Origin of the sequence: Kutzneria sp. NPDC052558, assembly GCF_044547355.1 — a bacterium.
Taxonomy (GTDB): domain Bacteria; phylum Actinomycetota; class Actinomycetes; order Mycobacteriales; family Pseudonocardiaceae; genus Kutzneria.
In genome coordinates this window covers 122,275-174,153 of record NZ_JBIUAG010000017.1, presented here as the reverse complement: position 1 = coordinate 174,153, position 51,879 = coordinate 122,275, and the positions used below count along the sequence as shown (strand labels likewise).

Annotated in this window: 52 protein-coding genes (1 of these 52 only partly in view); 19 read left to right on the top strand and 33 right to left on the bottom strand. The window is 71.6% G+C overall.

Translation table 11 applies throughout. From position 1 onward, the window contains the following. Window positions 1-93: 93 nt before the first annotated feature. A complete protein-coding gene (locus ACIG5F_RS28830) occupies window positions 94-3,381 on the bottom strand; it encodes a glycosyltransferase (protein WP_396522758.1) in 3,288 nt (1,095 codons plus the stop codon). Window positions 3,382-3,459: 78 nt separating this feature from the next. Then, window positions 3,460-3,711, bottom strand: coding sequence for a WhiB family transcriptional regulator (locus ACIG5F_RS28825; protein ID WP_184868888.1), 252 nt, complete (start codon window positions 3,709-3,711; stop codon window positions 3,460-3,462). Window positions 3,712-4,030: 319 nt separating this feature from the next. Here ACIG5F_RS28825 and ACIG5F_RS28820 point away from each other — a divergent pair, with 319 nt between their 5' ends. Further along, window positions 4,031-4,804, top strand: coding sequence for a site-2 protease family protein (locus ACIG5F_RS28820; RefSeq protein WP_396522756.1), 774 nt, complete (start codon window positions 4,031-4,033; stop codon window positions 4,802-4,804). A gap of 35 nt (window positions 4,805-4,839) precedes the next feature. After that, on the top strand, window positions 4,840-5,805 hold the full coding sequence (gene cofD / locus ACIG5F_RS28815; RefSeq protein ID WP_396522754.1) for a 2-phospho-L-lactate transferase: 966 nt from the start codon (window positions 4,840-4,842) through the stop codon (window positions 5,803-5,805). 41 nt (window positions 5,806-5,846) lie between these two features. On the opposite strand, the gene ACIG5F_RS28810 is transcribed toward cofD, so the two are convergent. Further along, window positions 5,847-6,707 (bottom strand): heme-binding protein, encoded by an 861-nt coding sequence (locus ACIG5F_RS28810; protein WP_396522752.1) that lies wholly within the window; start codon window positions 6,705-6,707, stop codon window positions 5,847-5,849. Between the two features lie 468 nt (window positions 6,708-7,175). Between ACIG5F_RS28810 and ACIG5F_RS28805 the strand changes: the two genes are divergently transcribed. Together ACIG5F_RS28805 and ACIG5F_RS28800 are read left to right on the top strand one after the other, a co-directional pair. Further along, a complete protein-coding gene (locus ACIG5F_RS28805; protein WP_396522750.1) occupies window positions 7,176-8,516 on the top strand; it encodes a coenzyme F420-0:L-glutamate ligase in 1,341 nt (446 codons plus the stop codon). Next, on the top strand, window positions 8,513-9,052 hold the full coding sequence (locus tag ACIG5F_RS28800) for an NUDIX hydrolase (protein ID WP_396522748.1): 540 nt from the start codon (window positions 8,513-8,515) through the stop codon (window positions 9,050-9,052). Before ACIG5F_RS28805 ends, ACIG5F_RS28800 begins: the two co-directional genes overlap by 4 nt. On the opposite strand, the gene ACIG5F_RS28795 is transcribed toward ACIG5F_RS28800, so the two are convergent. Together ACIG5F_RS28795 and ACIG5F_RS28790 are read right to left on the bottom strand one after the other, a co-directional pair. After that, window positions 9,049-9,942: a DNA-3-methyladenine glycosylase family protein gene (locus ACIG5F_RS28795; protein ID WP_396522746.1), complete on the bottom strand. Its 894-nt coding sequence runs from the start codon at window positions 9,940-9,942 to the stop codon at window positions 9,049-9,051. The genes ACIG5F_RS28800 and ACIG5F_RS28795 overlap by 4 nt on opposite strands. 169 nt (window positions 9,943-10,111) lie before the next feature. Further along, a complete protein-coding gene (locus tag ACIG5F_RS28790) occupies window positions 10,112-11,206 on the bottom strand; it encodes a sugar phosphate nucleotidyltransferase (protein ID WP_396522744.1) in 1,095 nt (364 codons plus the stop codon). A 117-nt stretch (window positions 11,207-11,323) separates the two neighbouring features. Here ACIG5F_RS28790 and ACIG5F_RS28785 point away from each other — a divergent pair, with 117 nt between their 5' ends. After that, window positions 11,324-11,950: a hypothetical protein gene (locus ACIG5F_RS28785; protein ID WP_396522742.1), complete on the top strand. Its 627-nt coding sequence runs from the start codon at window positions 11,324-11,326 to the stop codon at window positions 11,948-11,950. Here ACIG5F_RS28785 and ACIG5F_RS28780 read toward each other — a convergent pair. The 3 genes from ACIG5F_RS28780 to ACIG5F_RS28770 form a co-directional block, all read right to left on the bottom strand. Beyond that, window positions 11,916-12,809 carry a glycosyltransferase family 2 protein gene (locus tag ACIG5F_RS28780; RefSeq protein WP_396522740.1) on the bottom strand — a complete coding sequence of 298 codons (894 nt, stop codon included), beginning with the start codon at window positions 12,807-12,809 and terminating at the stop codon, window positions 11,916-11,918. The genes ACIG5F_RS28785 and ACIG5F_RS28780 overlap by 35 nt on opposite strands. 11 nt (window positions 12,810-12,820) lie before the next feature. Further along, window positions 12,821-13,954, bottom strand: coding sequence for a glycosyltransferase family 4 protein (locus ACIG5F_RS28775; RefSeq protein WP_396522816.1), 1,134 nt, complete (start codon window positions 13,952-13,954; stop codon window positions 12,821-12,823). 66 nt (window positions 13,955-14,020) lie between these two features. Then, window positions 14,021-15,109 (bottom strand): glycosyltransferase family 4 protein, encoded by a 1,089-nt coding sequence (locus tag ACIG5F_RS28770; protein WP_396522738.1) that lies wholly within the window; start codon window positions 15,107-15,109, stop codon window positions 14,021-14,023. Between the two features lie 30 nt (window positions 15,110-15,139). On the opposite strand from ACIG5F_RS28770, the gene ACIG5F_RS28765 reads away from it, so the two are divergent. Next, a complete protein-coding gene (locus ACIG5F_RS28765) occupies window positions 15,140-16,045 on the top strand; it encodes a glycosyltransferase family 2 protein (protein WP_396522736.1) in 906 nt (301 codons plus the stop codon). Here the strand turns inward: ACIG5F_RS28765 and ACIG5F_RS28760 are convergent. Together ACIG5F_RS28760 and ACIG5F_RS28755 are read right to left on the bottom strand one after the other, a co-directional pair. Then, on the bottom strand, window positions 16,042-16,962 hold the full coding sequence (locus tag ACIG5F_RS28760; protein ID WP_396522735.1) for an alpha/beta hydrolase: 921 nt from the start codon (window positions 16,960-16,962) through the stop codon (window positions 16,042-16,044). The two genes, ACIG5F_RS28765 and ACIG5F_RS28760, sit on opposite strands and share 4 nt — an antisense overlap. Beyond that, window positions 16,959-17,372, bottom strand: coding sequence for a hypothetical protein (locus tag ACIG5F_RS28755; RefSeq protein WP_396522733.1), 414 nt, complete (start codon window positions 17,370-17,372; stop codon window positions 16,959-16,961). Before ACIG5F_RS28755 ends, ACIG5F_RS28760 begins: the two co-directional genes overlap by 4 nt. Before the next feature lie 151 nt (window positions 17,373-17,523). Here ACIG5F_RS28755 and ACIG5F_RS28750 point away from each other — a divergent pair, with 151 nt between their 5' ends. After that, entirely contained in the window at window positions 17,524-20,025 is a 2,502-nt protein-coding gene (locus ACIG5F_RS28750) for a glycosyltransferase (RefSeq protein ID WP_396522731.1), read from the top strand. Beyond that, entirely contained in the window at window positions 20,018-21,109 is a 1,092-nt protein-coding gene (locus ACIG5F_RS28745; RefSeq protein ID WP_396522729.1) for a glycosyltransferase family 4 protein, read from the top strand. Before ACIG5F_RS28750 ends, ACIG5F_RS28745 begins: the two co-directional genes overlap by 8 nt. 72 nt (window positions 21,110-21,181) lie before the next feature. On the opposite strand, the gene rfbD is transcribed toward ACIG5F_RS28745, so the two are convergent. Together rfbD and rfbB are read right to left on the bottom strand one after the other, a co-directional pair. Beyond that, the gene (rfbD, locus tag ACIG5F_RS28740; RefSeq protein ID WP_396522727.1) at window positions 21,182-22,090 is read right to left on the bottom strand and encodes a dTDP-4-dehydrorhamnose reductase; all 909 of its coding nucleotides are present in this window, start codon (window positions 22,088-22,090) and stop codon (window positions 21,182-21,184) included. A gap of 4 nt (window positions 22,091-22,094) precedes the next feature. Continuing rightward, window positions 22,095-23,087 carry a dTDP-glucose 4,6-dehydratase gene (gene rfbB, locus ACIG5F_RS28735; protein WP_396522723.1) on the bottom strand — a complete coding sequence of 331 codons (993 nt, stop codon included), beginning with the start codon at window positions 23,085-23,087 and terminating at the stop codon, window positions 22,095-22,097. A 160-nt stretch (window positions 23,088-23,247) separates the two neighbouring features. On the opposite strand from rfbB, the gene ACIG5F_RS28730 reads away from it, so the two are divergent. Genes ACIG5F_RS28730 through ACIG5F_RS28720 form a run of 3 tightly spaced genes read left to right on the top strand, consistent with a single transcriptional unit; the run spans window position 23,248 to window position 26,653 of the window. After that, the gene (locus ACIG5F_RS28730; protein WP_396522721.1) at window positions 23,248-24,771 is read left to right on the top strand and encodes an LCP family protein; all 1,524 of its coding nucleotides are present in this window, start codon (window positions 23,248-23,250) and stop codon (window positions 24,769-24,771) included. Window positions 24,772-24,780: 9 nt separating this feature from the next. Beyond that, on the top strand, window positions 24,781-25,932 hold the full coding sequence (locus tag ACIG5F_RS28725; protein ID WP_396522719.1) for an LCP family protein: 1,152 nt from the start codon (window positions 24,781-24,783) through the stop codon (window positions 25,930-25,932). 10 nt (window positions 25,933-25,942) lie between these two features. Further along, complete coding sequence (locus ACIG5F_RS28720) at window positions 25,943-26,653, top strand: TIGR03089 family protein (RefSeq protein ID WP_396522717.1); 711 nt, start codon at window positions 25,943-25,945, stop codon at window positions 26,651-26,653. Window positions 26,654-26,679: 26 nt separating this feature from the next. On the opposite strand, the gene ACIG5F_RS28715 is transcribed toward ACIG5F_RS28720, so the two are convergent. The 10 genes from ACIG5F_RS28715 to ACIG5F_RS28670 all read right to left on the bottom strand — a co-directional run bounded on the left by ACIG5F_RS28715 (window position 26,680) and on the right by ACIG5F_RS28670 (window position 35,786). Beyond that, window positions 26,680-27,111 (bottom strand): DoxX family protein, encoded by a 432-nt coding sequence (locus tag ACIG5F_RS28715; protein WP_396522715.1) that lies wholly within the window; start codon window positions 27,109-27,111, stop codon window positions 26,680-26,682. Window positions 27,112-27,244: 133 nt separating this feature from the next. Next, the gene (locus tag ACIG5F_RS28710) at window positions 27,245-28,663 is read right to left on the bottom strand and encodes an ATP-binding protein (protein WP_396522713.1); all 1,419 of its coding nucleotides are present in this window, start codon (window positions 28,661-28,663) and stop codon (window positions 27,245-27,247) included. Window positions 28,664-28,799: 136 nt separating this feature from the next. Beyond that, window positions 28,800-29,963, bottom strand: a complete 1,164-nt coding sequence (locus ACIG5F_RS28705) for an acyl-CoA dehydrogenase (protein WP_396522711.1) — start codon at window positions 29,961-29,963, stop codon at window positions 28,800-28,802. A gap of 54 nt (window positions 29,964-30,017) precedes the next feature. Beyond that, window positions 30,018-30,503 (bottom strand): 5-(carboxyamino)imidazole ribonucleotide mutase, encoded by a 486-nt coding sequence (purE, locus tag ACIG5F_RS28700; RefSeq protein WP_396522814.1) that lies wholly within the window; start codon window positions 30,501-30,503, stop codon window positions 30,018-30,020. Window positions 30,504-30,526: 23 nt separating this feature from the next. Beyond that, window positions 30,527-31,720, bottom strand: a complete 1,194-nt coding sequence (locus ACIG5F_RS28695) for a 5-(carboxyamino)imidazole ribonucleotide synthase (RefSeq protein ID WP_396522709.1) — start codon at window positions 31,718-31,720, stop codon at window positions 30,527-30,529. 12 nt (window positions 31,721-31,732) lie between these two features. Then, window positions 31,733-32,569, bottom strand: a complete 837-nt coding sequence (locus ACIG5F_RS28690; RefSeq protein ID WP_396522707.1) for a hypothetical protein — start codon at window positions 32,567-32,569, stop codon at window positions 31,733-31,735. Then, window positions 32,569-33,420, bottom strand: a complete 852-nt coding sequence (locus tag ACIG5F_RS28685) for a hypothetical protein (RefSeq protein ID WP_396522705.1) — start codon at window positions 33,418-33,420, stop codon at window positions 32,569-32,571. Before ACIG5F_RS28685 ends, ACIG5F_RS28690 begins: the two co-directional genes overlap by 1 nt. Next, on the bottom strand, window positions 33,417-34,256 hold the full coding sequence (locus ACIG5F_RS28680; RefSeq protein ID WP_396522703.1) for an ABC transporter ATP-binding protein: 840 nt from the start codon (window positions 34,254-34,256) through the stop codon (window positions 33,417-33,419). The genes ACIG5F_RS28685 and ACIG5F_RS28680 overlap by 4 nt, the downstream gene beginning before the upstream one ends. Next, a complete protein-coding gene (locus ACIG5F_RS28675) occupies window positions 34,249-34,635 on the bottom strand; it encodes a GntR family transcriptional regulator (protein WP_396522701.1) in 387 nt (128 codons plus the stop codon). The genes ACIG5F_RS28680 and ACIG5F_RS28675 overlap by 8 nt, the downstream gene beginning before the upstream one ends. Window positions 34,636-34,985: 350 nt before the next feature. Then, window positions 34,986-35,786: a GGDEF domain-containing protein gene (locus tag ACIG5F_RS28670; RefSeq protein WP_396522699.1), complete on the bottom strand. Its 801-nt coding sequence runs from the start codon at window positions 35,784-35,786 to the stop codon at window positions 34,986-34,988. A 170-nt stretch (window positions 35,787-35,956) separates the two neighbouring features. On the opposite strand from ACIG5F_RS28670, the gene ACIG5F_RS28665 reads away from it, so the two are divergent. The 3 genes from ACIG5F_RS28665 to ACIG5F_RS28655 all read left to right on the top strand — a co-directional run bounded on the left by ACIG5F_RS28665 (window position 35,957) and on the right by ACIG5F_RS28655 (window position 39,573). Further along, a complete protein-coding gene (locus ACIG5F_RS28665; protein ID WP_396522697.1) occupies window positions 35,957-38,176 on the top strand; it encodes a sigma-70 family RNA polymerase sigma factor in 2,220 nt (739 codons plus the stop codon). A 271-nt stretch (window positions 38,177-38,447) separates the two neighbouring features. Continuing rightward, window positions 38,448-39,017 (top strand): GtrA family protein, encoded by a 570-nt coding sequence (locus ACIG5F_RS28660; protein ID WP_396522695.1) that lies wholly within the window; start codon window positions 38,448-38,450, stop codon window positions 39,015-39,017. Between the two features lie 46 nt (window positions 39,018-39,063). Continuing rightward, entirely contained in the window at window positions 39,064-39,573 is a 510-nt protein-coding gene (locus ACIG5F_RS28655; RefSeq protein WP_396522693.1) for a GtrA family protein, read from the top strand. A gap of 270 nt (window positions 39,574-39,843) precedes the next feature. Here ACIG5F_RS28655 and ACIG5F_RS28650 read toward each other — a convergent pair whose 3' ends face one another. Continuing rightward, entirely contained in the window at window positions 39,844-40,434 is a 591-nt protein-coding gene (locus ACIG5F_RS28650) for a hypothetical protein (RefSeq protein WP_396522691.1), read from the bottom strand. Window positions 40,435-40,529: 95 nt separating this feature from the next. Continuing rightward, window positions 40,530-40,979 carry a gamma-glutamylcyclotransferase family protein gene (locus tag ACIG5F_RS28645; protein WP_273935817.1) on the bottom strand — a complete coding sequence of 150 codons (450 nt, stop codon included), beginning with the start codon at window positions 40,977-40,979 and terminating at the stop codon, window positions 40,530-40,532. 109 nt (window positions 40,980-41,088) lie between these two features. Here ACIG5F_RS28645 and ACIG5F_RS28640 point away from each other — a divergent pair, with 109 nt between their 5' ends. From ACIG5F_RS28640 to ACIG5F_RS28625, 4 genes are all read left to right on the top strand, one after another. Further along, window positions 41,089-42,492 (top strand): NAD(P)H-quinone dehydrogenase, encoded by a 1,404-nt coding sequence (locus ACIG5F_RS28640; protein WP_396522689.1) that lies wholly within the window; start codon window positions 41,089-41,091, stop codon window positions 42,490-42,492. A gap of 109 nt (window positions 42,493-42,601) precedes the next feature. Continuing rightward, window positions 42,602-43,363: a hypothetical protein gene (locus tag ACIG5F_RS28635; protein ID WP_396522688.1), complete on the top strand. Its 762-nt coding sequence runs from the start codon at window positions 42,602-42,604 to the stop codon at window positions 43,361-43,363. Further along, a complete protein-coding gene (locus tag ACIG5F_RS28630) occupies window positions 43,360-43,524 on the top strand; it encodes a hypothetical protein (protein ID WP_396522686.1) in 165 nt (54 codons plus the stop codon). The genes ACIG5F_RS28635 and ACIG5F_RS28630 overlap by 4 nt, the downstream gene beginning before the upstream one ends. Further along, window positions 43,521-44,117, top strand: a complete 597-nt coding sequence (locus ACIG5F_RS28625; RefSeq protein WP_396522684.1) for a class F sortase — start codon at window positions 43,521-43,523, stop codon at window positions 44,115-44,117. Before ACIG5F_RS28630 ends, ACIG5F_RS28625 begins: the two co-directional genes overlap by 4 nt. 31 nt (window positions 44,118-44,148) lie before the next feature. On the opposite strand, the gene glpK is transcribed toward ACIG5F_RS28625, so the two are convergent. Together glpK and ACIG5F_RS28615 are read right to left on the bottom strand one after the other, a co-directional pair. After that, window positions 44,149-45,651, bottom strand: coding sequence for a glycerol kinase GlpK (gene glpK / locus ACIG5F_RS28620; protein WP_396522682.1), 1,503 nt, complete (start codon window positions 45,649-45,651; stop codon window positions 44,149-44,151). 20 nt (window positions 45,652-45,671) lie between these two features. Next, window positions 45,672-46,418: an MIP/aquaporin family protein gene (locus ACIG5F_RS28615; RefSeq protein WP_396522680.1), complete on the bottom strand. Its 747-nt coding sequence runs from the start codon at window positions 46,416-46,418 to the stop codon at window positions 45,672-45,674. 120 nt (window positions 46,419-46,538) lie between these two features. On the opposite strand from ACIG5F_RS28615, the gene ACIG5F_RS28610 reads away from it, so the two are divergent. After that, window positions 46,539-48,344, top strand: coding sequence for a glycerol-3-phosphate dehydrogenase/oxidase (locus ACIG5F_RS28610; protein ID WP_396522678.1), 1,806 nt, complete (start codon window positions 46,539-46,541; stop codon window positions 48,342-48,344). Window positions 48,345-48,521: 177 nt separating this feature from the next. Here the strand turns inward: ACIG5F_RS28610 and ACIG5F_RS28605 are convergent, their stop codons facing one another. The 7 genes from ACIG5F_RS28605 to ACIG5F_RS28575 form a co-directional block, all read right to left on the bottom strand. After that, a complete protein-coding gene (locus ACIG5F_RS28605) occupies window positions 48,522-49,295 on the bottom strand; it encodes an ESX secretion-associated protein EspG (protein WP_396522677.1) in 774 nt (257 codons plus the stop codon). A gap of 2 nt (window positions 49,296-49,297) precedes the next feature. Next, window positions 49,298-49,867, bottom strand: a complete 570-nt coding sequence (locus tag ACIG5F_RS28600; protein ID WP_396522675.1) for a PPE domain-containing protein — start codon at window positions 49,865-49,867, stop codon at window positions 49,298-49,300. Then, on the bottom strand, window positions 49,867-50,226 hold the full coding sequence (locus ACIG5F_RS28595) for a transcriptional regulator (RefSeq protein ID WP_396522673.1): 360 nt from the start codon (window positions 50,224-50,226) through the stop codon (window positions 49,867-49,869). The genes ACIG5F_RS28600 and ACIG5F_RS28595 overlap by 1 nt, the downstream gene beginning before the upstream one ends. 101 nt (window positions 50,227-50,327) lie before the next feature. Further along, window positions 50,328-50,921, bottom strand: a complete 594-nt coding sequence (locus tag ACIG5F_RS28590; protein ID WP_396522671.1) for a DUF3558 domain-containing protein — start codon at window positions 50,919-50,921, stop codon at window positions 50,328-50,330. Between the two features lie 6 nt (window positions 50,922-50,927). Next, complete coding sequence (locus ACIG5F_RS28585; RefSeq protein WP_396522669.1) at window positions 50,928-51,458, bottom strand: GNAT family N-acetyltransferase; 531 nt, start codon at window positions 51,456-51,458, stop codon at window positions 50,928-50,930. A gap of 1 nt (window position 51,459) precedes the next feature. Beyond that, entirely contained in the window at window positions 51,460-51,699 is a 240-nt protein-coding gene (locus ACIG5F_RS28580; RefSeq protein WP_396522667.1) for a hypothetical protein, read from the bottom strand. A 16-nt stretch (window positions 51,700-51,715) separates the two neighbouring features. Continuing rightward, window positions 51,716-51,879, bottom strand: the 3' portion of a protein-coding gene (locus tag ACIG5F_RS28575; RefSeq protein ID WP_396522665.1) for a DUF1707 domain-containing protein. 358 nt of this gene lie beyond the right edge of the window; the window shows 164 of its 522 coding nt (coding positions 359-522); the start codon falls outside the window, past its right edge; the stop codon is at window positions 51,716-51,718.

Genomic DNA, 51,879 nt, shown 5'->3' with positions numbered 1-51,879 from the left:
TCCCTCGCCCGCGACTGAAACGAGGCCTACATCGAGTTTCCCGACCACGCCTGAAGGGCCCCTTCACGCCGTTCAACGTCAGTAAGGGGCCCTTCATGACGTTGGTTTGCGACTGGGAATGGCGGTGAGGACGGTGAAGAGCAGGAAGGCGGCCTGGACCAGGAGCAGGAAGCTGCGCAGGGTGCCGGGCTGGTCGACGGTGACGTCGGCGGCGGCGGTCGGCACCGGGACGGCGATCAGGTGCCCCCAGGCCCGCACGGTGGCCACGGGGCGGCCGTCGACGGTGGCCCGCCAGCCCGGCTCGTCCTCGGCGGCCAGCACCAGCAGCCGGCCGCTCGGCCCGTCCGACACCCGCACGGCGATGTCCGGCGGGGCGGCGTCCACGGGCGCGATGCCGGGCGCGCCGAGCTCCGTCGGGGGCGTGCCCCCGGTGACGGCCTTCTGCGCCTGCTGCGGGGCCAGCAGCACCACGTGACCGTTGCCCAGCTGCACGCGGGCCACGGGACGGCCGTCGGACATCGGCGGCGAGGCGGTCGCGAGGTCGCCCACGGAGTCGTGCAACCGCCCGGCGGCCGCGGCGTCGGGCAGCACGAGGTAGCTCACGCCGTCGACGGCCAGCTGGGCGACGGCGGCCTTGGCGGCGTCGTGGTCGGCGCCGATGAGGTCCGCGCCGAGTTTGGCCAGCCGCTCGGCTGCCCCCGGCACCGGCTCCAGGTCGTCGTCGCCGTAGCCGGCAAGGCCGCCAGCGGTCAGCCGGGTCGGCCGGCCGCCGTGGGCCAGCTCCAGCACGGACTCGTTGGCCGTCGCCAGCTCGTTGGCGATCGCCGGCACGAACCGCGGGTCGCCGCCGGCGTGCAGCGGCCCCTGCCGGCCGGCGATCAGCGCGCTGGCGGCCAGCAGCCCGACCACCACCACGGCGGCGCTGACCGAGGCGAAGCGCAGGTGCGGGATCACCCACACGACCGTGGCCGGCACGCACGCGCCCAGCACGACCAGCAGCAGCCCGGCCCCGACCACGAGCATCGGCGCGCCGGTCCACACCTGCTGGTTCCACAGGTACCCGACGACCACCGCGCCGCCGAACGCGATCACCAGGCCGGGCAGCACGTTCCGGTTGGCCCGCAGCACCGCCGCGCTGATCGCCGCCACGACGACGAACACGCCGACCACCGGCAGGGCCCCTGGCCCGCCCGGGTCAAGGGTGACCAACCGGGTCAACGCCTCCGGGTCGTCGGGCAGCCGCGCGCCGACGCCGTGCAGCAGCACATCGGGATGCTGCAACACGACCGCCGGCCACGGCAGCAGCAAAGCCAACGGCAGCAACACGATCCCGAACAACGCGAGCACCCGTCGGTGCCCGGGCACGGCCACGAAGCCGATCAGCACGCCGACCAGGATCAGCAGGTGGGTCAGCGGCGAGAACGCGCCGATCACCGCGAGGCCGATGGACGTGCTGGCCACCGTGGCCACCCAGGCGCCGGGGGCGTTGCCACGCAACAAAGTTGCCGCCCCGGCCAGCACGAGCGGCAGAATCAGATGGACCACGACAACGTCCAGCCGCCCTTGCGACACCGCGGTCGCGGCCGCCGGCAACAGCGCGTACACGGCGGCGATCAACGCGCGAATCGGCCGGGCGACCCGCATTCGCCGCGTCGCCAGGTACGCCGAGACGCCGGCCAGCGGCAGGTCGCCGAACAGCAGCACGGCCACCGCAGACTGCGGCCCGCCCAGCACCGCGCCGAGACTTCCCAGCACTGCCAAGGCAGCCGGCGCGGGCGCGGCGGTGCCGCCGGCCACCGGATGCCACGTCGCCAGGTATCCCGACCACGTCGCGGCCAGGTCGCGGACCGGCAGCAGCCGGCCGCCGACCAGATCGAAGCCGAGCCGATCGAGGTTGACGATCACGCCCAGCAACGACAGCGCCACGAACATCCACAGCGCCGGCGACAACAACAGTTGACGGATCACCGCGCCGCGGTCGACCTCGACCAGCAGAAGATCGGCCAGCGGATTGGGCGCCTCCTCGCCGCGCCGCCGTGGTGACGGCCGCGGCCGGGGGCTCGGCCGCAGGCCCGGCGGCGCCTGCGCGGCCACCGGCACCATCACCGTCGGCGGGCGACGCAGTCCGGCCGGGCTACGGCGTTGCCCGCGCAGCGCACCGGCCGGCAGCGCCTGCGGACCGATGGGAAGCCTGGTGTTGCGGCTGTCGTCGGGATCGAGCCATTCCGTGCGCGGGGTGTCGGTCGCGGGCAGCCGCCCGAGCACGGCGTCGGCCTGCACCCTTCGACGGACCAGCACGGCCAAGCCGCTACGGAAGGCGTTGCGCAAACGGGTCAGGCGGCTGGTGAACAGTCCGCGCACACTTCTTTGCCCTGCGACAGAAATCCGCCGCCGCTCGGCCCGCCCGGCCAGCAGCCGGCCGCGTCCGCTGAGCAGATAGCGGATCGCGCCGAGTTCGGCCCGGGCGTCCGAGGTCCGGCGCAGCACCAGGAAACCCAAGGCGCGCAACAGACACAGCAGTATTAGACGCGGCAGTCCAATCAGGAAGGACAGCGGCGCGCAGTTGACCAGGAAGGTCCGCACGCCGTGCGCGCGCACCACACCGCGCAGGAACGGTCCCGGCGGCGCGGCCAACGCGTCCAGCCTACGCTCGCCGACGCTGGCCGCGCGGGCGTGCCGCAGCCGGGCCGTCGGCACCGACAACACCAGGCTGCCGGCTTTGTTTGCCCGCCAACCGAAATCCAGGTCGTCGGCGAACATCGGCAGCACCGGGTCGTAGCCGCCGACGGCGTCCCACAGCTCACGGGAAACCAGTGCGCCGGCCGAGCTCACGGCCAGGGATTCGGTGCTCTGCTCGAAAAACCGGGCCTGGGCGCTCTCCAGCGCGGACAGCCCGGTCTGCCGATGACCGGACGAGTCCGTGGACACGCCGGCCGACACCACCAGATCGGGGTCGTTCCAGTCCAGGCCGAGCGGCCCCAACACTCCGGCGGCCGGCGACATCTCGGCCGCCGCCAGCAGCGCGGCCAGGCAGTCCGGCTCCGGCGCGCTGTCGTCGTGCAGCAGCCACAGCCAGCGGCCGGGATCGCCCCACCGCTGCACGGCGTGCTCGACGGCCGCCCGCACCGCGTCCGCGAACCCGGTTCCCCTGGGCAGGGTCACCACGCCGTCCAGCACCGGCTTGTCGCCGGATGCGGCCTCCGCCAACAACTTCGGCGTCCGGTCGCGGGAGCCGGTGTCCACCGCGATCACGTGTCGGGGCCGCGGCATCGAACGCCGCAGCGCCGACAGCGCCAGCCGCAACCACGGCTCGCCGTCGTGACACACGAGCACGGCCAGCACCGGCGCGGTGCGCAGGACCGGCTGGGCCTTACCGGGCAACTGGCCACTCCCATCGTCGGCGCGTCGAGCACACCGTACGACTGATCATCGGGCCAGTTGCCCGGAGGGTTGAGCCTGCTACGCGGGCCTCTTCTTCAGTTTCCGGCGTTCCCGTTCGGACAGCCCGCCCCAGATGCCGAAGCGCTCGTCATGGGCCAGCGCGTACTCGAGGCACTCCGAGCGCACCTCGCAGCCCTGACAGATCCGCTTGGCCTCCCGGGTGGATCCGCCCTTCTCCGGGAAGAACGCCTCGGGGTCGGTCTGCGCGCACAGGGCGCGCTCCTGCCACTCCTGCTCTTCGTCGTCGCCGTCGAACACCCCGTCCAGCACCGTGAAATCCCTCTCACCGGATTCCACCACGCCGAACTCGCGCGCGGGCGCGCCGATGCCGACGATCTCGGCCGCTTCCACGACGCGGCCTCCTTCTATTTCCATGTCCGTCCGCCTCCTCGCCTTCCGCTCCCCGGTTGGCGGACACCACCCACCGCCCCCTCGACGGTGAATGACACCAATGTGATTACACCCGTGTCGTTGCAAGGGGTCAAGCGAAGTACTTACGTCGGGGGACACCGTCACAGAGGGCGAACAGCGGTTGCCACCTGGTCATACCGGAAACCGTCACCCTCGGCCACCGGGCACACTGGTCGGTGTGAACCGATCATCGGTGCGACCGAGCCCCCTGTTCCTCGGCCTGCTGGGCGTCACAGTCATCGGTGCGGTGCTGTGCGCGCTGCCGGCGGCCGACCCGTTCGGCGGCAGCCGCGCGCTGCTGACCGCCGGCATCGTGCTGTTCGTCATCGGCGGCTGGGTCGTTTCCCTGTGCCTGCACGAGTTCGGCCACGCGATCGTGGCCTACCGCGGCGGCGACCACGAGGTCGCGCACCGGGGGTACCTGACGCTGGACCCGCGCCGCTACACCGATCCGGTGCTGAGCATCGTGCTGCCGCTGATCTTCCTGATCATCGGAGGTCTGCCGCTGCCCGGCGGGGCCGTGCTCATCAATCACTGGGCGCTGCGCTCGAAACCTGTCGAGTCTCTGGTCTCGCTGGCCGGCCCGCTGTCCAATCTGGTGATCGGCCTGGTGCTCAACACCGCCGTGCTGCTCGCGCCGCTGCCGACCGGACTACAGCTGGCCTTCTCGTACCTGGCCTTCCTGCAGGTGCTGACCTTCTTCTTCAACATCCTGCCGGTGCCGGGCTTCGACGGCTTCGGCGTGATCTCGCCGTGGCTGTCGCGCGAGGCCCAGGCGGTCGCGCTGAAGGTGCGGCCGTGGGCGCCGCTGGTGCTGTTCCTGCTGTTGTTCGGTGTCCGCCAGGTCAGCGCGGTGTTCCTGAACATCGGTTACTGGCTGTTCGGACTGATCGGCGGCAACGAGACGCTCTCCGACATCGGCGGCGCGCTGTTCCGCTTCTGGCTCCGCTGAGCCTGTCACCCGCACGCGTGAAAGGATTGCGCCCTGTGAAGGTCGTTGTAGTGGTCGGCGGCGTCGGCGGGGCCAGGTTCCTGACCGGCGTGAAGGCGGCGCTGCCCGAAGGGGCAGAGATCACCGCGCTGGTGAACACCGGGGACGACGTGTGGCTGCACGGGCTGCGCATCTGCCCGGACCTGGACACCTGCATGTACACCCTGGGCGGCGGCATCGACACCGAGCGCGGCTGGGGGCTGTCCGGGGAGACCTGGCGGGTCAAGGAAGAGCTGGCCGCCTACGGCGCGGAGGCGCCGTGGTTCGGGCTGGGCGACCGCGACATCGCCACCCATCTGGTGCGGACTCGCATGCTGCGCGCGGGATATCCGCTGTCGGCGGTCACCGAGGCGCTGTGCGCGCGCTGGCAGCCCGGCGTGCGGCTGCTGCCGATGACCGACCAGCCGGTGGAGACCCACGTCGTGGTGGACGTGCCCGGCTCCGAGGACGAGCGGCGGGCGATCCACTTCCAGGAGTGGTGGATCCGGTACCACGCCGAACTGCCGGCGCACTCGATCGTGCCGGTCGGCGCGGACGAGGCCAAGCCGGCCCCGGGCGTGCTGGAGGCGATCGCCGAGGCCGACGCGGTGCTGCTGGCGCCGTCCAACCCGGTGGTCAGCGTGGGCACCGTGCTGTCGATTCCCGGTGTGCGCGAAGCGGTTCGCCAGACCTCGGCCGGCGTCGTCGGCATCTCGCCCATCATCGGCGACAAGCCGGTGCGCGGCATGGCCGACGCCTGCCTGACCGCGATCGGCGTGGCGACCAGCGCCGAGGCCGTCGGCCGGCACTACGGCTCGCGCAAGGCCGACGGCGTGCTGGACGGCTGGCTGGTCGCCCCCGAGGACAAGGCCGTCGTGGACGGCGTGACCGTGCGCAACGTGCCGCTGCTGATGTCCGATGTGGACGCGACCGCGGCCATGGTGCGCGCGGCCCTTGACCTGGCCGGCGTCTCGCTCGGCTGATGTCTCGGTGCGGCGGCCCGGCGGGCCGCCGCACCCGTCCGCTACTGCTTGACCAGCGTGGCCACCTGGATGTGCGGCCAGTTGATGCCCAGGAAGTCCAGGTTGACCTGCTGGGTGTACTGGAGCTGCATGAACGTGCCGGTGCCGTCCGGGTTCTCCACCTTCTCGACCCAGAAGATCGCGCTCATGCTGGTGGCGTTGGCGTTCTTGACCACGAACGGGATGTTCTGGATGCCGCCGGCGAGGCCGCCGACCGGGAAGGTGGTGTCGACGATCAACACCGTGGTCTCCAGGATCTTCTGCTTGGCGATCGCCTCGGTCAGCACCACGTTCGGGTTGGCGATCGCCGCGCGCGGGATCCCGTGCGGCGGCCGGGTCCTGGTGAACGGGTCGAGATAGGCGCCGGTCAGCTTCTGGCCGGCGTTGGGGCCGGTGGAGAAGGTCGGCGTCGAGTCGGCGGCGTTGATCTGCGGCGGCCCCGCCACGATCGTCGACGTGCCCTGGGCCAGCAGCGCGTCGCCGTGCGGGATGGTGGCCATCCGCACCACACTGGCCGGCGCGGCCGGATCGGTGGTCGCCGGCACGTTCAGCCACATGCCCGGCTCCAGGTGCAGCGCCCCGTTGGTGGCCGCGTCGCTGATCTGCTGGAGATAGTGCACGCCCTTGAAGAAGATGTCGTCCTGGCCGCTGCCGCGGTTCGGGATCGGGCCGCCGATCGAGGTGAACGACAGCGTCTCCCGGGTCGCGTTGAGCTCAAGGAAGAACGGCTTGTTGTTGTGCTGGTCAGGACGCGAGATCAGGCTGAAGCCGTCGCCGACCCAGGTGCCCGGCAGTTCCAGCAACGGGCCCAGCTCCGGGCCGGGATCGGCCACGGGCGCGCTTGCGCGAAATACGGATTCCATTGTCACTACCCCCACACGTCATAACGGCGAGCCGATATGTCCCGGCCGCGCCAGGTCCTGTGCCGGACCGACGCCGAAAAAGCCCATGGGCGAAGATCATCATCGCCGGCGCGGCGTGGAGCAGCGGAAAACCCGACCTCCCCAGCCGGTTGTCCGCCTTCTCACGCCGCGCCGACGACCCCGGAATTCGAAGTCCCGATCAGCGCCCCGTCGACTTCCCCCTCATCCCCCGACACCCTTGAAGACGTTCGACGGCGCCCCCGGGATGCAGATGGCGGCACTATTCACACTATCGGAGTCTTTTATGGCGGCGGCCAGATCCGGCGCGTATCATGCGACGGAGTCGATCACCTTATTCCCCGTTCCGATGTGGTCAGCGCCGCAGCGGAGGGACGCGTGGCGGCGTGGCAGGATACCGGCCGTGAGCATCGCTGGCGTTTCGCACGAGCACCGAGCCGGGGGCCGACGTTGACCGATCACGCCCAGGGGTCCGTGGAGCTGCTGCCGGTGCCGGGGCTGCCCGAGTTCCGGCCCGGCGACGACCTGTCGGCCGCCATCGCCGAGGCCGCGCCGTGGCTGCGCGACGGCGACGTGCTGGTGGTCACCAGCAAGATCGTGTCCAAAGTGGAGGGTCAGCTGGTGCCGGCCCCGGACGACCCGGCGGAACGCGACGCCCGCCGGCGGGAGCTGGTGGTCGCCGAGTCGGTGCGGGTGCTGGCCCGGGTCAAGAACACGCTGATCACCCAGAACCGGCTCGGCATCGTGCAGGCCGCGTCCGGCGTGGACAACTCCAACGTGTCCCAGTCCGAGATCGCCCTGCTGCCGCTGGATCCGGACGCCTCCGCCCTGAAGCTGCGCACGGACCTGCGCGAGCGGCTCGGCGTCGAGGTGGCCGTGGTCATCACCGACACCATGGGCCGGGCCTGGCGGGTCGGGCAGACCGACGCCGCCATCGGCGCGTCCGGGCTGACCGTGATCCGCAGCTATGCCGGCGAAGTCGACCGCCAGGGCAACGAGCTCGTGGTCACCGAGGTCGCCGTCGCCGACGAGATCGCCGCCGCCGGGGACCTGGTCAAGGGCAAGCTCGGCGCGGTGCCGGTGGCCGTGGTGCGGGGGTTGTCCCTGGCGGACAACGGATCCACCGCGCGGGACCTGAACCGCCCGGTCGACCAAGACCTGTTCCGCCTGGGCACCAACGAATCCATTGCCCAGGGCCGGCGGGAGGCCGTGCTGCTGCGGCGCTCCGTGCGCAGCTTCTCCGGCGATCCCGTGGACGAAGACGTTCTGCGCCAAGCGATCGGCGTCGCGCTGACCGCCCCCGCGCCGCACCACACCCATCCGGTGCGGTTCGTGTGGGTGCGGGACCGGGCGCGGCGGACCAAGCTGCTGGAAGCCATGCGCGACCAGTGGCGCGCCGATCTTCGTGCCGACGGCTGGGACGAGGCCCGCATCGAGCGGCGCGTGGCCCGTGGCGACCTGTTGTGGGGCGCGACCGAGCTGGTGCTGCCGTTCATGGTCATGGACGGCGCCCACGACTACCCCGACGCCGCGCGCCAGGCCGCCGAGCGCACCATGTTCACCGTGGCCGGTGGGGCCGCCGTGCAGGGCCTGCTGGTCGCGCTGGCCGCCGAGGACCTGGCCTCGTGCTGGGTGTCGTCGACCATCTTCTGCCCCGACATCGTGCGCGCGGTGCTGGACCTGCCGGCCGACTGGTCGCCGCTCGGCGCCGTCGCCGTCGGCCATCCCGCCGACGGCGTCGCCGGGCCTCGGCCGCCCGCGCCGACCGAACTGGGATTGGTGGAGCTGTGAGTTTGCATGCCGACGCCGTGTCGACGCTGACCGGCTGGAAGCCCGACTCCGAGCCGCAGGAGGCGCTTCGGCAGGCGTTCCTGGGCTTCCTGGCCGCTCGTGAGGACGCCTGCCAGCGCTCGTGCGAGCCCGGGCACATCACCGCGTCCGCGCTGGTGCTCGACGCCACCGCCGAGAACGTGCTGCTGACCCTGCACCCTCGGGTCGGGCGCTGGCTCCAGCTCGGCGGCCACTGCGAGCCCGAGGATCTTTCGCTGGTGGACGCCGCCCTCCGGGAGGCCACCGAGGAGTCCGGCATCCGCGGGCTTCGCATCGAGCCCACGCCCCTGCACGTCGACGTGCACGGCATCACCTGCTCGCTCGGGCTGCCCACCCGGCACTTCGACGTCCGGTTCCTGGTCCGGGCCCCCGTCGGAGCCAAGCCCGTGCGCAGCGCCGAGTCCGTCGACCTCCAGTGGTGGCCCGTCGAGGCGCTGCCGTCCAACGTCGACACCGTGCCCGAGCTCGTCGACCTCGCGCTGTCCCGCTACCGCTAGATCGCTCGGTAGTCCCTCGCCGCGTACCTCGGGGCGAATCGGGGTTTTCTGAACCCCGACGCCTCGATGTACCGGACCGCCCGCTGCCGCTGTGGCCGGTACGGCTCCAGCACCTCCAGCATGCCGTCGTCGTCCAGCGGGCGGCCCACCAGCGCCCAGCCGACGACGCTCGGGATGTGGAAGTCGCCCACGCTCACCTCGTCCGGGTCTCCCCAGGCGCGCTGGGCCACCTCCGCCGTCGTCCACACCCCGATCCCCGGGATCAGCCGCAGCTTCTCCTTGCTGGTCAACGCATGCGCGGCCGCCGCCGCGTTCAGCAACGTCCTGCGTCGCTGGCCGTCTACCCCGGCCTTGTGCCACTCCCAGTCCCTGATCCCCAGGATCGCCCTCGGCGTCGGCGGCACCCTCATCCCCAACGGCGCCGGTCCCGGCGCCGGTTCCCCGTGCCTGCGACACAGATCCCGCCATGACCGCCGGGCTTCGTACCCCGTCACCTTCTGCTCCAGGATCGCCGGCACCAGGCTGTCCCACACCCGATCCGTCGCCCCCAGCCGCAACCCCGGCAGCCTTCGCCTCGTCTCCTCGATCAGCGGGTGGTGCGCCCGGAACCCCTCCGGCTCATCCTCCGCCCCCAGCAGCCTCGGCACCCCCTCCAGCAGCTCCTCCGCCCCCGCTCCCCAGGCCTTCGCCACCACCTCGCCGTCCCGCCGGGCCAGCCTCAGCGACCCCGCCCCCGACGCCGCGTTGGCCGTCAGCCACAACGCCCCGTCCGGCCCACTCTGGAACGCCGGATCCCCCGCCCCACGCCGCAGCGGCCCCACCACCGCGCCGATGTCCAGCGGGTAGTCGGGCTTCCAACGGCGGGTGAGCCCCTCCACGGCAGCGGTCACCCAACACCTGCCGGCTGGAAGTGATCAGCCCTCAGCAACTCGCCCGCAGAGACCTCAGGGTCCCGCAACGCCTTCGCCGTCACACCGACAACCCCACGCCGGGCCGCGACGATCTCGACGCAGTCGACGCCGGGCACGTCCAGCAGGTCCGCACTGTGGGGGCCATGGCTTACGCGTCCGTGGAGAAGCGGACGGAGGTGTCGGGGAGGTGGATGCCGGGCCAGACGCGGGCGCCGGCGAGGAGCTCGTTGTGGGAGCCGACGACGGCGTCGTCGCCGATGACGACGTCGCGCAGGACGGTGCCGGCGCCGACGACGGCGCGAGCGCCGACGAGGGAGCTGGCGACGGTGGCGCCGGAGCGGATGACGGAGCCGTCGAACAGGACGGAGCCGTCGACGGTGGCGCCGGCCTCGACGACGCAGCCGGCGCCGATGGTGGAGCCGCCGCGGACGACGGCGGAGGGGTCGACGGTGGCGCCGGGGAGGATGACGGCCTCGCCGGGCTCGCCGGGGAGGGCGGCCGACGGGGCGATGCCGCGGACGAGGTCGGCGGAGCCCTGCACGAAAGCGCCGGGGGTGCCGAGGTCGAGCCAGTACGAGGTGTCGACGTGCCCCTGGAGCCGGCGCCCGGAGGCCAGCAGGCCGGGGAAGGTCTCGCGTTCGACGGAGACCCGGCGGCCGGTGGGGATGGTCATCAGGGTCTCGCGGCGGAAGACGTAGCAGCCGGCGTTGATCTGGTCGGTCGGCGGGTTGTCGGTCTTCTCCAGGAACGCGGTCACCCGGCCCTCGGCGTCGGTGGGCACGCAGCCGAACGCCCGCGGGTCGGGCACCTTCACCAGGTGCAGGGTGACGTCGGCGTTGTTGTCACGGTGCGTCCCGACCACGCCGGCCAGGTCGACGCCGGAGAGGATGTCGCCGTTGAAGACCATGACGTCGTCCTCGCGCAGCCGGTCGCCGACGTTGCGGATGCCGCCGCCGGTGTCGAGCGGCTCCTGCTCGACGACGTACTCCAGCTCCAGCCCGAGCCGGGAACCGTCGCCGAAGTACTCGCTGAACACCTCGGCCTTGTACGAGGTCCCGAGCACGACGTGGGTGATGCCGACGGCACGGATCCGCGACAGCAGGTGCGTGAGGAACGGCACCCCCGCGGTGGGCAGCATGGGCTTGGGCGCCGACAGGGTCAGCGGGCGGAGTCTGGTGCCCTTCCCGCCGACGAGAACGACGGCGTCGACCCTGCTGACCTGCTGTCCGAGGCTGGACGACATGCCGGGTTTCCTCCTCCACTGACGCGGGCGCGACCGAGGGAATACTCTTGCACGTGGCGGATCGATCGGGCATCGGACCCGGTGGGCCGGCACGCCGAAGGTAGGAGATGTCGGGAGATGGACCCCCGCGACCGGGCCGACGCAGCACTCGCCCGCGCCAGTGCCCGCAACCGGTGGGCGGTGACGCCGAACAACGCGACGTCGCCGATGGACGCCAAGCCCACGGTGCAGATCCCGCGCGTCGTGGTGGACGCGGCCGATCCGCGTGAGCAGGATCCGGACACCACGGTGGTGCTGCCGGGCTCGGTGGCCGCCGGCCAGGTGCCCGTGCCGCCCCAACAGGGTCAGACCCAGCAGCTCCCCCAGCCCCAGGGCCAGCCCCTGCCGCAGACCCAGCAACTGCCCCAGCCCCAGACCCAGCAGCTGCCGCAGCCTCAGACCCAGCAGCTGCCGCAGGGCCAGACTCAGCAGCTACCGCAGGGCAAGCCGCTCCCGCAGACGCAGCCGACGCAGCAGATCCCGGCCGCCCAGCAGTCCCAGCCGCTGCCGCACGTGCAGCGGTCGCAGCCGCTGCCCCACGTGCAGCAGCCCCAGCGTCAGCAGCAGCCCCAGCAGGGGCCGGACCCGGACCAGCAGACCAAGCAGCTGCCGGGCATCATCCCGACGACCCAGCAGACCCCGGGCCGCCGCATCTCGCTGACCGATCGCCTCAGCGGGGCGCTGCCGGAGAACGACCAGCCCTGAGCTCCATCTTCAGCCGCAGCGCCAGCCCGGCCTTGATGGCCAGCCGCAGCGGCGCGGCCCACGGCCCGCGGTTGCGCTCGGACATGTACTTGTACGCGCTGGTGTGGTGCGCGGCCAGCATCCGCTCGGACGCCCGCGCGGTGGCGTGCCCGCCCAGGTGCACGACCTCGGCCGACGGCACATACACGTTCAGCCAGCCGGCCCGGCCGAGCCGGTCGCCGAGGTCGACGTCCTCGAAGTACATGAAGTAGCTGGAGTCGAAGCCGTCGACAGAGTCGAAGGCGTCCCGGCGCAGCAGCAGGCACGAGCCGGACAGCCACCCGGCCGGGCGCTCGGTCACGGAGGTGTCGAGCTGCCGGTACTCGCGGCTCCACGGGTTGTTGGGCCACAGCCGCGCGAACACGGCGTGCCCGAGCCCGCGCCCGAGCGACGGCAGCAGCCGCGCGGACGGGTAGACGCGGCCGTCGGGTTCACGGATGAGCGGCCCGAACGAGCCACCGCGCGGCCACCGCGAGGCGGCCTCGATGAGCACGTCCAGCGAGCCGGCGCCCCACTCGATGTCGGGGTTGACGACGACGATCCAGCCGACGTCGTCGGACAGGGCGGCCACACCGCGGTTGGCGGCGCCGCCGTAGCCGAGGTTGCCGCCGGTGCGCACGAGGCGGACCTCGTCCCGCTCGGCGGCGGCCTTCTCGGGCGCGCCGTCGGTGGAGCCGTTGTCCGCGAGGATCACGGTGACGGGTCGCGTGGTGGCCTTGGCCAGCGTGTCGAGGAACCGGTCGAGCACCTCACCCGGGGAGTAGGTGATGGTCACGACCGCGAGATCGTCGCCATAGGTCTTCGGCTCGGGCTGCGTCACGCCGGATGAGACTAGTGGCGGGCGCGGTGGGCCAGGACAGCCGCCCGCCCGTAGGCCTCCCGGTGCCGGGTGGCGGAGGCCGCCCACGAGAACTCCTTGGCCCGCAGCTGCGCGGCCGCGGCCAGGGACGACCGGCGCGCGGGGTCGTCGAGCAGCTCGGTGAGCCCGGCGGCGATGTCGCCGGCCCCGACGCCGCAGTACGCCACGGTGTCGCCGCCGACCTCCGGCAGGCTGAGCCGCCGCGTGGTGAGCACGCACGCGCCGCTGGCCATGGCCTCCAGCACCGGCAGCCCGAAGCCCTCGCCGAGGCTGGGGTAGGCCACCACGACGGCGCCGCCGAGGAACCCGGACAGCTGCTCGAACGGCAGGTAGCCGGCGCGGATCACGCGGATGCGGTGCGGCACGGCGTCCAGGGCGCTCTCCACCTGCGTGTCCCAGCCGGGTTGCCCGGCGAGCACGAGCGCGGGCGGGTCGGTGCGGCCCTGGCAGGCGCGCGCGAAGCCACGGATGAGCGCGGGCACGTTCTTGCGCGGCTCCAGCGCGCCGAGGAACGCCACGTACGGGGTGTCCTGGAGGTCGAGGGCCGTGCGCACGGTCCGCACCTCCTCCGGCGACGGCGGGTGGAAGCGGTCGCCTTCGACGCCGTGGTGCGCGACCTGGAGCACACGACGGTCGGCGTTGGCCACGCGCGTGAGCTCGTTCGCCGTGGCCCGGCTGGGCACGACGCACACGGTCGCACGGGCCAGCGACAGCCGCGTCCACGTGCGGAAGAACCGGGCCTTGACCGAGGAGTGCAGCACGGGGTCGGTGAAGAAGGTGGCGTCGTGCAGCGTGACCACGGAGCCCACGGGGCTGGCCAGCGGCATCGTGTAGTGCGGCGAGTGCACGACGTCGACGCCGAGGGCCCGCACGAGCCGCGGCAGCGCGCCCTGCTCCCACATCAGCCGTGCGGTGCGCGCGGCGACCGACTCGGGGGCGGGCACGATCCGCGCGTTGGGCGCCAGCTGCGCGTACAGGGCGGCGTCACGCGGCTGGCAGACCACGCTGAGCCGGGCCCCGTCGGCATCAAGCGCGGCCGTCAGCGAGTCGACGTAACGCCCGACGCCACCGCGGTCGGCCGGCACGGCCGTGGCATCGATCAACACGCTGGGGTCGAGATGGTGCACCGGAGCAGAGTACGGCGACCGTGATGATCATTACCGACGAATGGCCTAACTGTGAGTGCCCAGGCCGAGGTGCACTGCCCAGACCGACTCCGCCGCCCCGCGCCAGGTGAATTCGGCGGCGCGGGTCCGCCCGCGGGCGACCGCCTCGCGGGCGACCGCCGGCTCGTCGACTACCGTGCGCAACGCCGCGACCAGCGATTTCGGGTCGCCGCGGCGACTGGTGAAACCAGCGCCGCCGGCCACTTCGACCAGCGCCGGCGCATCCGAGTGGACCACCGGCACCCCCGCCGCCATGGCCTCAAGCAGGGGCAGTCCGAAGCCCTCGGCCCGGCTCGGCAGGGCCAGCAGGGTCGCCCGATGGAGGACGACGGCCAGCTCGGCGTCGGTCAGCGACCCGAGAGATCTCACTCGTTCGGAGGACACGTCGACCCGGCCCCAGCCGGTCACGCCGACCAGCAGAACGGGCAGATCCGGCGCTTCGGGCAGGTCCATGGCGGCGATCAGGACGTCGATGCCCTTGCGGGGTTCGAGCGTGCCGACCGCCAGCACGTACCGCGGCGGCAGCTCCAGCCGCCGGGCCACGGCGTCGGCATCGGCCGGCTCCTCGGTCAGCGCCTCGGGCACGCCGTGACCGACCACGTGCACGGGCGCGGAGCCGGCGACGTGCTCGGCGAGCTCCTTGGCCACGGCCTCGGTCGGCACCACAATCCCGCCGGCCCTGCGCATGAGCCTCGACACCATCGTGCGGTGCCATTGCGCACCGTGCGGCGTGAGCGTCTCCGGGTGCGTCCACGGCACGGCGTCATGGACCGTGGCGACTAGCGTGCGCCCGCGCTTGACGACGGTCGGCGACAGCGGCGTCGGCGCGTGCACGGCGTCGCCGCCGGGCCACAGCGGCACCCCTCGCTGCCACAGCCGCGCCAGAACCGGTCGCGGCACCGGCAGCATGCGTGGCCCCTCGACGCCGTCGATCTGGGCCGCCGAAGGGTCCGCGCACCGCGCCACGACGCCCGTGACGGTCCAACCGCTCGGCGCGGTCGCGGCCAGCGCGCGGGCGAGTTCCCTGGTGTAGCGGCCGGTGCCGCCGGGCACGGGGGCGAGCAGCTGATCGGTCAGCACCACGAGTTCGGGCACGCCCAAGGGTGACATGTACCGTCTGCGGCCGTGGCTGAAGCCCGTTCGACCGTCGTGGTGGTGACCTGGCGCGGCCGGGCGCACATCCGTGAGTGCCTGGACGCCCTCGCCGCGCAGGACCGCGAACTACGGGTCCTGGTCGTGGACAACGCCTCCGACGACGGCACCGCCGAGCTGCTCGCCGGCCACGATGTCCTGCGGCTGCCCCGCAACCGCGGCTACGCGGGCGCCCTGGCGGCGGCGCTGCCGCGCGTCGAGACGGAGTTCGTGGCGTGGCTCAACGACGACGCCGCGCCGAACCCGTCGTGGATCGCCACGCTGGAGGATTCCCTGGACCGCCACGGCGACGCGGCGGCGGTCACCTCGTCGTTGGAGCTGCCGGACGGCTCCGTGCAGTCGGTCGGCGTGCGGTTGACCGCCGACGGGCACGGGGCCGACACGGCGTTGGCCGGCCGTGAGGTGTTCGGCTTCTGCGGCGGGGCGGTGCTGATGCGCACGGCGGCGCTGCGGTCGGTGGGCGGCGTGCCGGCCGGGTTCTTCTGCTACTACGAGGACACCGACACGTCGTGGCGACTGCGCCTGCGCGGCTGGCGGGTGATTTCCGTGCCGGCACGCGTGGTGCACCGGCACGGCGCGAGCAGTCGGCTCGGGTCGTCGAAGTTCCACCACTGGAACGAGCGCAATCGCTTGCTGATGCTCGTGCGCTGCGCGCCGCTGCTGGTGGCGCTCGAACAGCTCGCGCGGTTCACGGCGCTCACGGCCGTGTTGCCGTTCCGGAAGTCCGCGCCGGGGGCGAACTTCCGGGTGTCCCTGCGGCTGGCCGTGCTCGCCGACGTGCTCTGGCGACTGCCTTCGGCGCTCGTCGCCCGGGCCCGGATCACGGCCACGGCTCGCGTGCGCCGGCGGGCGTTGTGGCGCACGTGGGCCGGTCGCTAGCGCAGCGAATCCAGGATCTCCGCCACCTCAACAGCCTTGGTCATCACGCCGAAGTGGGACGCGGCCACGTCATGCACGTCGAACCGGCCGGCGTCGCTGATCATCCGGTTCTGCAACGCCAACGGCATCGCCCGGTCCTGCGTGAATCGCACGTAGGTGCGCGGCACCCGGCCGCCGGTCGCCGGCTGGAGCGAGCAGTCGGACAGGCTCACCCCGTACGGCTCATCCGGCTGCAACCCGCCGATCACCGCCCGCAGCTGCGCCTGCGTGCCGTCGGCCAGGTATGCCTCACGCAGCAGCGCCAACGTGTCAGGATCGTTGGCACGCCAGTTGAATCGGTTGGCCAGCACCACCGAGCCGTCCGCGGTCGGCGGGAACTTCAACAGCAGGCTGTCGGCGTTCTCCTTGCACTGGAACGCCTCTACGACCGACTTCAACACCGTGCAGCAGTAGGCGGACACGTACACCGCTCGCCGCACCAATTCCGGGGCCGCGTTGCACACCGCGCTCACGGTCGCCCCGCCGAGACTGTGTCCGACCAGGATCGCCGGCCCGATCCGACGCAGCACCGACACAACTCGGTTCACGTTGTCCTGCAACGAGATCTCCGCGATCGGCGACACCTCGGCCGTCATCGCGCGCAGGTCCTGCGGGGCCTGGAACCAAGTTGGAAAGCAGCCCTCGGCGCCGTGGCCGGGTAAGTCCACGGCCATCGCGGTGCGACCACGCTGGATGAGCTCGTTCACCAGCTGGAGGTAGGCGCCACCGCTGCCGTGCGAGCCGTGCACGATCAGCAGCGGCGGCCGGCGATCCGTCGCGGCCGAAGCCGGTGCCGAGTCCACGAAGCCGGTGCCGACCGCGGCGGCCGCCGCGGTCGCGCCCGCGGCGGCCAGGCCGAGCAGCTGCCGGCGGTTCACGCCGCCGCCTTCTTGCCGATCTGAGCCCGCACCGACGGCTGCATCGCCGCGACGAACAGCGCGACCAGCACCGCCGCCTGCGCGCCCATCAGCGCCTCCATCCAGATCGGGAACTGGCCGGTGCTGATGCCCCACACCAGGCCCAGCGAGCCGACCACGGCGATGACCACCACGCGGATGTAGGTGGCCCGGCTGCCGGAGCGCAGCTTGCGGGCGATGCCGACGTAGATCAGCGAGATCAGGGACACCGCCACCGGTCGGATCCAAGTTGTGTTCTCGAACACGCCGTAGGCCGCCGGGTCGCCGTGCGCCTGGTAGGCGACCAGTGACCCGTAGAACACGAAGGTCAGCGCCGCCTGCGCCAGCGCGAGCCCGAGGTTGGCGTACAGCAGGTTGATCACCCTGGTCATGGCCCCTCCTTTGCTTGATCGAGCCGCTTTTTGCTCGACTGAGCAAAACATAGCTCGTTCAAGCACGTCGGGCCATCGGGGTTTACCCTGATCTCGGCGCGCACAGGTCCGTAGTGCAGGCTGGTGGCTTCAGTACGGGAGGGAGACCAGCGTGTCGGAGGGGGTAACCCAGCCCTCGGTGTCGGTCGTCGTCGTCAACTACCGCGGCCTCGAGGACACCCTGACCTGTCTGCGCGCGCTGCGCACGGAGCTGGACTACCCACCCGAACGGCTGCAACTGGTCTGCGTCGACAACAACTCCGGCGACGGCAGCGCCCAGCGGCTGCGCGCCGAGCCGGGCGTGACCTTCGTCGAGGCCCCCGACAACCTCGGCTTCGCCGGCGGCTGCAACCTGGGCGTCCAGCACGCGACCGGCGAGGTGCTGGCCTTCCTCAACAACGACGCCCGGCCGCACGCCGACTGGGTCGCCGCCGCCGTCGAGACGCTGCGGGCGCAGCCGACCGTCGGCGCGGTGGCCAGCAAGGTGCTGGACTGGGACGGCAAGCTGATCGACTTCGTGGACGGCGGCCTGACCTGGTTCGGCATGGGCTACAAGCGGCACGCCGGCCAGCCCGACGACGGCAGCCACGACGTGGCCCGGGACGTGCTGTTCGGCACCGGCTCGGCGCTGTTCGTGCGGGCCGACCTGTTCCGCGCGCTGGGCGGCTTCGACGAGCGCTTCTTCATGTTCTACGAGGACGTGGACCTGGGCTGGCGGCTGAACCTGCGCGGCTGGCGGGTGCGCTACGAGCCGCGGTCGCTGGCCTACCACCGCCACCACGCCTCGATGTCCGATGTGGACACCTCGCGCGAGCACTACCTGTTGGAGCGCAACGCGCTCGCCTCGATGTACAAGAACCTCTCCGACGAGACCCTGGCCAGGGCGATGCCGGCGGCGATGGCGCTGGCGGTGCGCCGGGCCACCGCGCGGGGCGACATCGACGCCACCCAGCTGGAGATCACCAAGCGGCCGGCCGATCGCCGGGACGACGCGCAACCCGTTGCCGTGCCTCGGGAAACCCTGGCCGGGCTGCTGGCCATCGACCAGTTCGTCGAGCTGCTGCCGTCGCTGGCCGAGTCCCGCAAGGCCGAGCAGGCGGCCCGGGTCCGCACCGACGCCGACCTGGTTCCGTTGATGCGCAAGGCGATGGAGCCGGCCTACCCGCTGCCCCGCTACCTGGCCGCGCACGAGGCGCTGGTCGACGCGTTCGGCCTGGACGAGCCGTTCGGCCGGCCGCGGCGGATCCTGGTGATCACCGGCGACGCGCTGTCCGAGCAGATGGCCGGCCCGGCCATCCGGGCCTGGCACATGGCCGAGACCCTGGCCGGCGAGCACGACGTGCGACTGGTCTCCATGAACAAGCGCTGCGATCCGCCGGCCGCGCCCTTCCCGGTCGCCCAGTCGACGGTTCGGGGCCTGCTCGACCACGTCGACTGGGCCGACGTGATCGTGTTGCAGGGCCACGTGCTGGAGATGGTGCAGAGCCTCAAGAACGCCCGCTCGACCAAGATCGTGGTCTGCGACGTCTACGACCCGATGCACCTGGAACTGCTGGAGCAGGCCAAGGGCGGCAACGACGAGAAGCGGGTCAAGGACGTCATCGGCGTCACCACCGTGCTCAACAACCAGCTCAAGCGGGGCGACTTCTTCCTGTGCGCCTCCGACCGGCAGCGCCACTTCTGGCTCGGCCACCTGGCCGCGCTGGGCCGGCTCACGCCGCAGGTCTACGACGCCGACCCGACCGTGCGCTCGCTGATCGCCGAGGTCCCGTTCGGGCTGCCGGTCAAGCCGGCGCAGCGCACCGCGCCGGCGATCAAGGGCGTGGTCGACGGGATCTCCCAGCGGGACAAGGTGATCGTCTGGGGTGGCGGCGTCTACAACTGGTTCGACCCGCTGACCCTGGTGCACGCCGTGGACCGGCTGCGGGCCCGGCACGACGACGTCCGGCTGCTCTTCATGGGCATGCGCCACCCCAACCCGGACGTGCCCGACATGGGCATCGCCGGCCGCACCCGCAGCCTCGCCGCCCGACTCGGCCTGGCCGGCACGCACGTGTTCTTCAACGAGCGCTGGGTGCCCTACGCCGACCGGCAGAACTGGCTGCTGGACGCCGACTGCGGCGTCACCACGCACTTCGAGCACGTGGAGACCACCTTCGCCTTCCGCACCCGGGTGCTGGACTACCTGTGGGCCGGGCTGCCGATCGTGACCACCGACGGCGACTCGTTCGCCGACCTGATCCGCCGGGAGCGGCTCGGCGTGGTGGTGTCGCCCGAGGATCCCGGTGAACTGTCCGAGGCCCTCGAGCGTGTGCTGTTCGACCAGGATTTCGCGGACGGTTGCCGGGAGCGGATAGCGGTGGTGCGGGAACGGTTCACCTGGGACGTCGTGCTGGCCCCGCTGGTGGAGTTCTGCCGCTCGCCGCGCCCGGCCGCCGACCGGCTGGTCGCCGCCGGTCCGCTGGTGCGCGAGGAGCCGCTGGGCACCGTCGGCACGCTGCGCCGGGACCTCGGGCTGGTGCGGGAGTATCTCGACGCCGGCGGCCCCGCCGAGCTGGCCAAACGGGCGGCCGGCCGGGTCAGGCGGCTGACCATGGGGAAGCCGCGTGGCTGACCGGATCAAGGTGCTGCTGGACGGCACGCCGCTGCTCGGGCAGCGCACGGGAATCGGCCGCTACACCGCGGCGCTGGCCGAGGAGCTGGCCTCCATGCCGGACGAGGTGGACGTGCGCGCCGTGGCGTACACCTTCCGCGGCTGGCGCGGGCTGCGTTCCGTGCTGCCGCACGGGGTTCGGGCCCGGGGCATGCCGGTGCCGGCGCGGCTGCTGCGCAAGTCCTGGCTCTCCTCCTCGTTCCCGCCGGTGGAGATCTACGCCGGCCTCGCGGACGTGGTGCACGGCACCAACTTCGTGCTGCCGCCGGCCCTGTTCGCCGGCGGCGTGATGACCGTGCACGACCTGGATTTCCTCGACGCCGTCGGGGAACTGCCGCCCAGCGACCGCGAACTTCCCGAGCTGGTGAGGAAATGCGCCCGGCGGGCGGCCGTCGTGTGCACGCCGACGCAGGCCGTCGCGGCCGTGGTGACCGAGCGGCTCGGGGTGCCGGCCGACCGGATCGTGGTGACCCCGCTCGGCGTCGACCCGGCCTGGTTCGCCGCCCGGCCGCCGAGCGATTCCCTGGCCGCACGACTGAAACTGCCGTCCGAGTACCTGCTGTTCGTCGGCGCCGACGGCCCCCGCAAGGGCCTGCCGACCCTGCTGGAGGCGCACGCCGCCACCCCGTCGCTGCCGCCGCTGCTGCTGGTCGGGCCGGGGCACCACGCCGACGGCGACCGGGTCCGCACCGCCGGCTATCTGTCCGATGTGGACCTTCGCAGCGTGGTGGCCGGCGCGGCCGCGCTGGTGCTGCCCTCCCGGGACGAGGGCTTCGGGCTGCCGGTGCTGGAAGCCTTGGCGTGCAACGTTCCCGTGGTCTGCTCCGACGTGCCGGCGCTGCGCGAGGTCGCCGGCGACCTCGCCCACCTGGTCCCGGTCGGCGACTCCGAAGCCCTCGCCGCGGCCCTGCTTTCGGCCCTGGAGGACCCTCCCACCGCCGACGTCTTCGCCGCCCGCCGCGCCCACGCCTCGTCCTTCACCTGGCGCAACTGCGCCGAACGCACCCTGGACGCCTACCGCCAAGCCGCCGCTGCCGCCCCATAACCCACCCTCAACCGCTTGGAAGGGGGCTTTCCTCCACTCGGAGTGGAGGAAAGCCCCCTTCCAAGCGATGAATCAGGGGCGGAGCTGGTTGCCGATGGTGGCGAAGGCGGCGGAGAGGGCCTCCCGCCACGGGCGCAGCGGGGTGAGGCCGGCCTCGGCCCAGGCCGCGCCGGACAGCACCGAGTAGGCCGGACGCGGCGCGGGCCGCGGGAAGTCGGCCGTGGTGCACGGGGTCAGCCGGTCCGGGTCGGCGCCAAGCTCCTCGAAGATGGCCCGGGTGAAGCCGTACCAGGTGGTCTCGCCGGCGTTGGTGCCGTGCAGCACGCGCTGCGCCGGCGGGGTGTCGCCGACGACGGCGTGCGCCAACTCCAGCAGCCCGGCGGCCAGGTCGGCCGACCAGGTCGGCGAGCCGCGCTGGTCGTCGACCACGGACAGCGTCTCCCGCTGCCCCTCCAGCTTGGCCATGGTCTTGACGAAGTTGCCGCCGGTCGCGCCGTACACCCACGCGGTGCGGACCACCCACGTCTGCTCGCCGGCCCCCAGCACTTCCTGCTCGCCGGCGAGCTTGCTCTTGCCGTACACCGACTTCGGCCCGGTCGGATCGCCCGGCTCGTACGGCCGCGTGCCATCGCCGGGGAACACGTAGTCGGTGGACACGTGCAGCATCGGCACGGCGTTGGCCACCGCCGCCTTGGCCAGCTGCCCGGCCCCGGTGGCGTTGATCGCGAACGCCCGGTCGGGCTCGCTCTCGGCGGCGTCCACGGCGGTGTGCGCGGAGGCGTTGACCAGCACCGGCCGCAGGCCGGCGTCGCGGGCGGCCAGCGCGAAGGACGACAGGGCGTCGTCGACCGCGCCGACATCGGTCACGTCGAGCTCGGCCGAGCCGGGGGCGTGCAGCAGCCCGACCCGGTCGGCCAGCGCGGCGAGATCGCTGCCCAGCTGGCCACGGCCGCCGGGCACCAGCAGTGCGAGACAGGTCACCGGGTCAGCCCGCCGACAGGGCGGCACGGGCCTTGAGCGGCTCCCACCAGTCGCGGTTCTCCTTGTACCAGGCCACAGTGTCGGCCAGGCCCTGCTCGAACGGCACCTGCGGGGCGTAGCCGAGCTCGGTGGAGATCTTGGTGATGTCCACCGAGTAGCGGCGGTCGTGGCCCTTGCGGTCGGCGACCTTCTCCACAAAGCTCCAGTCGCGGCCGGTGGCCTCGAGCAGCTTCTCGGTGAGCTCCTTGTTGGTCAGCTCGGTGCCGCCGCCGATGTTGTAGATCTCGCCCGGACGGCCCTTCTCGGCCACCAGCTGGATGCCACGGCAGTGGTCGTCGACGTGCAGCCAGTCGCGCACGTTGAGGCCGTCGCCGTACAGCGGGACCTTCTTGCCGTCGATCAGGTTGGTGACGAACAGCGGGATGACCTTCTCCGGGAAGTGGTAGGTCCCGTAGTTGTTGGAGCAGCGGGTGATGCACACCGGCAGGCCGTGGGTGCGGAAGTAGGAGCGGGCGATCAGGTCCGAGCCGGCCTTGGCCGCCGAGTACGGCGAGTTCGGCTCCAGCGGGAACGTCTCGGGCCAGGAGCCCTCGTCGATGGTCCCGTAGACCTCGTCGGTGGAGATGTGCACGAACTTGCCGACGCCGGCCTCCAGCGCCCCCTGCAACAGGGTCTGGGTGCCCAGCACGTTGGTCAGCACGAAGTCGGCCGAGCCCAGGATGGACCGGTCGACGTGCGACTCGGCCGCGAAGTGCACGACCAGGTCGGTGCCGGCCATGAGCTTGCCGACCAGCTCCGCGTCGCAGATGTCGCCGCGGACGAAGCGCAGTCGCGGGCTGTCGGCGACGGGGGCGAGGTTCGCCTCGTTGCCGGCGTAGGTCAGCTTGTCCAGCACGACGACCTCGGCGTCGGCGTAGGCCGGGTAGTGACCGCCGAGCACCTTGCGCACGTAGTTGGACCCGATGAAGCCGGCCCCGCCTGTGACCAGGATTCGCATGCCGACCACAGTACAAGGGGCCGTTCGAGGGGCATTACTAGGTACATCTCACGAGCTGAGAGTCTTTGCGTCTGCGACACATCCACCCGTACGTGGGCGGTTCACGGCGAGCCGACGCAGGTCCGGCTACTGTCGATCTCCGGCACTGGGGAGGGTCGGGATGCGCGAACCGGCTGGTAGATCTCGGGCGGCAGTGGCCGGCACGGTCACCGGCCGGGCGCTCGCCGCGCTGTTGTCGGCGGTCGTGCTCGCGACCAGCGGCTACGGCTGGGTCGAGATCAACAAGGTCCGCAACGGCATCACCACCACCGACGTGATCGAGAGCCACGCGGCGACGCCCGACACCACCCCCACCACCACGCCGGCGCCCGGCCTCGACGGGCCGCAGGACATCCTGGTCGTCGGCCTGGACAGCCGCACCGACGCCCAGGGCAACCCGCTGCCGCAGGCGGTGCTCGACCAGCTGCACGCCGGTTCCAACGACGGCGAGCTGAACACCGACACCATGATCCTGCTGCACATCCCGTCCGACGGCCGCAGCGCGGTGGCGATCTCCTTCCCCCGCGACTCGTACGTGCAGATCGCCGGCGGCTACGGCAAGCACAAGCTCAACTCCGCATACGCCTACGCCCGCAACGACGCGTACTCCACGCTGTCCGGGCAGGGCGTGAAAGGCACGGACCTGGAGCAGCAGGCCGCCGTCGCCGGCCGCAAGAACCTGATCAAGACCATCGAGAGCCTGACCGGCGGGGCCGTCACGATCAACCGGTACGCCGAGGTCAACCTGGCCAGCTTCTACGAGATCAGCCAGGCCATCGGCGGCGTGACCGTGTGCCTGAACCAGGCGGCCAAGGAGCCCAAGTCCGGCATCAACCTGCCGGCCGGGCAGCAGGTGATCAGCGGCGCGCAGGCGCTGGCCTTCGTCCGGCAGCGCTACGACCTGCCGCGCGGCGACCTGGACCGGATCGTGCGGCAGCAGGCGTTCCTGTCCGGCATGACGCAGAAGGTGCTCTCGGCCGACACGCTGACCAGCCCGTCCAAGCTGAACGCGCTGATCGACGCGATCAAGAAGTCGGTGGTGATCAGCTCCGGCTGGGACCTGCTGACGTTCATGCAGCAGTTGCAGGGCATCGCCGCCGGCAGCGTGCGCTTCGAGACCATTCCCACCGGGCAGAACGTGATGTCCGCGGAGGGGCAGTCGGTCACCCTGGTCGACCCGGACTCGGTGCGCGAGTTCGTCACCGGCCTGATCGGCCCGACCGGCCCCACCACCACCGGCCCCACCACGACCACCGGCGCCGCGACCCCCGGCAACGAACGGATCACCGTGGACATGCGGGACGGCTCGGGTGCGCCCAATCTCGGGGCGTCGGTGCAGGACGAGCTGGTCCGCGACGGTTTCGTGCGCGGCGAGAGCCTGACCATCGCCACCCAGCCCACCACCGCCGTGCACTACCGCCCCGGCTCGACCGCCCAGGCCGACAAGGTGGCCGCCGCGCTGGGCGGCAAGGTCGTCGCCGAGCCCGACGCCGCGGTGCCGGCCGGACACGTCCGGGTGTATCTGGGCCAGGACTACGCCGGGCCCGGCGCGCAGGGTTTCCGCATGGCTCCGCGGTACGTGATCCCGACAACGACCCCCACGAGCACGTCGATTACGGCCGGAGGCGTGCCCTGCGTCAATTAGGCTGACCGGATGGGCAGCCGTGGACGCAGATTCGCACTCGTGTGCGGCCGCGCGTCCGTCGCGCTGGCCTCCGCCCTGGTCATCGCCGCGACCGCCGTCGCCCGCAACGCGCACGACCAGGTGCAGCAGGCGATGACCACCACGCCGGTGCTGTCCCAGGTCGCCACCGCGCCCGACGCGCCGCCCAAGGACGACGGGGCCACCGACATCCTGCTGGTCGGCGACGACCGGCGGACCGACCTGAAGGGCAATCCGCTGCCCGCCTCGATCCTGCGCCAGCTGCGCACCGAGGCCAACGACGGCTTCAGCACCGACACGCTGATCCTGTTGCGGATCCCCAAGGACGGCGGCAAGAGCTACGCGGTGTCGATCCCCAGGGACACCGAGGTGCCGATCGCGGGCTACCGCACCGACAAGATCAACTCGGCCTACGGGGCGGTGAAGTACCTTACGGCGCAACGGTTGCGGGCCAACGGCGAACACGACAACACCAAGATCGAACAGGACTCCGACGCCGCCGGCCGGCAGGCGCTGGTGTCGAGCGTGCAGGCCCTGACCGGGCTGACCGTCGACCACTACGCCGAGGTCAGCCTGTACGGGTTCTACCTGCTCAGCCAGGCCATCGGCGGCGTGCCCGTGTGCCTGCTGCACGCGACCAGCGATCCCAACTCCGGGGCCAACTTCCGGTCCGGCCCGCAGACCGTGTCCGGCGGCAGCGCGCTGTCGTTCGTGCGGCAGCGGGACAACCTGCCGCACGGCGACCTGGACCGGATCGTGCGGCAGCAGGCGTTCCTGGCCGCCGCGGCCAAGAAGGTGCTGTCCGCCGGCACCCTGCTCGACCCCGACCGGCTGTCCGCGCTGGCCGCCGCCGTGCAGAAGTCGGTGGTGATCGACCAGGGCTGGGACGTGTTCAGCTTCGTGCAGCAGGCACAGAGCCTGACCGGCGGCAACGTCGAGTTCGTCACCATTCCGGTGGTCAACCCCAACGGCCGCAACGATCGCGGGCAGAGCATCGTGGTGGTCGACCCGGCCGCCGTGAAGACCTTCGTCGCCGGGCTGGCCGACTCGTCCGGCTTCACCGCGCACGGCCCGCTGCGGCTCAACGCCGCCGCCCCGGCGTCGGATCCGATCACCGTGAACGGGACCCGCTGCGTCAACTAGGCTCGGGCCTATGAGCGTCACCGCCCGCCTGTTCGCCCCGCTGCTGTCCGCCCCGGCCACGCCGCTGATCACGCACTACGACGACGCCGTCGGCAGCCGGATCGAGCTGTCCCGGGCCACCGTGGCCAACTGGGCCGCCAAGACCGCCAACTGGCTTCGGGACGAACTCGACGTCGAGGTCGGCAGCCCCGTTTCCGTTGCCCTGCCGGCACATTGGCAGACCCTCGGCGTGCTGCTCGGCGCTTGGTGGTGCGGAGCCCATGTGGTTGCCGATCCCGCTGGCGCCACCGTCGCCTTCATCGGCCCCGACGGCTCCGCCCCCGGCGCCGAGTCCGTCGCCGTGGTGGCGCTGGATCCCTTGGGGCGCGGCCTTTCCGGCGACGCTCCGGACGGCGGTCTCGACTACCTCGTCGAGTCCCGCATCTTCGGCGACGACTTCATCGCGTACGACCAGGTTCCCGGCGACGCCCCGGCCTTCCATGGCTCCACTGTGGACGATCTGATCGCCTTGGCCGCCTCTCGGGCCACCGCGCTGGGCATCGGCCCCAGCGATCGCGTTCTGTCCACTCTGGACTGGTCCACTCCCGACGGCCTCGCCGACGGCCTGCTCGCCGTGCTGTCGGCCGGGGCTTCCCTGGTGCAGTGCAGCAACCTCGATGTCGCCGCCCTGCCCAAGCGCCGGGAGTCCGAGCGCACCACGATCGAACTCCCCGCCCCGTAACAAGCATTCCCCAGCGGTTGCGGCCGTCAGGCCGCGACCGTCTGCCCCACCACGCCCTTTTCCTTGGCGCGGAACAGAACCCGGTCCAGGCTGTAGGCGCCGCCCGCGAACCCGGCCAGCAGTCCACCGGCCAGCAACGCCAGCTCCAGCTGCCCGCCCGTCGGGGCGATCAGCGGCGCCCCCAGCTTGGCGAACACGAACGCGCCCGCCATGTCGATCGCCATCAGCACGCCCACCACCGGCAGCCCGATGCCCACGATCAGCGCCGCGCCGCCCACCAGCTCCACCGTCGCCGCGAACACCGCCGACACTCCCGGCAACGGCACTCCCATCTGCGCGAAGCCCGCCGTCGCGCCGCCGATGCCGTAGTCGAAGAACTTCTGCCAGCCATGCATGATCATGATCACGCCGACCACCACGCGGGCCAGCAAGCCGGCGATGTTGCGCCCGTGTTCCACAGTGGACTCCCTACGAGTTGACGACCCCTCGCAGCCATGCCACCAGTGCCACCAACCCCCTTGCAACGTTCGGCCGATGACTCTGATGAACCTTCAAGGACGCGCTGAGTGAACACCGAGCCGTCCGCCGAGATCACCAGACGGCAAGGAGGTCGTCCGGGGTCACGACCGTCACCGGGCCGGCGCCACCACCGCTGCGGGACACCGCGAGCAGCGGCGTGCCGTCGTCCGCACCCGGCAGCTGCGACCGATGCACCACCAGCTTGGCCAGGTCGTGGACATCGAACGGCCGGTTCTCCAACCATTTGACGGAACCGACGCAGGTGATCCGCTTCGCGACCGGTTCGCGGTCCGCCCCCACGATGTCGATCTCCGGGTCGTTGTTTCGCGTCCAGTAGCCGCCGATCGCGGCGGTTGCCTCGGGCACGGGGCCGCCGACGGCGCGCCGGAGGCTCTCCCGGATGACCGGCTCGATCGCCCGGCCTCGCCACGACGTCCACGACCGCTGGATCCGGGCCAGGACCAGATCGCCCCGTCCACGTTCGATCTCCGGCAGGTGCGGACCGAGAAACGTGAGCCAGAAACGCAGGTAGGGATCGACAACGGTGTACCGGGTCTCCCTCGACGCATGCGTCGACAGCGGCGTGGCGGCGTCGACCATCCGTTTCGACGTCAGCAACTGGAGCGCACGGGCCAACGTGGCCTGCGGCATGTCGCCGGAGGCCCGCGCGATCAGCGTGAAGGTCCGTTCGCCCGAACCGATCGCACCGAGCACCCGGCGGGCATTGGCCTCGGACGGGAACTCCGCGGCCAGCGACCGTTCGCCGCTGACGAGTAAAGCGGAGGTCGGATCGCCCACCGTCTCGGAGAGGTAGTCCCACACCGATCCGCCGCGCGGCCACTCGTCAAGCACCAGCGGAAGACCGCCCGACACGAGGTACGCGTCGAACGCCTCCGCGGCGGGAAGCTCCAGCATCGTCGCGACGTCGGCCGGGCTGAGCGGCGGCACCACCATCTCGGTGGCGCGCTGGTGGAACGGTCGCCCGTAGTCGTTGAGCGCCTCCATCATGGCCAGGTCCGAACCGATGCACAGCAGCAGCACCGGGTGTCGCGACAACTCGCGGTCGAACAGCTTCTGCAGCGTGCCTTCGAAGCCCGGGTCGCGCGCGATGAGATACGGCATCTCGTCGAGCACGACGACGCTCGGCTGGTCATCGGGCAGGGCAGTGGCCAGCAGCCGCAGCGCCGCGTCCCACGTCCGCGGCGTCTGGGCGTCGAAGACCGACGCACCCGGCAGATCCGACGCCGCGCCGGCGGCCGTGAACAGCTCCAGATCGATGTCGACCGACGGCTGCGCCGATGCGGTGAAGAACAGGGAAGGCACACCCGCTCGTTCGATGAACTCCTCGGCGAGCCGCGACTTGCCGACCCGCCGGCGGCCGCGCATCAACACGGCACGGCCGGGACGTCCCGCACGACCGCCCTCGGCGGTCCGACGCAGCATGCGGTCGAGCTGCTTCAGCTCTCGATCGCGGCCGACAAAACCGTCCACAACACCACCAAGGCTCTCACCAACGAGACTCTCACCGATGAGAGTATCACCAATGAGAGTCTTCCGGGCGGCATCGGACAGGGCGACGCCCGCCTCGGTCGTCCGGGACCGGGGCGGGCGCCACGCGAGGGACGGGTCAGCCGCGCAGGAGGGCGCGGGACATGACGACGCGCTGGATCTGGTTGGTGCCCTCGTAGATCTGGGTGATCTTGGCGTCGCGCATCATGCGCTCGACGGGGAAGTCACGGGTGTAGCCGGCGCCGCCGAACAGCTGGACGGCGTCGGTGGTGACCTCCATGGCGACGTCGGAGGCGTAGCACTTGGCCGCGGCGGTGATGAAGCCGATGTTGGCCTCGCCCCGCTCGGCCTTGGCGGCGGCGACGTAGACCATGTGGCGGGCGGCCTCGATCTTCATGGCCATGTCGGCCAGCATGAACTGCACGCCCTGGAAGTCGGCGATGGCCTTGCCGAACTGCTTGCGCTCCTTGACGTACCCGATGGCGGCCTCGAGCGCCCCCTGGGCGATGCCCACGGCCTGGGCCCCGATGGTGGGCCGGGTGTGGTCGAGGGTCCGCAGCGCGGTCTTGAGGCCGGTGCCGGGCTCGCCGATGATCCGGTCGGCGGGAATGGCGCAGTCCTCGAAGTAGATCTCCCGCGTGGGCGAGCCCTTGATGCCGAGCTTGCGCTCCTTGGTCCCGACCGAGAAGCCGGGGTCGTCCTTGTGCACGACGAACGCGGAGATGCCGTTGGACGGCTTGGCGGCGTCGGGGTCGGTCACGGCCATGACCGTGTACCAGGTCGACTCGCCGGCGTTGGTGATCCAGCACTTGGTGCCGTTGAGCACCCAGTGGTCGCCGTCCAGCCGGGCCCGCGTCTTCATGGACGCGGTGTCGCTGCCGGCCTCCCGCTCGCTCAGGGCGTAGGAGGCCATCGCCTCGCCGCTGGCGATGGAGGGCAGCACCTGGCGCTTGAGCTCGTCGGAGGCGGCCAGGATGATCGGCATGGTGCCCAGCTTGTTCACGGCCGGGATCAGCGAGGACGAGGCGCAGACCCGCGCGACCTCCTCGATGACGATGCAGGTGGCGACCGAGTCAGCCCCCTGCCCGTCGTACTCCTCGGGCACGTGCACGGCCGCGAAGCCGGACTTGACCAGCGCGTCCAGGGCCTCGCGGGGGAACCGCTCGTTGTCGTCGACCTCGGCCGCGAACGGCGCGATCTCCTTGTCCGCCAGGGCCCGAATCGCCTGTCGCAGCTCCTCGTGCTCCTCGGCCAACTGGTAGGTGCCGAAGTCCGGGTTCACCGCACGCCTCCTGTTACCAACGAGTAGCAACGTTGCTGACCGGCATGTTAGCGGTCATTCACCTAGCTGCGCCTGTGCCTTGCGTCGCAGCGCGTCGTCCTTCTCCAGCACGAGCTGCTCCAGGGCGGCCTGGAAGGCGGCCATCCGGGCCTGGAGCGCGGGATCGCCGGCGGCCAGGATCCGCACCGCGAGCAGCCCGGCGTTGCGCGCCCCGCCCACCGACACGGTGGCCACGGGCACGCCGGCCGGCATCTGCACGATGGACAGCAGCGAATCCATCCCATCGAGGTACTTCAGCGGCACCGGCACGCCGATCACCGGCAGCACGGTGGCCGAGGCGACCATGCCGGGCAGGTGGGCGGCCCCGCCGGCGCCGGCGATGATCACCTGGAGGCCACGCCCGGCGGCGTCGCGGGCGTAGTCGAGCATGCGCTGCGGCGTCCGGTGCGCGGACACGACGCTGACCTCGTAGGGCACGTCGAACTCGGCCAGCGCCTGCGTGGCGGCCTCCATGACGGGCCAGTCCGAGTCGCTGCCCATGATCACGCCAACCAGCGCCACCGCTACCTACCTCCGTGGATGTCGTACCCGTCGGCCCACTCGGCCTCGGCCAGCCAGCCGGCGGCCAGCGTGGCCCGCCGCCGGCACTCGGTCATGTCGTCGCCGAGCACGGTCACGTGCCCGACCTTGCGGCCCGGCCGCTCGGCCTTGCCGTACAGGTGCACGTGGACGTCCCGGAACCGGGCGAACAGGTGGTGCAGCCGCTCGTCGACGCCCATCTTGGGGGTGGCGGCCGCGCCGAGCACGTTGGCCATCACCACGGCCGGGGCGACGTTGTCGGTGGCGCCGAGCGGGTAGTCCAGCACGGCCCGCAGGTGCTGCTCGAACTGCGAGGTCCGCGCGCCCTCGATGGTCCAGTGCCCGGAGTTGTGCGGGCGCATCGCCAGCTCGTTGACGATCACGCCGTCCCTGGTGTCGAACAGCTCGACGGCCAGCAGGCCGACCACGCCGAGCGCGTCGGCGACCCGCAGCGCCAGCTCCTGGGCGGCCTCGGCCTCCTCGACCGGCACGTCCGGCGCGGGGGCGAGCACCTCGACGCAGATGCCGTCGGACTGCACGGTCTGCACCAGCGGCCAGCTCGCGCCCTGCCCGAACGGGGAGCGGGCGACCAGCGCGGCCAGCTCGCGGCGCATCGGCACGCACTGCTCCACCAGCAGCGGCGTGCCGGCCTCCAACAGCTCCGGCACCACGTTGTGGGCGCTCTGCGGCTGGTTGAGCATCCACACGCCGCGGCCGTCGTAGCCGCCGCGGGCGGCCTTGAGCACGCACGGCCAGCCGTGCGCCGCGCCGAAGGCCAGCACGTCGCCGACCGCCTTGACCTCGGCGAACGGCGGGATCGGCAGCTCCAGCTCGGCCAGCTTGCGGCGCATCACCAGCTTGTCCTGGGCGTGCACCAGCGCGTCCGGCCCCGGGAACACCTTCACGCCCTCGGCGACCAGGGTGCGCAGGTGCTCGGTCGGCACGTGCTCGTGGTCGAAGGTGAGCACGTCGCAGCCGGCGGCGAAATCGCGCAGCGCCTGGAGGTCGGTGTGATGGCCGAGCACGACGTCCGGGGTGACCAGCGGCGCCGGCTCGTCGGCTGTGACCGAGAGCACACGCAGCGCCTGGCCGAGCGGTATCGCGGCTTGGTGCGTCATCCTGGCGAGCTGGCCGCCGCCCACCATGCCGACGACGGGGAGACCGGTGCGAGAGTCCACGGTTGGGTCAGCCTACCGGGTCGCCCGCCGCATCAGCGCCCAGGCCGCCGCAGCGCACGCCGCGGTCAGCACCGCATAGGTGGTCACCTCCAGCCACTGGAACGTCGCCAGCCGCTCGATCGGCTGGTAGAGCAGGTCTTTGCCGGGGAATGCGGCGTTCAGGTAGTACGCCCCGGGCGGCAGCGGCACCTCGTGGTCGACGCCGGCCACCGTCAGTCGCAGCGGCGGCAGCCACTGCAGCACGGTCCCGGCGACGAGGAACCGGACGGCCGCGAACACCAGCAGCGTGGCGCCCATCGCCAGCACGACCCGCCGCATGGCCATGCCGACGGCCAGCCCCAGGGCGAACCCGAACAGCGTGTACAACACCTGCGTCGGCGGCCACAGCTCCAGGGCGCGGTAGTCGGTCATGCCGAACGTGCCGCCCGGGCTGACCTTCATCTCCTCGACCAACTGCCAGCTGGGGACGGCGAGCGCGACCGACAGCATCACCGCCGCAGCGCCGAGCAGCGCGACTTTGCCGACCAGCCAACGCATCGGCGTCACGTCCTGCGACCACGCCAGCAGGTAGGTGCGCTGCTCGTACTCGCGAGCCAGCAACGGCGCCGCCCAGAACACCGCGACCAGTCCCCCCAACAGCGGCTGCCCGAGGTAGAGCAGGGCGTACACCCACCTCAGCCGGTCACCCATGGCGCCGGCCACGCCGAGCCAGCAGTCCAACGCGGAGCAGGCGGCGTTCAGCTCAAGCACGCCCTGCCACATCCACAGCATCAGCGCGCCGACGACCGCGGTCACCGCCGCCGTGCCGAGCAGCGCGGCACGGTGTTGCCGCCAGGTGATCCAGAACATCAGGACGCCGTCCTTCCGCGCAGCAGCAGCCAGGCCGCGGCGAACACCACCGCCGCCAGCGCGACGTAGATGCCGAGCTCCAACAACCGCACCACCGGAATCTGGTCCGCCGGTTCGATGTCCAGGAACCGGTGCGCGACACCGAGGGCCGGGCACAGTTGCTTGCTGGCCAGGCAGTTGCTCGGCAACTCCTGCATGGGCAACACGTTGCCGGCCTGATCCAGGAAGCCGGAGCCGGCCCCGATCGATCCCGGCGGCGACGGCGTGTCGTCGAGCAGCCGCACCGGCGGCACCAGATGGGGGCGGACGAACACGGCGAGCACGAAGCGCAGAACCACATAGCCGGCGAGCGTGATTCCCATGGCCAGCACCGAATTCCGCACCAGAACGCCGACAAGCACGCCGATGCCGAACCCGGCGATCACGGTGACCAGTTGGAGCGGCAGCCACAGGTCGTAGTCGTACGGGCCGACCGCGGGCGTCGGTTGCATCGTGCTCAACATCTTGGTCTGCACCAGGTTCGCGGTCAGGTTCACCGCGACGGTCAGGACAACCAGCGGCGCCAGCAGATGCGCGACCCGGGCCGCGAGCCAGCGCGTGGCCGTGCGTTCCCGCGACCACACCAACAGATACGTGCGTTGCTCGTATTCGCGGGCAACCGTTGGCGCACCCCAGAAAACCGCCACCGCGGTGGCGAACGCGGGCGGCCCCCACTCCAACAGCGTCCTCGCGGCGCCCATGGAGCCGGGATCGCGCATGTTGAGCAGCAGCGCCACCAACGCGAACACCGCGACCAGCGCCGCCACACCGAGCAGCGCGCTGCGCTCGATGCGCCACGTCAACCAGGTCACACCGCCACCGCCCGACTGTTCTCCAACGTGGCCAACACCAGGTCCTCCAACGTGACCGGACGGGAGGTCCACGGTTCGCTCACCGGTTCCGCCGCGCGAACCAGGAACGTGGACTGACTCCCGGCATGGCTCGCGTGCACCACTTCACCGGGCACCGGCGGCTGCTCCGAGCGCGGGCCGGCGTAGTTGCGGTGCTCGGCCAGCATCTCGTCCACGTCACCGGACAGCACCAGCCGACCGTCGGCGAGCAGCAACAGGTGGTCGGCGACGCCGCCGAGCTCGGCCACCACGTGAGTGGACAGCAGCACGGCCATCTCGGTGTCCACGACCGCGGCCAGCAGCTCTTTGATCACCTCGCGGCGGGCCAACGGATCCAGGTTGGACAGCGGCTCGTCCAGCAGCAGCACCGAGGGCCGGGAACCGATCGCCACCGCGAACGACACCTGGGCCTGCTGCCCGCCGGACAGCTTGCCGCACGTGCGCTCCAGCGGAATGTCGAAGCGGGCCAACCAGTCCAGGGCACGCTGCTGGTCCCAGACCCGGTTCAGCTTCGAGCCCATGGTCAGCATGTCCCGCACGCTGAACTGCCGGTACAGCGGCTTGTCCTGGGCCACGAAGGCGATCCGGCTGTCGGGGCCGGGCAGCCGCACACTCCCCTCGGTCGGCGGCAGCACGCCGGCGAGCACGCTGAGCAGCGTGGTCTTGCCGGCGCCGTTCATGCCGACGAGTGCGGACACCCGGCCCACCGGCAGCTCGAACGAGCAGTCGCGCAGCGCGGTCTTGCGGCCGTAGCGCTTGCCGAGCCCCTGCACGGCGAGCGCGATCCCCTCAGTCACTGCTTTTCTCCCCCTCCAGTGCGGTGTTCAGCAGGGCGTAGACGTCCTCGTCCTCCAGCCCTGCCGCCCGGGCGCCGGCCAGCCACGTGACCAGCTCGTCGTAGAGCCGGCCGAGGGCCTCGCGGTCGCCGGTGCCCAGGCCCGCCTTCACGAACGTGCCCGCCCCCTGCCGGGCCTCGACCAGTCCGGCGAACTCCAGCTCGCGGTAGGCCTTCAGCACGGTGTTCGGGTTGACGCCGCTCGTCGCGACCACCTCGCGCACCGTCGGCAGCCGATCGCCCGGCGTCAGCCAGCCCAGTCTCAGCGCCTCGCGCACCTGCTGGGCGAGCTGGAGATAAGCCGGCACGCCGCTGCCCCGGTCCACCCGGAACTCGACCACCTGACCGCCCCCTCGACCGATATTGTGTCACTCAAGTAAGACACTAGCACAGTGACACAATCGGGCAACGAGTCGGCAGTGGCATGGGGGAAGGGTGCTGGGGAACGGCCGCCGACCGCGGAGAGCGCGAGGCCCCGCCGGTGCTTCGCCCGGTTGCTGGATTTCGCCCGCCGCCACCCGACGCAACCACCCACCCAAGCCCGATGCGGCGGGCTAAATCCAGCAAGGGCGAGGCACCGGCTACCCGGGGGCCGAGCCCCGCGCGGAACGCGCGGCAAAACACAGCGCCATAAATACAGGGCCACGCAGCCGGACGTGACAGGGACGAGACGCCCGGCCGCGCGGGGGTCTCAGCCGCCCAGGTGGGCGAGCAGCTCACAGGCCTCGAGATGGCACTCCGGCAGCATCTCCGGCCACACGGTCGGCGTGCCGACCTCGTGCAGGTGGGGGTCGACGGTCAGCCGGCGGGCGAGTAACCAGCGGACTCTGGCCAGGCGGCCCTTGATCCGTTCGTCACGGCGAGCCAGCACCCCGGCCATCGACGGGCCGATCAGCGAGACGGTCTCGCCGCCCGGGAACACCTCGCGCAGCACCTGCGCCACCAGCACCATCGCCACGGACCGGGTCCAGCCCTCGACGGCGGACAGGTCGAGGCCGACCAGGCACAGCACGTGGTCGTCGGCGGCCTCGTCGCGATACACCTCGCCGAGCCGGGTGCGCAGGTAGCAGGTGGTAGTCATGCCGGTCATGGCGTCCACCGCCTCGCGCGTGCCGAGCTGGTCGGCGGCGGCGTCAGCCCAGCCGAGCGCGGTGGCCCGCATCAGCTTGGACGGAGTGGCGTCGGGGTCGGCGGAGACCAGCGCCTCCCCGGAGGTGAGCACGGCGTGCAGCGCGGCGAGGTCGAGCAGTGTCTCGTCCAGTCCGGCGCCGGCGGCCGCACGGGCCCGGCCGAGCGCCGGCGCCACCTTGGCCAGGTCGGCCCCGGTGACCACCGCCGCGCACACCTCGTCGACCTCGGCCAACGCCCAGTCGCTGGGGAACGGCCACCCGGACGCCAGGCTCGCGGAGCGCCACCGGGCCCGCAGTGTGCACAGCGCGTCACGGTGATCGTCTCGGCCGATCAGTGACGAGACAGCATCGTGCGCAACCACTCGCCGCGCTCCTCTCTACTCCGGACGGGTCGTGTCCCGACCCGATGTTGTGACGGCGTGCGAACACGGGTATGACGCCGTTCCGCTCACCCGAACTGGTTCCCGGCGTGACGTCGGGCACGGTGTTCCGTCAGACTGTGTGCCCTCAGCAGGGATGGAAGGGGGGACCGGTGGCGACAGCTCCTCTGGATGCGCCTGGTCCCAGCGACGCGGAGCTGATCGACTCGGTCAGGGGCGGGGACACGGCCGCCTACGGCTCGCTGTACGAGCGGCACGTCGGCGCGGCGTACAACCTGGCGCGACAGTTGACCCGGTCCACGGCCGAGGCGGACGACCTGGTCGCCGAGGCGTTCGCCAAGGTGCTCGACACGCTGCGCGACGGCCGCGGCCCGGACTCGGCGTTCCGCGCCTACCTGCTGACCGCGCTGCGGCACACCGCGTACGACAAGACGCGCCGTGACCGCAAGCTGGAGCTGGCCGAGGACGTCACCGAGGTCGCCAGTCCCGAAGCCATCAGCGTGCAGTTCAGCGACACCGCCGTGTCCGGGCTGGAGCGCTCGCTCGCCGCGAAGGCGTTCGCCCGGCTGCCCGAACGCTGGCAGGCGGTGCTGTGGCACACCGAGATCGAGGGCATGTCCCCCGCGGACGTCGCTCCGATCCTGGGGCTGACCGCGAACGGCGTGTCGGCGCTGGCGTACCGGGCCCGCGAGGGCCTGCGGCAGGCATACCTCCAGGTCCACCTCGCGGAGAGCACCGCCGACCGCTGCCGCGCCACGGTCGACCGGCTGGGCGCGTGGACGCGTGGCGGCCTGTCGAAGCGTGAGACGGCGCAGGTCGAGACCCACCTGGACGAGTGCGAGCGGTGCCGTGCGCTGGCCGCCGAGCTCGCCGACGTGAACGGTGCGCTGCGCGCCGTCGTCGCCCCGCTGGTGCTCGGCATCGGCGCTGCCGGCTACCTCGCCACCATCGGCGCCTCCACCGCGAAGGCGGCCACCGTCCTCGCCGCCGGCAGCGCCGCCGGGGCCGCGGGTGGTGCGGCCGGCGCTGCGAGTTCCGTGCCGCGGCAGATGATCGGCGTCGGCGCTTCCGCCGCCGCCCTGGCCGTGGTCGTCGCGCTCGCGTTGACGGCCGGGCAGACCAAGCCCGTCACCGCCACCGCCGCGCCGCCACCGCCTCCTCCCCCGGCCACGACAGCGCCCGCGACGCCGAGCACGCCCACGCAGACCCCGACTCCGACCACGACGCCGACGACTCCAACCACCACGAGCCCTTCGTCGCCGCCCCCGGCCGCGCCACCGCCACCGACCACGACGACAACCACCACCACCGCGCCGAAGGCGGACCTCGTCCCCTCGGTGCCGGGGCAGCCGATCAGCCTCGTGCCCGGCGGGCCGGCTGTAGAGCTGCCGGTGACCGTGACCAACAACGGCAACGGCACGTCCGAGCCGGTGACCGCCATGCTGAACCTGCCCGCGGGCGTCACCGCCGCCCCCGGTGGCACGCAGTCGTTCGCCCAACGGGACCTGCTCGCCGCCGACGACAAGCAGACCATCAGCTGCACCGGCGGCACCGGCACCATCAGCTGCACCACCGGCATCGGGCTGGCGCCGGCCGAGTCCGTCACCTTCCGGTTCGAGCTGAGCGCCGGGCCGGACGCCACCGGCGGCCAGATCACCGGCTCCATCGTGGCCGGCGGCGGCATGGCCATCCAGCTGACCAGCGTCGACGTGCAGGTGCGGCAGATCGACGACCTCGACCTGAGCGCCCAGGTCTGGCGGCACGACTACTGGACGCCGCGGGTCGACGTGTCGGTCACCAACCGGAGCACGCACGCCGGCGCCGCCACCGTGACCGTGAACGCGCCGCGCGACGGCTGGCTGTTCACGCTCGCGCCGTGCCAGCAGGACGGCGAGCAGATCAACTGCAAGTTCGACCTGGACCGGGGGCAGACCGTCCGGTTCGGCGTGTGGGTGTTCCGCTGGCACCACCGTGACGACGCCCTGACCGTCGCCGCCTCGCTGGGCAGCGCCCACAAGGTGATCGACGTGCCGCTGGACTGCGACCCCGGCACCGGCGAGCTGCCGCCGATGCCGCTGCCGGGCGTGCCGGTGACCACGCCGACCACCACCCTGCCGACGATCCCGTCGACCACGACGTCCACCACGCCCCCGCCGACGACGAAGTCGGAGCCGCCGGCACGGACCACGACTCCCGAGCCGCCGGCCCGCACCACCACCGAGCCTCCGCCGCCCGTCGAGACCCCGACCACAACCACGCCTGCGCCGACGACGACCACGAGCCCGCCGTCAAGCACGCCTCCGCCCGGCCCCAGCGATCCCGGCGGCGGGCTGTGCCTACCACTGCTCGACCCCCGCTGGCCGTTCTGCTGAGTTTTGGCGCCGCCAACACAAGAGAGCGCGAGGCCCCGCCGGTGCTTCGCCCGGTTGCTGGATTTCGTCCGCCGCCACCTGACGCAACCACCCACCCGAGCCGATGCGGCGGGCTAAATCCAGCAAGGGCGAGGCACCGGCTACCCGGGGGCCGAGCCGCGACGCCGAAGGCGGCGCCACAAGCACAGCGACAGCCAGCCCAAACGGTGTCAATCGGGCACTGTGGGTGACCGGATGAACCCTCTCAGGCGGCGGTCCGTAGACTGCCGGAGTGTCGAGCGTTGTGCGGTACGTGTTCAAGCTCTTCCCGGCGCCTCTGCGCGCGTTGGTCATCAAGCACCGCGAACTGGTGCGTTTCGCGGTCGTCGGCGGCACCACCTTCGTGATCACGAACGTGGTCTGGTTCGGTCTGAAGCTGACCGTGCTCGACACCAAGCCGATCACCGCCCAGGCCATCGGCATCGTCGTGGCCACCATCGTGTCCTACGTACTCAGCCGCGAGTGGTCGTTCCAGACCCGCGGCGGCCGTGAGGGACATCACGAGGCCGCCCTGTTCTTCCTGGTCAGCGCCATCTGCGTGGGCATCAACCTGCTGCCGACGCTGGTCTCGCGCTACCTGTTCGGGCTTCAGGTGCCCGCGGTCAGCATGCCCGTGCAGGAACTGTCCGACTTCTTCTTCGGCTCCATCGTCGGCACCCTGATCGCCATGGTGTTCCGCTGGTGGGCGCTGAAGAAGTTCGTGTTCCCGGCCGCCGACGTGCGGCCCGAGCGGTCCGGCAGCGTCGCCCGGCTGCACGCCGTCAAGGACGACGAGAACGGGCAGTCGTCGCAGGTCGCTTGACCCGGCCGGACGGACACCTGGGGTTTTCCTCCCTACACTCGGCGGAGTGTCCGTAGGCGAGAACCTCATCAGGCGCGTGCCGGAGCCGTTCCGGTCGTTCGCGCTCAAGCACCGCGAGCTGGTGAAGTTCGCCGTTGTCGGCGGGACGTGCTTCGTCATCGACACGGTGATCTTCCTGGGGCTCAAGACCACGGTCCTGGCGACCCACCCGGTCACCGCCAAGATCATCGCGACCCTCATCGCCACCATCGTGTCGTACATCCTCAACCGCGAGTGGTCCTTCCGCACCCGCGGCGGCCGCGAACGCCCCCACGAGGCCGCCCTGTTCTTCCTGGTCAGCGGCATCGGCGTGGCCCTCAACTCGGTGCCCCTGTGGGTCTCCCGCTACGTGCTCCTGCTCGACCACAACCACCTCAGCCCCTTCGGCGTCCAGGTCGCCGACTTCATCAGCGCCCAGATCGTCGGCACCCTGCTCGCCATGGCCTTCCGCTGGTGGGCCTTCAAGCGCTTCGTGTTCCCCGACCCCAACGCCCGCCCCCGCCTCGTCAAGGACTGATCAGGGCGGAAGTGGTACTTTGCCGATCAGAGCCCGACGCCGCGGGCGCCGAGCGAGACGCAGGGCCAGGTGACCTGGGGCATACCGGGAGCCTGGCCCTACGCATGTCCACAGTCGGCATCACCAGCCCGCCGGCACTCGAGCCACTGCCGCCTCGCGGTGTGCCGGGCTGGCAGCTTCGGGGTGGTACCTTGGTGTCGGGAGTTCGGTGCCGCGGGTGCCGAGCGAGACGCAGGGCCAGGTGACCTGGGGCAGACCGGGAGCCTGGCTCTACGCATGTCCGCAGCCGGTGTCGATGGCGATCTCACAGAGACAGTCCTCCAGGAGCGCCCGTGGTGCGCGCACGCCGAGGCGATGGCTCCGCACCGCGCCGGCCACCAGGTCCGCCGCCCACAGCAACGGCTCCTTGACGGCGAACTCGTGCTCGATCCGGAAGTCGGCGGACGCCGGCAGGGCGTACCGAGCGCCGGCCACCGTCCGGACGTCCCGGCGATTGAGCTCACGCTCGCGTGCCTCCATCAACAGCCGGCCGACGCCCAGACCGTGCAGCTCGACGACCATCCGCGTCAGGCACGCGGCGCGAGCACGCTCCTGCCGCCGCTGTGGAACCGGCGTGCCGACCGTAACCATATGGAAGCCCTCCACCGAGGCCAGGCGCTTGGCCGAGTCCTCCTGCTGCCTCGGGTCCATCTCGTTCCAGTGCAGCTTGTGGACCCGGCGACTGCCGCGCAGGTCCAGCATGAGCTCGCGCACTTCCTCGTGGATGGCGGGCGGGAAGACGGCGGCGGCGAGCACGTAGAAGCCGCGGACGGGGTCCTCCTGGAAGGACTCGTCCGCGAACGCCGTGAGCGCTACAGCCACCAGATGAGGCTAAACGGACCAGCTGACAGCATCTTTCGGGCCAATCCGCTCAAGCCCGGCCCGAGACCGACATTCGGTCTGTCCGAGCGCGGGGGTCAGCCGGTGATGCCGCGGCAGGGGCGGGTGCGCAGGTCGTTGACGTAGTCGTCGGGGGCGCCGGCGGCTTCGGCGGCGTCGGCGACGACGCCGAGGTAGCGGGCGGAGGGCAGACCGCCCTCGTAGGCGTCGAGCACGTAGAGCCAGGCCACGACGGTGCCCTCGAGGGTCTGGGCCCGGAGCCTGATCTTCTTGTAGAGGCCGAGGGATCCCTCCCAGCGGTCCAGCCTGGCCTCGTCACGGGGGCTGACGTCGTACAGCACGACGAAGACCTGGGAGTCGGGCTCCTCGACGATAGTCGCGAGCGAACCCTCCCAGCCGAGGTCCTCGCCGCCGAAGGACAGGCGCCAACCGGCGAGCCACCCGGTCCCCGCCATCGGGGAGTGCGGGGCTCGCTCCATCATCTGGTTCGGATCCATGTTGGACCCGTACGCGGCGTAGAGCGGCACGACCGACAGCCTAGCGACCGATGTGATCAGGGGTCGGGACGCCGAGCGCTCGGCGCGTGAGGATGTAAGTTCTAGACGCCCGCGCACAGGTGTAATGGGAGGATCCCCGGTGACCCGGATCGTGATCATGGGCGGTGGCCCGGCCGGCTACGAGGCGGCGCTGGTCGCCGCGCCGCACGGGGCCGACGTGACCGTGGTCGAGCGGGACGGCCTCGGTGGCGCCTGCGTGCTCTACGACTGCGTCCCGTCCAAGACCTACATCGCGTCGGCCGGCGCCCGCTCGGCCTTCCGCAACGCCGGTGAGCTGGGCATTCGCACCGACAACTCGGACGCGGCGGTGGACGTGCCGGTGGTGCACGGGCGGGTGAAGGGCCTGGCCCTTGCCCAGTCGGCGGACGTGCGGGCCAAGCTCCAGCGCGAGGGTGTGCGCATCATCACCGGCACCGCCCGGTTCTGCGACGACGCGCCCGGCCTGGCCCAGCACCGTGTCGTCGCCCACACCGCGGACGGCGGCTCGGAGGTGCTGCCGGCCGACGTCGTGTTGATCGCCACCGGCGCCACGCCCCGGGTGCTGCCGGGCGCGGTGCCCGACGGCGAGCGCATCCTGGACTGGCGGCAGATCTACGACCTCACCGAGCTGCCCGAGCACCTGATCGTGATCGGCTCCGGCGTCACCGGGGCCGAGTTCGCCTCGGCCTACACCGAGATCGGCGTCAAGGTCACGCTGGTGTCCAGCCGGGACCGGGTGCTGCCGCACGAGGACGCCGACGCGGCCGCGGTGCTGGAGGACGTGTTCACCGAGCGGGGCAGCGAGATGGCCAAGCACGCCCGCGCCGACCGGGTGGAGCGCACCGAGAAGGGCGTGAAGGTCTACCTGGAGGACGGTCGCACGGTCGAGGGAAGCCACGCCCTGATGACCGTCGGCTCGGTGCCCAACACCTCCGACATCGGCCTGGACCGGCTCGGCATCGAGCCGGCCAAGGGCGGCTTCATCCCGGTGGACCGGGTGTCCCGCACCTCGGTCAGCGGCGTCTACGCGGCCGGCGACTGCACCGGCGTGCTGATGCTGGCCTCGGTGGCCGCCATGCAGGGCCGTATCGCGATGTGGCACGCGCTCGGCGAGGGCGTGCAGCCGATCCGGCTGAAGACGGTGGCTGCGAACGTGTTCACCAACCCGGAGATCGCCACGGTCGGCATCAGCCAGCAGGCCATCGACTCCGGGGAGGTGCCGGCCCGCACGATCATGCTGCCGCTGGCCACCAACCCGCGGGCCAAGATGGAGGGCCTGCGCCGCGGCTTCGTGAAGCTGTTCTGCCGCCCGGCCACCGGCGTGGTCATCGGCGGCGTCGTGGTGGCCCCGTCGGCCAGCGAGCTGATCCTGCCGATCGCGCTGGCCGTGCAGAACCAGCTCACCGTCGAGCACCTGGCCCACACGTTCTCGGTGTACCCGTCGCTGTCCGGTTCGATCACCGACGCGGGCCGCCAGCTGATGCGGCACGACGACCTGGACTGAGCGAAACGCACGTCCCCCCGAAAAGGTTGCCCCAGGTCAGGCGCAACTCTGCCCGATCGAGCGACGTCTTGTTGTCGTTAGAATCGGAAATCACGGGGGGAACCCAACAATGCTCGCCAAAACCATCGTCGGCGGCGCCATCGCCGCCACCGCCGTGCTCGCCGCCGCGCCCATGGCGTTGGCCGCCGACTACACGGTGACGCAGCTCAACGACGGCGCCACGCTGAACGTCTACCAGCTCACCGGGACGAACCGGGCCTACGGCAACTGCGCCGGCCACGGCACGTTCGAGTCGTCCGCGCTGGACTTCAGCGACTACTCCTACAACCAGTCGAACCACTTCTACATCACCCAGGCGGCCACCGCGACGCTGAAGCCCGGGGTCGGGCCCGGCACCTACACGCTGTCGGTGGCCTGCGACGGCAGAGGCACCGGCTCGGTCAGCTTCACGGTGCCGGACACGACGACCGCGCCACCGACCACCACGCCGGCCCCGCCGGCCGGGCAGAACCAGCTGTCCGTGCAGCTCAACGCCGACACCGCCGCGCTGCCGGGTCGCATGAACGTGTACCAGTTCAAGGAAGGCAACACCGCCTTCGGCTACTGCCCCGGTGACAAGGGCGTGTTCTCCTCGCCGGCGCTGACGTTCAGCGGCTACACCTACGGCGTCGACACCAACCACGTCACGTCGAACGTCTTCGCCAAGGCGACGCTGAAGCCGGGCATCGTCGCCGGGGCCTACAAGCTGACGATGACCTGCGGAAAGCAGTCGATCAGCACCACCTTCAAGGTGCCGAGCCAGCAGGTGACCAAGAAGCCGGTCGGCGCTCCGCAGACCGGTGGCGGCGCCACCGCGACCGTCTTCGAGTGATCGGTCCGAAGAACTTCGACGACCCGGGCAACCTCATCGCCGGCGGTTTACGTCTCCTCGGCGATGGGCACGCCCATCAGCGGTCGCGCCGTCGCGGCTTTCGTTTTGCAGGGGTGCACGAAATCCACGGCGGCGCGACCAACACCCGGAGCGCCAGATGAAGAAGTTCCTCGTCGGCCTGGTGCTGGCCGCGGGCCTGCTGACGGCGGCCTGCGGCAGCCAGCAGCCGCCGGCCCCGGCGCCGGCCGCGGCCACCGCGCCGACCACCACCGCCACCACGTCCCAGAGTCCAGCGCTGCCAGCGTCCACGCCGGTGTCGGTGGACATCCCCAAGATCGGCGCGCACTCGTCGCTGGCGCCGCTGGGCCTCAACGCCGACCAGACCATCGAGGTGCCGCCGGTCAGCACGCCGATGCAGGCCGGCTGGTACAAGGAGGGCCCCACGCCCGGCGAGATCGGGCCGGCGGTCATCCTCGGCCACGTCGACGGCAACAAGCAGGCCGGCATCTTCTTCCGGCTGCACGAGCTGGCCGCCGGCGACAAGATCTCGGTCGCCCGCCAGGACGGCCACACCGCGACGTTCACCGTGCAGAAGGTCGAGCTGGACCGCAAGGACAGCTTCCCGACCGACGCTGTCTACGGCGACACCACCACCGCCGACCTGCGGGTCATCACCTGCGGCGGCGCGTTCGACGCCAAGGCCCACAGCTACGTGGACAACGTGATCGTGTTCGCCACGCTGGACAGGGTGTGAGGGACCGGAGCCGGCCCCTCACACCGGGAGGTCACTCCACCCAGTCGAAGGTCTTGGTGACGGCCTTCTTCCAGTTCGCGTACTCCGACGCCCGGCGGTCCTCGTCCATCGCCGGGGTCCACTCCTTGTCCTTGGCCCAGTTCTGGCGGATGTCGTCCTCGCTCTTCCAGAAGCCGACGGCCAGGCCGGCGGCGTAGGCGGCGCCGAGCGCGGTGGTCTCGGCGACCACCGGCCGGATCACCGGCACGCCGAGGATGTCCGACTGGAACTGCATGAGCAGCTCGTTGACGACCATGCCGCCGTCGACCTTCAACGACGTCAGGGGCACGCCGGAGTCGGCGTTCATGGCGTCGATGACCTCGCGGGTCTGGAAGGCGGTGGCCTCCAGGACGGCCCGCGCGAGGTGGCCCCGGTTGACGAAGCGGGTGAGGCCGACGATCGCGCCGCGGGCGTCGGCCCGCCAGTACGGGGCGAACAGGCCGGAGAAGGCGGGCACGAAGTAGCAGCCGCCGTTGTCCTCGACCGAACGGGCGTGCTCCTCGATCTCGGCGGCCGAGCTGATCATGCCGAGGTTGTCGCGGATCCACTGCACGAGCGAGCCGGTGACGGCGATGGAGCCCTCCAGCGCGTACACCGTGTCGTTCGTGCCGATCTTGTAGCAGACCGTGGTGAGCAGCCCGTTCTCGCTGAGCACCTTCTCGGTGCCGGTGTTGAGCAGCACGAAGTTGCCGGTGCCGTAGGTGTTCTTGGCCTCGCCCGGGGACAGGCAGGCCTGCCCGAAGGTGGCCGCCTGCTGGTCGCCGAGGATGCCGGCGATCGGCACGCCGGCCAGCGCGCCCCGCTCGCGCACCTTGCCGTACTCCTCGGAAGAGGACCGGATCTCCGGCAGCATGGACAGCGGCACGCCCATGTCCTTGGCGATGTCGGCGTCCCAGGCCAGCGTGTCCAGGTCCATCAGCAGGGTGCGGGAGGCGTTGGTCGGGTCGGTGACGTGCACGCCGCCGTCGACGCCGCCGGTCATGTTCCACAGCACCCAGGTGTCCATGTTGCCGAACAGCAGGTCGCCGGCCTCGGCCTTGGCCCGGGCCCCGTCCACGTTGTCGAGGATCCAGCGGATCTTCGGCCCGGAGAAGTAGGTGGCCAGCGGCAGGCCGGTGCGGGCCTTGTAGCGCTCCGCGCCGACGTCCCCGGCGAGCTCGTCGACGATGGCCTGGGTGCGGGTGTCCTGCCAGACGATCGCGTTGTGCACCGGCTTGCCGGTGGTCTTGTCCCACACCACCGCGGTCTCGCGCTGGTTGGTGATGCCCACCGCGACGATGTCGCTGACGTGCAGGTCGGCCTTGGCCACCGCGCCGGCGGCGACCTCTCTGGTGTTGGTCCACACCTCGTCGGGGTCGTGCTCGACCCAGCCGGCGCGGGGGAAGATCTGCCGGTGCTCCTTCTGGTCGACCGCGACCACCCGGCCGGAGTGGTCGAAGATCATGCAGCGGGTCGAGGTCGTGCCCTGGTCGATGGCGGCCACATAGGAGGACATGAATTCGCCTTTCGCAGACGTCAGGATGCGGGCAGGGCCAGCGCGAGCAGTCCCGCGAGCAGGCCGCCGACCAGCGGGCCGACGACCGGGATCCAGGAGTATCCCCAGTTGCCGTCGCCCTTGCCCTTGATCGGCATCAGGAACGCGTACGCGATGCGCGGGCCGAGGTCGCGGGCCGGGTTGATGGCGTAGCCGGTCGGGCCGCCGAGCGAGGTGCCGATGACCAGCACCACGAACGAGACGCCGGCGTAGCCCAGCGCCGAGTTGCCGAACTGCGGGATGCCGTCGGAGCCGGCCTTGACGGTCGGGCTCTCCAGGATCCAGATGAGCAGCACGAAGGTGCCGATGATCTCGGTCACCAGGTTCCACGCGGCGCCGGCGATGCGCGGGGCCGTGGAGAAGATGCCGAGCGTGTTCTGCGGCTCGTCGTGCCTGTCGAACTGGAGCTTGTAGGTCGCCCAGCACAGCATCGCGCCGATGATCGCGCCGACCATCTGGCCGGCGATGTAGAAGGGGACCTTGTCCCAGCTGACCTTGTCGGCCACGGCCAGGCCCAGGGTCACCGCCGGATTCAGGTGAGCACCACTCGGATTGGCGACACTCGCGCCGGTGAAGACCGCGAAACCCCAGCCCACATTGATGAACAGCGCACCGCCGCTGTTGCCGTTGGTGTTCTTCAGGACCGCGTTGGCCACCACCCCGGTGCCCAGCAGGATCAGCAGCGCGGTGCCGATCGTCTCCCAGACGAAGATCGCGCCATAGCCCATACCCACCTCCGTGCCCGTCGACGCCGTTGGAACGGGAGATCGGACGTTACTTAGCGGTACGAGTGCTGTCCATGGGCGAACGGCTCCACTGCCCGACACGGGTCGGTTACAGGTAGCGTGATGATCCGTCGGATCCAGGCAGCCAACAGGCGGGAGGCGAGTGGCGTGGCCACCCGGAAACCAGCAGCAGCTCCAGTGACACCGACACGGGCCTCGGCCGAGACCGGGCGGCTAGGTCTCGACGAACGGGAGCGTGACTGGCAGCGCCTGGCTTCGGAGACCTTCGACGTCGTGGTGGTCGGCGGCGGCGTGGTCGGGGCCGGCACCGCGCTGGACGCCGCGACCCGCGGCCTGCGGGTGGCCCTGGTCGAGGCCCGGGATCTGGCGTCCGGCACGTCCAGCCGGTCCAGCAAGCTGTTCCACGGCGGCCTGCGCTACCTGGAGCAGTTGGAGTTCGGCCTGGTGCGGGAGGCGCTGCGGGAACGGGAGCTGATGCTCACCCGGATCGCGCCGCACCTGGTCAAGCCGGTGAGCTTCCTCTACCCGCTCAGCCACCGGGTGTGGGAACGCCCGTACACCGCCGCCGGCCTGCTGATGTACGACACCATGGGCGGCGCCCGCTCGGTGCCCGGGCAGAAGCACCTGACCCGGGCCGGCGCGCTGCGCATGTTCCCGGCGCTCAAGCGGTCCGCGCTCATCGGCGGCATCCGGTACTACGACGCGCAGTCCGACGACGCCCGGCACACCATGACCGTCGGCCGCACCGCCGCCCACTACGGCGCCGTGGTGCGGACCTCGACCCAGGTCACCGGCTTCCTGCGGGAGGCCGACCGCATCTCCGGCGTGCGCGTGCGTGACGTCGAGGACGGCCGGGAGACCGAGGTCAAGGCCAACGTCGTGATCAACTGCACCGGCGTGTGGACCGACGAGCTGCAGCGGCTGTCCGGCAGCCGCGGCCGGTTCCGGGTGCGGGCCAGCAAGGGCGTGCACATCGTGGTGCCACGGGACCGGATCGTCGCCGAGTCCGGGCTCATCCTGCGCACCGAGAAGTCCGTGCTGTTCGTCATCCCGTGGCGCAACCACTGGATCGTCGGCACCACCGACACCGACTGGAAGCTCGACCTGGCCCATCCGGCCGCCACCAAGGCCGACATCGACTACATCCTCAACCACGTCAACACCGTGCTGGCCACGCCGCTCACCCACGACGACATCGAGGGCGTGTACGCCGGGCTGCGGCCGCTGCTGGCCGGCGAGAACGAGTCCACGTCCAAGCTGTCCCGTGAGCACGCCGTCGCCCGGGTCGCCCCCGGCCTGGTCGCCATCGCCGGCGGCAAGTACACGACGTACCGCGTGATGGCCGCCGACGCCGTCGACGCCGCCGGGGCCGACCTCACCGGCCGGTTGCAGCCCTCCATCACCGACAAGGTCCCGCTGCTCGGGGCCGACGGCTACTACGCGCTGGTCAACCAGGCCGACCAGCTCGCCACCCGACACGGGCTGCACCCCTACCGCGTGCGGCACCTGCTCGACCGCTACGGCTCGCTCGTGCACGAGGTGCTCGACGCCGCCAACGGCGACCCCGACCTGCTGCGGCCGCTGCCCGCCGCCCCCGACTACCTCCAGGTCGAGATCGTCTACGCCGCCTCCCACGAGGGGGCCCTGCACCTGGAGGACGCCCTCACCCGGCGGACCCGGATCTCCATCGAGTACCCGCACCGCGGCGTCGACTGCGCCGAGCAGGTGGCCCGGCTGATGGCCGGCGTGCTGGGCTGGGACGAGGCCCGCATCGCCCGCGAGGTCGAGGTCTACAACGCCCGGGTGCAGGCCGAGCGGGACTCCCAGTCCGAGCCCGACGACGAGGCCGCCGACGCCCGCCGCATCAGCGCCCCCGAGGCCCGCGACCTCCGCGACCCGGTCAGCTAGCCCCCGCTTTTTGCCACATGCGCTTCCTACTTGGCATCAGACGCCAAGTAGGAAGCGCATGTGGCGTTTCGAGGGTGGTGGGATTGCCACATGCGCTTCCCATTTGCGCCCAGGTGCCACATGGGAAGCGCATGTGGCGGAAAAGTGGTGCGGCGGAAGTGGGTGTGGTGGGGTGAATCAGAGGGTGAGGCTGACGGCGTCGTTGAGGAGGTCGGTGATGTGCTGGCCGAGGCGGCGGTCGTCGGCGGGGGCGATGGTGCTCCAGGCGACGGCGTTGCGCTTGGCTCGGCGGAGCTGGACGTAGCGGCCGCGGGGGGTGTCGAAGAAGCCGACGACGCGGTCGGGGCGGTGGCGGCGGCCGTGCTGGTCGCGGGCGGCGGCGCCGAACTGGCCGCGGCGGCGGACGTTGCCGACCATGGCGGCGAGCTCGTCGGCCTCGTCGGGTGAGACGCCGTGGTCCCGCAGGATCCAGCCGAGCTCGTCGGCGGTCTCGGCCTCGGCGGCGGCGGCATCGAGCTCGGCGCTGGGCACGGTGATGGAGTAGCCGGGACCGGCGGCCAGCTCGGGCAGCAGGGACAGCGCGGCCCGCGGCAGCGAGGAGATCTCGACGGGGCTGAGGGTCATCTGCCCGTCGCCGAGCCGGGCCAGCACGGCGTCGTGGCCCTTGGCGGCGATCAGGGCCCGAACGCCGCCGTCGAGCCAGAGTCGGGCGTCGAGCTCGTAGTCGGCCCGGTCGAGTAGGCCGATCAGGTCGACGAGGTCCTGGTCGATGCCCTGGGACCCGCCGACGAGCCCACGGTCGGCCAGCGAATCCCACACGGTCTTGGCGACGACCTCCCGCTCGACATGGGTCTTGCCGGGGGAAGCGACCTTGATCGCCAACGGCATCTCGGCCAGCCGGAGGTGCTCCCAGAGCACGTCGAACTCCAGCTCGGACAGGGTGATGGGCAAAGTCAGTACCCGCGCTGGCTGGGGACCAGGGGCCGGGCGGCGGTGACGACGGGCACCGGGTCGAAGGCACGCAGCGAGCCGGTGTTGGCGGCGGTGTTGTGCTCGTAGGTGCTCATCACCTCGAACGCCCGGGTGGCGGCGGCGTCCTGGGCGGCCTCGATGATCTCGGCGTCGACCTGCCCGAGGAACAGCGACACCAGGTCGCCGAGCCAGCCGGCCGGGCCGGGCTCGGGCGCCTTGACCGGCGCCGGCATGTCGGCCCGGGCCCGCGTGACGTAGTCGGCCTGGGCCTCGGCGCCGGCCCGCACGGTCGCGGCGTCGGCGTGCGCGGCGTCGGCCCACCGTGCCAGCTGCGCGATCCCGCCCAGCGCGGACTCGGCGGCGGCCCCGCCCCAGTGCTCGTGCGCGGCGCCGATGCCGTTGCTCAGGTCCCCGCTGATCTCGGCCAGCACGCCGGAGATGGCGGCCCAGCGCGCGGCCGGATCGGCCGATGCGGCCGCGCCGGGCCCGGAGTTGATCGCGTCGTACAGCTCCTGGTGGGTGTAGCCCCGCCACCGCACGTCGCCGGACATCAGCAGCCGCCCTGCTGGATCAGCGTCGTGTTTTCCTGCTCGATGGTGTGGTACCCCTGCTCGACCTGCGTCAACGCGTCCAGCGCGCCCTTGAGCTGCCGCTGGTAGGCGGTCAGCGCGTCCAGCGCGGAGTCCACGCCCAGGGTGTGGTCGTTGAAGTCGGTGGCGGCCTGCTGGCTGACCGGGTCGCCGGCCCACGGCCGGATCCGCACGTCCGAGACGGCCATCTCGATCTGCTTGTCCAACTTCACCAGCGCGGTGGTGAACACCTTGCGCAGTCCGGGGATGGCGGCCGGATCCACCCGGAATCCGCCGGCGGCGATCGCGGCGGGGTCGGGGGTCGTGGTCCGCTGCGGCACGAGTGACCTCCGGGGGTTGGGTGCCCACACTCTAGCGACCGTGCGTGACGATGGGGAGTGGCCGGGGTGACATCCACCCCGCTGGGCCTGTCAAGCCGCCATCAGTGTCCGCCGGACAGGCTAGTCATGGCTGCTTCAGCGACTCTTTGCGCGCCAAGGCAAAGATCATCTTGCGGGATGGGGGCCGCCCCGCCGCCGTCGCGGAACATCACGTCCAGGAACTGGCCATCGGCCACGTCCACCTCGACGTTACAGAGCGTGTCCAAACCGGGGGTGCGGACCTCCAGCGCCGGGAAGCCGACGACCGCGATCACCTTGGCCGTGTTCTGGGCCTCGTCGGAGATCCACAGCTCCGCGCCCTCGGTGGTGACCAGCGCGAGCCGGGCGACCTGGCCGCTGTAGGTCCCCCGAATGGTGCAGGCGCGGGCCTTGAGCTCGGTGTCGGTGTACGGCGAGGGCGTGGTGTCCAGGCTCAGCGCGGCCCGCTGGTCCTTGGTCAGCACGGTGCACGGGTTGACCTTGTCCAACCGGATCTCCCGCGGCCGGGGCGGCAGCGTGAGCTTCGTGGTCGTGGTGGTCGTGGGAGCGGCCGGCGAGCTGGTGTCGGAGTGCGTCTGGCTGGCCTCGGAGACCGGGAACACCGAACAGCCGGCGAGGGCCGCCGCCGCGAGCAGCAGGAGCAGCGCGAGTCGCATGGCCGGTCAGACTAGCGACCGGGTCCAGACGTGCACCTTGGCCCCGCACTCGTCGATGGTGCGGTGGTAGCCGAAGCCGCACTTCTCGGCCACCCGCCGGGACGGCTCGTTGCCGTCCTGGAACAGGTAGTCGACGCGGAGCAGCCCCAGCGCGCCGGCCCCGAACCGCAGCGCGGCGGCCAGGCCGTCGCTGACCACGCCGCGGTTGCGGTGCCGGGGCGCGGCCCAGCAGGCCGCCGCGGCCGAGCCCGCGGTGAGGTCCAGGTCCTTGAGGCCGACCTCGCCGAGCAGCTCGCCGGTGTTCTGGTCGGCGACCGCCCACGAGCAGCGCTCGTCGTCGGCCCACTGCCGGGCCCGCAGCGCCACGTAGTCGCCGGCCCCGGCCAGGTCGGTGATCCGGTGGTTGATCCAGCGGCGGCTGACCGGGTCGGTGAACGCGTCCAGAATCGAGGGCCGGTCGTCCATCCGGTCGTCGGCCCGTAGCTGCCGCAGGTAGTACTTACCAGCGTTGATCTCCACCGGTTCCACGGCGGCCACGCTAGTTGATGCTGGTCACGAACCCCTCGGCGCGGTCTGCGAGTTCGATCAGGAACTCCTCGTGGGCCGCCGCCGGCGTGCCGTCGGGCGCGGTGGCCAGCTCGACCAGCCAGTCGGCGTCCTCGGCGTCGTCCTCGCCGGCCAGCAGCTCCTTGTGCACGGCGCACGGCCGCCAGCCCAGCGCAGTCAGCTCGGCGGCCAGCCGCTCGGCCTCGTCCCGGTCCGGCAGCACGAGCAGCATTCCGTCCACTGTGGACTCAGTCGCGGCCACGGAGCTCGCGCCGGCGGCGGTGCAAGTCCTCGCGCATCTGGTGCCGCTCGTCGCGCCACTTGTCCCGGTCCCGACGGCGGTCGTCGTGGTTGCCCCGGCCGCCGAACAGCGCGCCCATGAACCAGCTGAGCAGCACCGGAATCGCCATGA

Excerpts from the sequence above, each read along its gene's own strand:
- ACIG5F_RS28615 (WP_396522680.1), bottom strand. The coding sequence starts at position 46,418 with ATGGGCTATGGCGCGATCTTCGTCTGGGAGACGATCGGCACCGCGCTG.
- ACIG5F_RS28625 (WP_396522684.1), top strand. The coding sequence starts at position 43,521 with ATGAAGAAGTTCCTCGTCGGCCTGGTGCTGGCCGCGGGCCTGCTGACG.
- ACIG5F_RS28755 (WP_396522733.1), bottom strand. The coding sequence starts at position 17,372 with ATGACCAGGGTGATCAACCTGCTGTACGCCAACCTCGGGCTCGCGCTG.
- ACIG5F_RS28730 (WP_396522721.1), top strand. The coding sequence starts at position 23,248 with ATGCGCGAACCGGCTGGTAGATCTCGGGCGGCAGTGGCCGGCACGGTC.
- ACIG5F_RS28580 (WP_396522667.1), bottom strand. The coding sequence starts at position 51,699 with ATGCTGCTCGTGCTGCCGGACCGGGACGAGGCCGAGCGGCTGGCCGCC.
- ACIG5F_RS28810 (WP_396522752.1), bottom strand. The coding sequence starts at position 6,707 with ATGGAATCCGTATTTCGCGCAAGCGCGCCCGTGGCCGATCCCGGCCCG.
- ACIG5F_RS28785 (WP_396522742.1), top strand. The coding sequence starts at position 11,324 with ATGGACCCCCGCGACCGGGCCGACGCAGCACTCGCCCGCGCCAGTGCC.
- ACIG5F_RS28610 (WP_396522678.1), top strand. The coding sequence starts at position 46,539 with ATGATCCGTCGGATCCAGGCAGCCAACAGGCGGGAGGCGAGTGGCGTG.
- ACIG5F_RS28725 (WP_396522719.1), top strand. The coding sequence starts at position 24,781 with ATGGGCAGCCGTGGACGCAGATTCGCACTCGTGTGCGGCCGCGCGTCC.
- glpK (WP_396522682.1), bottom strand. The coding sequence starts at position 45,651 with ATGTCCTCCTATGTGGCCGCCATCGACCAGGGCACGACCTCGACCCGC.
- ACIG5F_RS28690 (WP_396522707.1), bottom strand. The coding sequence starts at position 32,569 with ATGTTCTGGATCACCTGGCGGCAACACCGTGCCGCGCTGCTCGGCACG.
- rfbB (WP_396522723.1), bottom strand. The coding sequence starts at position 23,087 with ATGCGAATCCTGGTCACAGGCGGGGCCGGCTTCATCGGGTCCAACTAC.
- ACIG5F_RS28720 (WP_396522717.1), top strand. The coding sequence starts at position 25,943 with ATGAGCGTCACCGCCCGCCTGTTCGCCCCGCTGCTGTCCGCCCCGGCC.
- ACIG5F_RS28600 (WP_396522675.1), bottom strand. The coding sequence starts at position 49,867 with ATGTCCGGCGACGTGCGGTGGCGGGGCTACACCCACCAGGAGCTGTAC.
- purE (WP_396522814.1), bottom strand. The coding sequence starts at position 30,503 with ATGGGCAGCGACTCGGACTGGCCCGTCATGGAGGCCGCCACGCAGGCG.
- ACIG5F_RS28790 (WP_396522744.1), bottom strand. The coding sequence starts at position 11,206 with ATGTCGTCCAGCCTCGGACAGCAGGTCAGCAGGGTCGACGCCGTCGTT.
- ACIG5F_RS28590 (WP_396522671.1), bottom strand. The coding sequence starts at position 50,921 with ATGCGACTCGCGCTGCTCCTGCTGCTCGCGGCGGCGGCCCTCGCCGGC.
- ACIG5F_RS28635 (WP_396522688.1), top strand. The coding sequence starts at position 42,602 with ATGCTCGCCAAAACCATCGTCGGCGGCGCCATCGCCGCCACCGCCGTG.